This is a genomic window from Pedobacter sp. SYP-B3415 (assembly GCF_004138205.1).
GTDB lineage: Bacteria > Bacteroidota > Bacteroidia > Sphingobacteriales > Sphingobacteriaceae > Pedobacter.
The window spans coordinates 1-57,671 of the sequence record NZ_RXNQ01000022.1 but is presented as its reverse complement, the minus strand read 5'-3'; the positions used below and the strand labels follow the sequence as shown (position 1 = coordinate 57,671).

General features: G+C 45.0%; 54 protein-coding genes (1 of these 54 running past the window's edge). 42 read left to right on the top strand and 12 right to left on the bottom strand.

Translation table 11 applies throughout. The features are described 5' to 3' along the window. On the top strand, nt 1-379 hold the 3' portion of the coding sequence (locus tag EJV45_RS08975) for a bifunctional 2-polyprenyl-6-hydroxyphenol methylase/3-demethylubiquinol 3-O-methyltransferase UbiG (RefSeq protein WP_129715339.1). The gene continues 377 nt to the left of window position 1, outside the view; the window shows 379 of its 756 coding nt (coding positions 378-756); its start codon lies beyond the left edge, outside the window; its stop codon occupies nt 377-379. Continuing rightward, nucleotides 376-1,905 (top strand): rhomboid family intramembrane serine protease, encoded by a 1,530-nt coding sequence (locus EJV45_RS08970; protein WP_129715338.1) that lies wholly within the window; start codon nt 376-378, stop codon nt 1,903-1,905. Before EJV45_RS08975 ends, EJV45_RS08970 begins: the two co-directional genes overlap by 4 nt. Here EJV45_RS08970 and EJV45_RS08965 read toward each other — a convergent pair. The 11 genes from EJV45_RS08965 to EJV45_RS08915 form a co-directional block, all read right to left on the bottom strand. Beyond that, the gene (locus EJV45_RS08965) at nt 1,902-2,801 is read right to left on the bottom strand and encodes a sugar transferase (protein WP_129715337.1); all 900 of its coding nucleotides are present in this window, start codon (nt 2,799-2,801) and stop codon (nt 1,902-1,904) included. The two genes, EJV45_RS08970 and EJV45_RS08965, sit on opposite strands and share 4 nt — an antisense overlap. Before the next feature lie 54 nt (nt 2,802-2,855). Further along, entirely contained in the window at nt 2,856-3,617 is a 762-nt protein-coding gene (locus EJV45_RS08960; RefSeq protein WP_129715336.1) for a class I SAM-dependent methyltransferase, read from the bottom strand. 11 nt (nt 3,618-3,628) lie between these two features. After that, a complete protein-coding gene (locus EJV45_RS08955; protein WP_129715335.1) occupies nt 3,629-4,273 on the bottom strand; it encodes an FkbM family methyltransferase in 645 nt (214 codons plus the stop codon). Further along, nucleotides 4,270-4,908 (bottom strand): hypothetical protein, encoded by a 639-nt coding sequence (locus EJV45_RS08950; protein ID WP_240755234.1) that lies wholly within the window; start codon nt 4,906-4,908, stop codon nt 4,270-4,272. Before EJV45_RS08950 ends, EJV45_RS08955 begins: the two co-directional genes overlap by 4 nt. Nucleotides 4,909-4,939: 31 nt before the next feature. Then, nucleotides 4,940-6,292, bottom strand: a complete 1,353-nt coding sequence (locus tag EJV45_RS08945; RefSeq protein WP_129715334.1) for a flippase — start codon at nt 6,290-6,292, stop codon at nt 4,940-4,942. Between the two features lie 40 nt (nt 6,293-6,332). Beyond that, complete coding sequence (locus EJV45_RS08940) at nt 6,333-6,872, bottom strand: DinB family protein (RefSeq protein WP_129715333.1); 540 nt, start codon at nt 6,870-6,872, stop codon at nt 6,333-6,335. Next, on the bottom strand, nt 6,872-7,585 hold the full coding sequence (locus tag EJV45_RS08935; RefSeq protein WP_129715332.1) for a DUF4476 domain-containing protein: 714 nt from the start codon (nt 7,583-7,585) through the stop codon (nt 6,872-6,874). The genes EJV45_RS08940 and EJV45_RS08935 overlap by 1 nt, the downstream gene beginning before the upstream one ends. 45 nt (nt 7,586-7,630) lie before the next feature. Further along, on the bottom strand, nt 7,631-8,326 hold the full coding sequence (locus EJV45_RS08930) for a YjjG family noncanonical pyrimidine nucleotidase (protein ID WP_129715331.1): 696 nt from the start codon (nt 8,324-8,326) through the stop codon (nt 7,631-7,633). A gap of 35 nt (nt 8,327-8,361) precedes the next feature. Continuing rightward, nucleotides 8,362-9,006, bottom strand: a complete 645-nt coding sequence (gene upp, locus EJV45_RS08925) for a uracil phosphoribosyltransferase (RefSeq protein WP_129715330.1) — start codon at nt 9,004-9,006, stop codon at nt 8,362-8,364. After that, nucleotides 8,987-10,336, bottom strand: coding sequence for a polysaccharide deacetylase family protein (locus EJV45_RS08920; RefSeq protein WP_129715329.1), 1,350 nt, complete (start codon nt 10,334-10,336; stop codon nt 8,987-8,989). Before EJV45_RS08920 ends, upp begins: the two co-directional genes overlap by 20 nt. Before the next feature lie 78 nt (nt 10,337-10,414). Beyond that, nucleotides 10,415-10,900: a DUF6702 family protein gene (locus tag EJV45_RS08915; RefSeq protein WP_129715328.1), complete on the bottom strand. Its 486-nt coding sequence runs from the start codon at nt 10,898-10,900 to the stop codon at nt 10,415-10,417. Between the two features lie 133 nt (nt 10,901-11,033). Here EJV45_RS08915 and EJV45_RS08910 point away from each other — a divergent pair, with 133 nt between their 5' ends. The 37 genes from EJV45_RS08910 to rfbD all read left to right on the top strand — a co-directional run bounded on the left by EJV45_RS08910 (nt 11,034) and on the right by rfbD (nt 52,719). Beyond that, complete coding sequence (locus EJV45_RS08910) at nt 11,034-11,612, top strand: HupE/UreJ family protein (protein WP_129715327.1); 579 nt, start codon at nt 11,034-11,036, stop codon at nt 11,610-11,612. 13 nt (nt 11,613-11,625) lie between these two features. Further along, entirely contained in the window at nt 11,626-13,980 is a 2,355-nt protein-coding gene (locus EJV45_RS08905) for a M1 family metallopeptidase (RefSeq protein WP_129715326.1), read from the top strand. A 72-nt stretch (nt 13,981-14,052) separates the two neighbouring features. Next, complete coding sequence (gene uvrB / locus EJV45_RS08900; RefSeq protein WP_129715325.1) at nt 14,053-16,095, top strand: excinuclease ABC subunit UvrB; 2,043 nt, start codon at nt 14,053-14,055, stop codon at nt 16,093-16,095. Then, nucleotides 16,095-16,304: a YwbE family protein gene (locus EJV45_RS08895; RefSeq protein ID WP_129715324.1), complete on the top strand. Its 210-nt coding sequence runs from the start codon at nt 16,095-16,097 to the stop codon at nt 16,302-16,304. Before uvrB ends, EJV45_RS08895 begins: the two co-directional genes overlap by 1 nt. Nucleotides 16,305-16,430: 126 nt before the next feature. After that, the gene (locus EJV45_RS08890) at nt 16,431-16,685 is read left to right on the top strand and encodes a DUF4834 family protein (RefSeq protein ID WP_129715323.1); all 255 of its coding nucleotides are present in this window, start codon (nt 16,431-16,433) and stop codon (nt 16,683-16,685) included. 168 nt (nt 16,686-16,853) lie between these two features. Continuing rightward, nucleotides 16,854-19,355, top strand: a complete 2,502-nt coding sequence (locus EJV45_RS08885) for a hypothetical protein (protein WP_129715322.1) — start codon at nt 16,854-16,856, stop codon at nt 19,353-19,355. Nucleotides 19,356-19,572: 217 nt separating this feature from the next. Then, nucleotides 19,573-20,424, top strand: coding sequence for a UDP-2,3-diacylglucosamine diphosphatase (locus EJV45_RS08880; protein ID WP_129715321.1), 852 nt, complete (start codon nt 19,573-19,575; stop codon nt 20,422-20,424). Nucleotides 20,425-20,481: 57 nt separating this feature from the next. Beyond that, entirely contained in the window at nt 20,482-21,474 is a 993-nt protein-coding gene (locus EJV45_RS08875) for a glycosyltransferase family protein (protein ID WP_129715320.1), read from the top strand. Nucleotides 21,475-21,540: 66 nt separating this feature from the next. Next, nucleotides 21,541-22,521: a DUF6427 family protein gene (locus tag EJV45_RS08870; protein WP_129715319.1), complete on the top strand. Its 981-nt coding sequence runs from the start codon at nt 21,541-21,543 to the stop codon at nt 22,519-22,521. 129 nt (nt 22,522-22,650) lie between these two features. Further along, complete coding sequence (locus EJV45_RS08865; protein ID WP_129715318.1) at nt 22,651-23,388, top strand: type III pantothenate kinase; 738 nt, start codon at nt 22,651-22,653, stop codon at nt 23,386-23,388. Nucleotide 23,389: 1 nt separating this feature from the next. Further along, nucleotides 23,390-24,697, top strand: coding sequence for a hypothetical protein (locus tag EJV45_RS08860; RefSeq protein ID WP_129715317.1), 1,308 nt, complete (start codon nt 23,390-23,392; stop codon nt 24,695-24,697). A gap of 3 nt (nt 24,698-24,700) precedes the next feature. Beyond that, the gene (gene lptC / locus EJV45_RS08855; RefSeq protein WP_129715316.1) at nt 24,701-25,294 is read left to right on the top strand and encodes an LPS export ABC transporter periplasmic protein LptC; all 594 of its coding nucleotides are present in this window, start codon (nt 24,701-24,703) and stop codon (nt 25,292-25,294) included. A gap of 177 nt (nt 25,295-25,471) precedes the next feature. Continuing rightward, nucleotides 25,472-27,556 (top strand): peptidylprolyl isomerase, encoded by a 2,085-nt coding sequence (locus tag EJV45_RS08850; RefSeq protein WP_370291273.1) that lies wholly within the window; start codon nt 25,472-25,474, stop codon nt 27,554-27,556. 64 nt (nt 27,557-27,620) lie between these two features. Further along, entirely contained in the window at nt 27,621-28,136 is a 516-nt protein-coding gene (locus EJV45_RS08845) for a DUF2480 family protein (protein WP_129715314.1), read from the top strand. Between the two features lie 29 nt (nt 28,137-28,165). Beyond that, nucleotides 28,166-28,939 carry a DUF3108 domain-containing protein gene (locus tag EJV45_RS08840; protein ID WP_129715313.1) on the top strand — a complete coding sequence of 258 codons (774 nt, stop codon included), beginning with the start codon at nt 28,166-28,168 and terminating at the stop codon, nt 28,937-28,939. A 4-nt stretch (nt 28,940-28,943) separates the two neighbouring features. Further along, entirely contained in the window at nt 28,944-29,501 is a 558-nt protein-coding gene (locus EJV45_RS08835) for a DUF3109 family protein (protein ID WP_129715312.1), read from the top strand. A 52-nt stretch (nt 29,502-29,553) separates the two neighbouring features. Beyond that, on the top strand, nt 29,554-30,420 hold the full coding sequence (gene rfbA, locus EJV45_RS08830) for a glucose-1-phosphate thymidylyltransferase RfbA (RefSeq protein ID WP_129715311.1): 867 nt from the start codon (nt 29,554-29,556) through the stop codon (nt 30,418-30,420). A gap of 75 nt (nt 30,421-30,495) precedes the next feature. Continuing rightward, the gene (locus EJV45_RS08825) at nt 30,496-31,755 is read left to right on the top strand and encodes a nucleotide sugar dehydrogenase (RefSeq protein ID WP_129715310.1); all 1,260 of its coding nucleotides are present in this window, start codon (nt 30,496-30,498) and stop codon (nt 31,753-31,755) included. 190 nt (nt 31,756-31,945) lie between these two features. Next, on the top strand, nt 31,946-33,082 hold the full coding sequence (gene gmd / locus EJV45_RS08820; RefSeq protein WP_129715309.1) for a GDP-mannose 4,6-dehydratase: 1,137 nt from the start codon (nt 31,946-31,948) through the stop codon (nt 33,080-33,082). Nucleotides 33,083-33,146: 64 nt separating this feature from the next. Then, nucleotides 33,147-35,657, top strand: a complete 2,511-nt coding sequence (locus tag EJV45_RS08815) for an SLBB domain-containing protein (protein WP_129715308.1) — start codon at nt 33,147-33,149, stop codon at nt 35,655-35,657. A 10-nt stretch (nt 35,658-35,667) separates the two neighbouring features. Then, nucleotides 35,668-36,765: a Wzz/FepE/Etk N-terminal domain-containing protein gene (locus EJV45_RS08810; protein WP_129715307.1), complete on the top strand. Its 1,098-nt coding sequence runs from the start codon at nt 35,668-35,670 to the stop codon at nt 36,763-36,765. Further along, nucleotides 36,765-37,163, top strand: a complete 399-nt coding sequence (locus tag EJV45_RS08805) for an FdtA/QdtA family cupin domain-containing protein (protein ID WP_129715597.1) — start codon at nt 36,765-36,767, stop codon at nt 37,161-37,163. The genes EJV45_RS08810 and EJV45_RS08805 overlap by 1 nt, the downstream gene beginning before the upstream one ends. Continuing rightward, nucleotides 37,156-37,575 carry an FdtA/QdtA family cupin domain-containing protein gene (locus tag EJV45_RS08800; RefSeq protein ID WP_129715306.1) on the top strand — a complete coding sequence of 140 codons (420 nt, stop codon included), beginning with the start codon at nt 37,156-37,158 and terminating at the stop codon, nt 37,573-37,575. The genes EJV45_RS08805 and EJV45_RS08800 overlap by 8 nt, the downstream gene beginning before the upstream one ends. Beyond that, a complete protein-coding gene (locus EJV45_RS08795) occupies nt 37,562-38,116 on the top strand; it encodes an acyltransferase (protein WP_129715305.1) in 555 nt (184 codons plus the stop codon). Before EJV45_RS08800 ends, EJV45_RS08795 begins: the two co-directional genes overlap by 14 nt. After that, nucleotides 38,109-39,209 (top strand): DegT/DnrJ/EryC1/StrS aminotransferase family protein, encoded by a 1,101-nt coding sequence (locus EJV45_RS08790; protein ID WP_129715304.1) that lies wholly within the window; start codon nt 38,109-38,111, stop codon nt 39,207-39,209. Before EJV45_RS08795 ends, EJV45_RS08790 begins: the two co-directional genes overlap by 8 nt. Before the next feature lie 7 nt (nt 39,210-39,216). Further along, entirely contained in the window at nt 39,217-40,476 is a 1,260-nt protein-coding gene (locus EJV45_RS08785) for an O-antigen translocase (protein WP_165305020.1), read from the top strand. Next, the gene (locus EJV45_RS08780) at nt 40,466-41,410 is read left to right on the top strand and encodes a glycosyltransferase family 2 protein (RefSeq protein ID WP_129715302.1); all 945 of its coding nucleotides are present in this window, start codon (nt 40,466-40,468) and stop codon (nt 41,408-41,410) included. Before EJV45_RS08785 ends, EJV45_RS08780 begins: the two co-directional genes overlap by 11 nt. Continuing rightward, complete coding sequence (locus EJV45_RS08775; protein WP_129715301.1) at nt 41,400-42,632, top strand: glycosyltransferase; 1,233 nt, start codon at nt 41,400-41,402, stop codon at nt 42,630-42,632. The genes EJV45_RS08780 and EJV45_RS08775 overlap by 11 nt, the downstream gene beginning before the upstream one ends. Beyond that, nucleotides 42,625-43,359: a glycosyltransferase family 2 protein gene (locus EJV45_RS08770; RefSeq protein WP_165305019.1), complete on the top strand. Its 735-nt coding sequence runs from the start codon at nt 42,625-42,627 to the stop codon at nt 43,357-43,359. Before EJV45_RS08775 ends, EJV45_RS08770 begins: the two co-directional genes overlap by 8 nt. A 262-nt stretch (nt 43,360-43,621) precedes the next feature. After that, nucleotides 43,622-44,581 carry an oligosaccharide repeat unit polymerase gene (locus EJV45_RS08765; protein ID WP_305037029.1) on the top strand — a complete coding sequence of 320 codons (960 nt, stop codon included), beginning with the start codon at nt 43,622-43,624 and terminating at the stop codon, nt 44,579-44,581. Further along, nucleotides 44,581-45,297 (top strand): glycosyltransferase, encoded by a 717-nt coding sequence (locus EJV45_RS08760; protein ID WP_129715596.1) that lies wholly within the window; start codon nt 44,581-44,583, stop codon nt 45,295-45,297. Before EJV45_RS08765 ends, EJV45_RS08760 begins: the two co-directional genes overlap by 1 nt. Continuing rightward, nucleotides 45,294-46,127: a glycosyltransferase family 2 protein gene (locus EJV45_RS08755; RefSeq protein WP_129715298.1), complete on the top strand. Its 834-nt coding sequence runs from the start codon at nt 45,294-45,296 to the stop codon at nt 46,125-46,127. Before EJV45_RS08760 ends, EJV45_RS08755 begins: the two co-directional genes overlap by 4 nt. Next, the gene (locus tag EJV45_RS08750) at nt 46,124-47,008 is read left to right on the top strand and encodes an NAD(P)-dependent oxidoreductase (RefSeq protein WP_129715297.1); all 885 of its coding nucleotides are present in this window, start codon (nt 46,124-46,126) and stop codon (nt 47,006-47,008) included. Before EJV45_RS08755 ends, EJV45_RS08750 begins: the two co-directional genes overlap by 4 nt. 24 nt (nt 47,009-47,032) lie before the next feature. Next, nucleotides 47,033-48,004, top strand: a complete 972-nt coding sequence (locus EJV45_RS08745) for a glycosyltransferase family 4 protein (protein WP_129715296.1) — start codon at nt 47,033-47,035, stop codon at nt 48,002-48,004. A gap of 104 nt (nt 48,005-48,108) precedes the next feature. Then, the gene (locus EJV45_RS08740) at nt 48,109-50,064 is read left to right on the top strand and encodes a nucleoside-diphosphate sugar epimerase/dehydratase (protein WP_129715295.1); all 1,956 of its coding nucleotides are present in this window, start codon (nt 48,109-48,111) and stop codon (nt 50,062-50,064) included. 91 nt (nt 50,065-50,155) lie between these two features. Then, nucleotides 50,156-51,772 carry a gliding motility protein RemB gene (locus tag EJV45_RS08735; protein WP_129715294.1) on the top strand — a complete coding sequence of 539 codons (1,617 nt, stop codon included), beginning with the start codon at nt 50,156-50,158 and terminating at the stop codon, nt 51,770-51,772. A gap of 65 nt (nt 51,773-51,837) precedes the next feature. Continuing rightward, entirely contained in the window at nt 51,838-52,719 is an 882-nt protein-coding gene (gene rfbD, locus EJV45_RS08730; RefSeq protein WP_129715293.1) for a dTDP-4-dehydrorhamnose reductase, read from the top strand. Between the two features lie 38 nt (nt 52,720-52,757). On the opposite strand, the gene EJV45_RS08725 is transcribed toward rfbD, so the two are convergent. Continuing rightward, nucleotides 52,758-52,988 (bottom strand): hypothetical protein, encoded by a 231-nt coding sequence (locus tag EJV45_RS08725; RefSeq protein WP_129715292.1) that lies wholly within the window; start codon nt 52,986-52,988, stop codon nt 52,758-52,760. A 529-nt stretch (nt 52,989-53,517) separates the two neighbouring features. Between EJV45_RS08725 and EJV45_RS08720 the strand changes: the two genes are divergently transcribed. From EJV45_RS08720 to EJV45_RS08710, 3 genes are all read left to right on the top strand, one after another. Further along, a complete protein-coding gene (locus EJV45_RS08720; protein WP_129715291.1) occupies nt 53,518-54,885 on the top strand; it encodes an undecaprenyl-phosphate glucose phosphotransferase in 1,368 nt (455 codons plus the stop codon). An 84-nt stretch (nt 54,886-54,969) separates the two neighbouring features. Then, nucleotides 54,970-55,665 (top strand): hypothetical protein, encoded by a 696-nt coding sequence (locus tag EJV45_RS08715; RefSeq protein WP_129715290.1) that lies wholly within the window; start codon nt 54,970-54,972, stop codon nt 55,663-55,665. 51 nt (nt 55,666-55,716) lie between these two features. Beyond that, on the top strand, nt 55,717-57,345 hold the full coding sequence (locus EJV45_RS08710; RefSeq protein ID WP_129715289.1) for a hypothetical protein: 1,629 nt from the start codon (nt 55,717-55,719) through the stop codon (nt 57,343-57,345). Nucleotides 57,346-57,671: the final 326 nt, after the last annotated feature.

The window sequence follows — 57,671 nt, the reverse complement described above, 5'->3', positions numbered from 1 at the left end:
TGCCGATATCATAAGAAGACACATTGCGTTTCTTAAACCGGGCGGTACTTTGTTTATCACACTCCCAAATTTTCATGCCCTGAACGGCTGGTTCCAGAAGACATTCGATAAGCCGAATTTTGATAAACACAACCTCAACAGCATGGATCCTAATTTGCTGGCCAGCGTCTGTCATGAGGCCGGTCTTAAAAATGTCCAGTCGTCTTATTTTGGCAAATTCAGTATCTGGTTTGAAGGAGAGCATGAAAAACCGCTTTTTGCCAGGATGCTGAAGAAGCTTACCTGGGTATCGGGTAAAGTGCTGACAAAAATATTTCCCTTCGAATCAAAAAAGCTGTCGCCATACATTATTTTAGTGGCTCAAAAGCCATCTGAATGAACGTAAAGTGGGGGTACTCCCCAAAAACAGAGAAATATGTACCGCTCGGTGATTTTTCTCCTGAACGCTATCTCCTCGTTGCGAAAATGGCAGCGGAAAATCTTGGCTGGAAAATCAGCTATCTTTCTTCTTCAGGACTGATCGCCTATACCGGGCTGTCCTGGCAATCGTACAGCGAAGAGATATCAGTTCGCATTTATGGAAATTTTGCAGTTATAAAAAGTGAATGCATCGGGGTGCAGATGCTTTTTAACGACTACGGAAAAAATGAGGCGAACCTGCGCCGGTTTTTTGAAGATTTTGAATATGCAGAATTTCACCTTTGCGCAGATTGGGACGAACACATCAGGCAGTTCCGGGAGCATGCGTCCACACAGGATCCGGATTATTTTGAGCAGGCACCCCTTCGCGTAAAAAACAGGATTAAAAACGTGTTGCAGCTCTTTGTGCCGCAACGCGGATACGTTGTAACACCGGTTCTGATTATTCTTAATACACTTTGTTTTGGTGTCAGTTTCCTGTTGCTCCTCTACAGGCTGCAGCAGGATCCGAACATGCATTTGTTTCCTGAAAAGATCAAGTGGTTTTATCTGCAGCTCGGCGCCAACAACCGAGAGCTGGTGCTGGCCGGCCAGGTCTGGCGGCTGGTAACATACCAGTTTCTGCATGTTGGCATTTGGCATTTGTTTCTGAATATGTTCGCCCTGTCTTATACGGGGCTGATGGCTGAAAACAAAATGGGAAGCATCCGTTTCCTGATCATTTTCCTTCTTAGCGGCATTTGTGGAGGCATGGTTAGTGTGGCTGACCATGAACATATTTTCATGCTTGGTGCATCTGGTTCCATCATGGGCATGTTCGGCGCTTTCCTGGCCCTGATTCTAAACAAGGCTTTTGAAAAGCATGCAAACCAGGCGCTGCTGATCAGTACGGCGATTGTCTGTGCCTTTATGCTGTTGAACGGCCTGCGTTCGCACCAGGTGGATAATGCAGCACATTTCGGCGGGTTTATAAGCGGCTTTATTTTTTCATACCTGCTTGATGAACGCGCGCGACTTACCGGTGCCATGAAGTTAGGGCTAAGGTATACACTTGTAGCCTTCCTGGCCATTTCCTTTATTGCCCTGATGTATGTGAAGGTTCCTAAGTACGATACGGCCGAATTCAGAAAACTTTCGATTGTATTTACAGAGAACATCAGAAGCTTTAACCGGCTATACCGGCCTGCGGCAGATATGGACCGGGCCGAAAGGCTCAGGCTAATCCGGGAAAACGGTATTGAGGCCTGGCAGAAGAATACTCGTATTGTTGCTGAAATGAACCGTCTTACGCTGAACAAAACTACTGCAGTGACATGCCGTTTATTCACGGCGATTACACCGCGGGCGCTCCGTGCAAGTGAGCTGCTGTATAAGGAAGCTGCTTCAGAATCTGCTGCTTACCGGGGCGAAATCAATCGCCTGTTCCAGGAGATCAATCAGCTGCGTTACGACGCCGGTACAGAGCTTGGAAAGATTCAGGATTAAGCCGTTTTTTCTTTAATAAACCGTACCAGGCGCTGCCAAAGGTTTCCCTTACGGTGTTTCAGAAAGTGCCTGATTTGCCGGTAAGCGGCTTCATTTTCTTCGATGTTTTCCGGAAATGAGCTGATCGGTTTTGGATTGATCACCACATTATAAATGTCATTCATGCCCGAATGGATACCGGAGCCGTCGTGCCCGATGTTGTTAACCAGCGATTGCGAGGGATTCAGCGTGAGTCCGCCGCGCAAAAAGATCGAAGCATACCACCGTATTGCCCAGGAATTATTTTTTCCCCGTTTGAAGTCTTTCATCTGCTTCCAGAAATTCATGCTATGCTCGATAGAAAAAGCATTTCGTTTTGCGGCGTCAAACCGGGGAATAAGTTTGTCGATATCCGGCTCAAAATAATCCCACGCCCGCTTCCAGGTTGCCCAGCCCCAGCTGGTCGCTGCGCGGTAAAAAAAGGTTTGAGGTAAATCTCCCTGTCCGAGGGGATACATATAAGCGCCCACATGCATGACCTTATCTTCGTTCCGGTACCGGCTCAGTGCTTCATTAAAATACACTAAGGTGTGCGGCGAGCTGACCAGGTCGTCTTCAAAAACGATCACTTGTCCGTATTTCTCGCAAAGTTCGGTAACGCCCGAAATGACCGAGCGCGCAAGTCCCATATTTTCCTTACGAAGCACGACCTGTACAGACCTGAAGCCTTCTGCTGCCTTTATGATCTCACGAACTTCCGCTACTTTCTCGTTATCGGCAGGACTTTTTGGTCCATCAGAAAATATAAATAGCCGGCTCTCTTCTGCCAGCGAATTTTGCTGCAGGAATTTGAGCGTGCGTGCGGTATGCACCGGACGGTTATAAACGAAAAGTGCTATTGGGGCAGGATTTTGCATGACTGGTTGGGCGTGCTTCAAAAATCGGGCTACAAGGGCCGGAAGCGGTGTTTCTTAAAATATTTTTAGGTTTTGCGCAGATTTGGTTGTCAGAACGGTGTAGGCGTTTGCAAAGGCCTCCTGCTTTTTTCTTCCCAACAACTTGCCCGTGAGGAGCTTCAGCCGGTATTCAAGCGATATTTTTAGCCTTGACAACAGTGTATTCGGCTGCTTCAGTATTTGAAAGCGTGCAAATGAAATTATTTCAGGCGCAGCAACCGAAGTCTTGTCGGCTATAATTTCAAACCCTTCAGTTTTCAGGAGGAAGCGAAGCGAGCTGGGCGTATAAACATTAATGTGTCCATAATCCAGAAAGTGTTTCACCTTTTTATCTACATCGAACCGGTAATCTCGCGGAACTTCGATACAAAGATGTTTTGACACGCGTTTAAGTTCGCGTAAGAGCGGCCGCTCATGCTCCACATGTTCGAGTACGTGTGCCAGGATACACAGATCAAAATGGTTATCAGGGTAAGGAATTGTGTAGCCATCAAAAGCACGGGCATCTTTTAACCGGTTCAGTTTGCGGCGCAGGATCTTTTCCACACCGCTGTCGGCTATTTCCAGCGCATAAAGCTGTGGTGCAAAATTCCAGGTGTCCAGGTAATGAAGAATGCTGCCATCGCCTGCGCCCACCTCCAGTACCTTTTCAGGGCGGATACCTTTGCATACGTCTACAATATTGCCGGCCTTATGGCGTGCACCAAGCATGCGCCACGCTTCATCATTATTGCTGTAGAAGTCGTCGTATGCTTTTTTTACATCGGTGCTCAGCATGGGGGGTATTGCTAAATATTCAGGCAGTTGCTGCTTTTATAGAAGACGGTTGTACACTTTGATACAATCACACCGGGTGCCATACCGCTAAACGGAAGCTCTTTAAAACCCTGTGCCTTCAGAAATTCTATTCCGGCAGCATACTTCTCACGTTCGGAATCATCCAGAACGATTACACCGTCTTCAGTAAGCGATTGAACGGCCTGTCTGCAGCAGTTTACACGGTCGCGGCCGTCGACAATGATGAGGTTAAACCTGCGACCTGTGGTTGTTGCGGTTCTGCAATAGGCGCCGTCGTTTTCGAGCGCGCAATAGATGATCTCTGCATTTTTCAATCCGATGGCAGCAGACTTTTCAAACCAGGGTTTGTCGTGCTCTACCGCTGTTACCGAAGCCGCGTTGCGTGCGTAAAAAATGGTGGAATTTCCCGATCCGAACTCAAAAATGTGGTGTTCCGGTCGTATCCGTGTTTTAATAAAATCGATAAATGAGTAGGTAACCCAGGGAATTGCAGCTCCGTGTTCATCTATAGCTGACTTAGTTTCGTAAGCCTTAAACCAGCCTTTTTCAGCAAGATAACCCTTGAATCCGAGCGAAAGCAAAACCTTTAATTTCGTCGGACTTAACAGGCTTAAAGGTGATAGTGTATTTTTCAATTTGCTGTTTTTATACCGTCAACAATAAGCGATGAATAGGCTATAGGTTCATTGAACCGTTTGTCGAAACGTCGTGAGCGGAGTATATGGCCGTCTTCACTGTTCCAGTCTTTGTAATGAAAAACGTGATTTTCATCATAATATTCCAGCAGTGTCACCTCAAAGCCGGCTTCTTTCAGCGCACTGGTCAGTTTCGGGTAGGTATACAGAATTTTATGGTCATGCGCACCTTCGCCATAGCCGCCGGGCTTCACCATATTGATGTAATCGGGATTTGAGTGAAAGCCATCGGGTACTGCGATGCGGATCCGGCCGCCTTTTTCGAGGTAGGCATAACAGTTTTGGAGCGCTTTGACACCCTCGTCATATGTTAGGTGCTCGAAAACATGCTCGGCAAGAAAACGCCGTGCCTTTTTTCCCTGAAAAAGATGCTCAAATGAGCTTTGACTGAGCAGGTTTAACTGTTCAATATTTGTAGGCAGCCAATTTGGATAGTTAGTAGTATGCGAACCAATGATCACGTTGATCTCTCCCGTGCTGTTTCTTATTGTTCGTCTGTGCTTCTGAAGCGTCAGCAGGTTAAGTGGTTTATACAATGCCGTTCTGATTGCCGTCTTTATCGCTTTAAATGTCATTTTTGTCGCTGGATCGGGTAAAATTAAGATTTTATGGTTTAGGTTGTTTTAAAAAACCAAAAGCTTTCTGAACCAGGGTAATGAGGAACAGTGATTTCAGCATCATTATAGCCTGCTTATGCGTGGAGGGAAGAAAAATGAGAAAAAAAGTTGCTGTGAAGTAAGCGGCAAGCGTTGACATGGCTGCGCCCATCATGCCATATACAGGAATCCAGATTATATTCAGACAGACATTGACAAGCGCGCCGGCAGCGGTACGCACAATGGTGAGCCTGGTAAAGCCTTCGGCGATCAGATATTGCCCGCTGGCCACCGCAAGGAATGTAAAAACTCCCGCCCAGATATGAACCGACAGAACCGGCGCACCTGCCCAGAATTCGGGCTTGTCATGCCAGACAATGCGGTAAATGTAGGGTGATGCAAAAGTCATAAAAATGGCCAGGGCCAGGCTGATCCAAACCATGAGGTCGTACATGTTCTGCAGACGGCGCTGGTAACGCTGAGGATCGTCGCGCCGGGCGTTCATTATGGCAGGAAATACGGAGGTTACAATAGCGACGGGAATGAAATACCAGCTTTCGCTAAGCGTAACGACCGTTGAGTAAACCCCAAGCGGAGCCGGCCCCATATAGGCTTCTATCATAAGCTGGTCGATCTTCATATAAATCGATACCAGGACAGCTGAAAAAGCGAGCGGCCAGGAGTTGCTGATCAGGCGGCGAGCCAGTCTAGCATCAAACTTCCAGCTAAACAATGAACCGACCTCGCGCCTGTAAAAATAGATATACCCCGCTGCCAGCAGTACGGCGTCGAAGAGCACGGCATAAATAAACCAGCTCAGCGGCATATCATTCAGAATAAGCAGTAGCTTGACAAGGGCCGACGCGATATTGCCAAATACCTGGACCATCATGACCCATTTGCCTTGTACTTTCGACTGAAAATAACTATCAAGCACATTGAAAGCCTGGGCAAGTCCGACAAGGCCTGTTATGATAAAGTAGTCCGCAGGAGTTTCTGTGCCATACCTGTCGTTGTAAAAAGCATAAGCCAGCCAGATCAGGGGCAGAACAAGCAGTGCACCGCCGACTTTCATGAAAAATGATGTGCCGAGCAGTCGATCCCGTTCATCGGGCGTGCGAAGAAGTTCGCGTGTGATGAAGCCATCCAGACCCAGGGCGCCGATGGCAATAAAAAACGATGTAAAGGCTACCGGGAAGTTCAGCATGCCGTAATGTTTATCGCCCAGATAATTCGACAAGGCAAAACCGACAAAAATTTTAATGGCAAGGCTCCCGACCCGCGCCAGCATAAGCCAGCCTGTATTCTTAAAATACTTTGTTAGAGCCTCCTGATCAAAACCTTTTATGGCGGGTATCTTCATGCGTTGTGCCTGATCTGTCTGACGGCAAAGATGTGAATTTTTATAGGTTTTTCTTTCTGCCCGCTTCCATGGCGATACTTCTCTCAATTCTTAAGAGCTGCTTTTGGTGATGCCGGAGATGTATCCACATAAACCGAAGCCATTGCGCGGCATTAAAATAGCCAAGCCGCGGATGCTTGGTTTTGATATCGGCGGGCGCACGTTTTAGCTGCGGCAAAGCCTCATCCAAAGCTTTCAAGAATCTGTTTATCAACAACCGGGCTTCTGCAGGTGAACAGCTTCTCGAACGTTCAGCCAGCATTCCGGGCATTTTATAGCGACCGGGAGGCAAGGCCCCGAAGAATAAGATCAGTTTTGATATAAAAGGGGTTTCACGTTTCTTTCCATCACCTCTGGCGCAATCAAGCGCCGTCTGTAAAGAGAGAAGGCTGGCATCAAAAATATGCCAGAAAACTTCTGACCGGCTCCAGCCTCCGTTCAAGGGTTTACGCTCAAACGATGTGTCGGCTGTCTCATCGAGCACCTGTTGATAAACCTGCACCGATGATTTAATCTTCTGATATGTAGCTGCAACCGTCATTAGGGGCTGTTGCGTATAAAGTTCAGAAGATTTTCACGCTCTGAAGAAAAACTCAGAAACGATTCGAGTGAATGGGCGTTCTGTTTGTCTGTGAGCCTCGGATAAACTGATTTGATCAGGGCAAGACGTTGCTCGCTAAAGGAAAAGACTTTGAGTACCTGAGCCAGTTGCTCTGTGTTTAGCCAGACGTTTTTCAGGGAAGCTTCGGCAACCTGGCGTTTTTCCTTGTCAAAACCTTTTGCTTTCACGCCGCTGACCAGAATCTCCAGGTCACGCGACGACAGATGCTGGCCGCGCCCGGGCCCTTCGCCTCTCTCAGGCCGCCCCGGAACGATACCCGTGTTGTAATTCACATAGGCGTTCCAGTTATCGAGGGCATATTGGTTATTGCGGAAAATCGAAAGCTGATCCTGCGGGCGAAGTTCTCCGGAAGGAAGCAGCGTCAAAATAAGCCGCACACCGGCCGGGACGGAAACGTTTCTGCGGATGACCGGACGGTTTGCCTGACTAATGGTGAGCGCAACAGAATTGCCGACGTCAAAAAATCTAAAACGGCCTTTTGATGAACTCATACGTTCGCCATTGGCAGATATGGTTAGTTCGCCCGGGTCCTGAACCGCTATAAAAACTTCTGAATAATCGCTGCGGTACTGCGACCGGACAAAAAAAGGCAGCAGAAGCAGCACGAGTGCTGTGATAAATTTTATCTTCATGGTGTGTTGTTTGGTACCTTAGACGCGATAAAAATCATGCCGTTGCTAGAACCGTAACAAAAGTTCGCGCAGGTGATAAATCTCATCACTGACATCATCCGGTTTTTCGAGCCGGTTCGGATTAAAAAAGATGGCCTTCATGCCGAAATTCTGTGCGCCGCGAACATCGGCTTCGATGCTGTCGCCGATCATGATGCTTTCTGATTTACCGGCGCCCGCTACCTTTAGCGCATGCGCAAAGATGCCTTCATGCGGCTTGTTCACACCTACATCTTCTGATATAAAAATATTCTGAAAGTAAGGGCTGAGCGCGCAAACCTGCATCTTGGTCAATGTGGTTTCTTTAAAACCATTTGAAATAATATGCAGCTGATAGCGTTCTTTCAGATAACTTAAGACATCCAGGGCAGATTCGAACAGGTTTGTCTTTGTCGGGCTTATCCTAACGTAGTCGTGTTCGAAACTATCAGGGATGCGTTCTGGCTGCATGCCCAACTGCAAAAATGTGCTGGAAAAGCGTTCAGCGCGAAGTTGTTCCTTCGAGATCTTTCCTAAATGGTAATCTGTCCAGAGACGGTGGTTGTTTTCGGTATACAGGCGGATAAATGCATCACAATCCTTTAGGCCCAGAAGCGCCAGTTCATGTGTCTTGTACAGCTCGCGGAGTGTTTCTTCTGCGTTCCTGTCAAAGTCCCAGATGGTATGGTCGAGATCAAAAAAAATATGCCGTACTGCATTCATCCTGCAAAGGTAGTTTTTAGCGCCAAACTGTCGAATCAGATCTTGGTACCGAATGCCAGATCGCCGGCATCGCCCAAACCGGGAACGATATAGGCTTTGCTCGTCATTTCATCATCTATGGCGCCCACCCAGATCTTCGCCTTCGGCAGATGGGCCCTTACGTATGCGATGCCTTCGGTGCTTGCAATTGCCGATACCACATGCAGTTCACCGATCTTCTGACCGGCTATCAGTTCCTTACAGCATAGAACCATGCTCATGCCGGTAGCAAGCATCGGATCGGCCATAATTACCGTCCGGCTCGTCAGGTCTGGGGAGGAAATGTGCTCCAGTTTGATCACAAAACCACCGGATTTGTTATTCTTACGGTAAGCGGAAACAAATGCGGAATCAGCCCGGTCAAAGATGTTCAGCAAACCCTGGTGAAGCGGAAGGCCGGCGCGCAGAATGGTCGCCAGGACCGGCTGGGCCATAAGGCGCTGACAGGTAGCCGTTCCCAGTGGTGTCTGGACATGCGCGTCGGAAAATCCCATTTCTTTGCTGATTTCAAACGCAAAAAATTCGCCCAGCCTTTCCATATTCCGGCGAAAGCGCATGCTGTCCTGTTGAATGACGTTGTCGCGCAGTTCTGAAACAAATACGTTTGCAACAGATCTTGTTTTACTGAGATTGAAGACCATTGGCAGGTTTTTGATTAATCATATTTCCCGCGTAAGCGAGAATGGCATCGTAAACTTTTTTCCAGCCCTTCCACTTCCTGTTTTCTGAAACGCTTTCATTGTGCCACAACATACAGAATGTGCCGCCGACAGCTTTTACCCGGTCAATAAGCAGCCGGATGTGGTCAATAGCTGCGTCCGGGTCCAGCTTCAGATAATCGCGAAGGGCAAGGTCCATAACCGCGAAGGGGTGAACCTTCAGGTTTGATTCTTTTTCCAGCTGCAGGTCATACCAGAAAAAGGGCGTGCAGGTGCCAGCCCTGAAACCTGTAGCTGATGCATACCCCATGCTGTAATCGTTTCTGATACCGGCTCGGAGCAGCTTCAAATACGTTTGCGGCAGGTGGAGCCGCAGAAAATGCTGCCGCGAGTTAACCGGTTTCTCTTCAATGATCTGCTCAAGAACAGACATTTCTTCAGCTATTTTACTCTCCTTATTATTCGAGGAATAAGACGGGTGAATGCCTACGGCGGCATGTTTAGCTGTTTTTCTGATCAGCGACCGGTACGCACGGTCTTCGGGATGAATGTTTACGTCGTAGCGGTTGTTTCTTTCACGTGCCAGGAGGAAAAAGAATACGGGCTCCAGGCCATATTCCGTATGTCGGCGGTGCAGGTATTTATAGGTATCGAAGGGGTCTGCATGCCGTCCCAGGCCTGCGTTAACAAGCCCGAGGACGCGCTCTTTGTCTAATTGCAGCGCAGCATTGAGAAAACGCCGCGCATTTTTAAATAAGCCGTTTGATTTGTAATAGAAGGCACGTTCGATATCAATTGTAGGCACTATACTGAATTCGCGCTTGCCAAATTCCATCCGGCTGTCGTGTTCGAGCAGAATTTTCCTTAGCAGCAGGGCCCATTCGTCGATGACGGGTTGCTGAAGCAGGTCGAGTTCGTACTGCAGGCTGAGTTTTGCGGGAAAACGCAGGTGCTCATCGCCCTCAAATACGAGATATTCTTCATAACGTGTAATAAAATAGAACGAGGCTGCAAAAAGATCAAAGGGCAAGAGCCCGCTTCCTACCGGGAAGGGCACCTTTTGATCTCCAAACATCACTTTTTTAATGGTTACCGGGTCGGTTTTTTGAGAAAGCAGAAATGGCGAACGTTCAAAAAACGGCTCATTGCCAAAGGGTTTGTCCGCATAGCTGAGTTTCGGGCCGTCATATGTAATGAACTCGTTGGCTGTAGTGGTAAAATTCAGCTCTGTCTTCAAAATATCTTTGAAGATAAAGTTAAAGATGTACCTGATCCTCGAGGTTACAACCGGAGTATACAAAAGTATCTGCATCGGAATATAGATTGCTGCTGCGGGCATATAGCCTGCAACACTTCCTGTGTACAAACAGCGTGAGGCGGAAAATGTTGGCTAAAAAACTGTTACCAACTGTTTATCCGGGAAAAGCAGTTTGGCACTTTTTCGTGTACCACCGGCAAGCACATGAATAATGTTCAACTGATCGTCAAAAAGGTCATATAAAATGCTGTTGCGGGTTTCGAGTTTTTTCAGCGCAGTTATTCCAGGGACCTCAAAATAGGCGATCACGGCCTCATGATCGGTTTCGAAGCCAATATAGTTAAGACGCAGCGGTTTACCATCCGCCGAGAGGCGAAGGTTTTCATCAACATACCGTTTTATAAGTTCGTCCATCTGCCTGTGCATGGCGGCAGAAGAAAGATCAGTCTTTCTGCTGTATTTTCTGGCCAGGATATTTTCAAAGTCGTCTGTAAACACCCTGACAAGTATCTCGAGGCTTTTTTCCCTGGAATTGAGGCTCACTTCGGTCGTACTTACGTGCAGCGGGTGCCGCCCGGCAGGCATATTCCCGGATGGAGCCGGCAATATAAAGGCCATCAAAAATGTGTAACAAAATAACAGGGAAAATTGCATGCGTAACCCTCTTCGATCTTAAACGCTGGGTTTTACAAAAAAAAGGCTTTAATTTTAAACTTTCAAACTTATTATCCTTCATTTCCCCGCGTTTGCTATGCAAGACTTTTTATTTTATTTCAAACTTGGCTGGGAACACATTATCAGCGCCGATGCGCTTGATCATCAGTTGTTTATCCTGGCACTCGCGGCTGTCTATGTTTTCAGGGAGTGGAAGCAGGTGTTGATTCTGGTTACTGCATTTACGATCGGACATTCGCTTACGCTGGCCCTGAGTGTACTGGATGTGATCCGTTTCAGTACGGCCTGGGTCGAATTTCTCATTCCCTGTACTATCTTCATCACTGCTTTAGTCAATCTTTGGTGGAAGCCGGGAAAGAGCCGAAGCATGCGCACAAATTATTATCTTGCATTGCTGTTCGGCCTTATTCACGGAATGGGTTTTGCGAACTCAATTCGTATGATGCTGGCAAGCGACCAAAACCTGGGCTGGGGCCTCTTCGGTTTTAACGTTGGCCTGGAAGTTGGGCAGGTTGTTTGTGTAGCAATTATCTTAATTTTGACACAGTTATTCACGGGTGTTTTTAATATAAAACGACGTGATTGGATATTTTTTGTTTCTTCAGGAGTATTTGCTATCGCCTTTAAGATAGCGCTTGAGCGAATGCCCTTTTAGCCGGTTATAAAACATGATAAAAAAGTTTACACTGAGCATTTTGCTCATGGCTTCTGCCGCTGCTGTTGTGGCGCAGAATATAAAGAACAACCCTGGCAGTAATCACGGCAACAGCTTCGAACAGCTGGGTACCATTCTGCCGACACCAAATGAACAACGCACGGCCAGCGGTGCGCCGGGCGCTAAGTACTGGCAGCAGCGAGCCGACTATAACATCAAATGCACCCTGGATGAAAAGAAACTACTTTTAACGGGCTCTGAAACGGTTACGTATTTTAATAATTCTCCTGATCCGCTGGATTACATCTGGCTGCAGCTCGATGAGAATGAACATAGCAGCGTGAATAATGCAAATTACCAGTCATCTACACGCCTGCCGGCCCAGATGGAAGTGAAGGCGCTTGAGCGCGCGCTGACACCTGCCGGCGATAATGGTTACGGAATCAAAATTCTTAAACTGACCGATGTGCAGGGAAAGACCCTGTCTTATACGGTAAACAAAACCATGATGCGTATTGACCTGGCAACGGCACTTAAACCGGGGCAGCAGTTCGTTTTCAACCTGCAATGGAGTTATAAGATACCAGACCGGATGACTTTTGGCGGCCGCGGAGGATACGAGTTTTTCCCGGAAGATAAGAATTACCTGTTTACCATGGCACAATGGTTTCCGCGGTTATGTGTTTACAGTGATTTCCAGGGATGGCAGAATCATCAGTTTACCGGGCGGGGCGAGTTTGCGCTGACGTTTGGAAATTACAGGGTTCAGATGACTGTACCTGCAGATCATGTAGTGGGGGCTACCGGCGAATGTGTTAATTACAGCGGTGTTCTCACGCCCACGCAGCTGACGCGCTATAACAGGGCAAAAACAGCTAAAGCGCCCGTCGAGATCGTAACCCTTGCTGAAGCGAAGGCTGCAGAGGGTAAACGGGTTACCGGAACCAAGACCTGGGTATTTCAGGCTAACAATGTGCGCGATTTTGCCTGGACCTCGTCAAGAAAGTTTGTCTGGGATGCCATGGCGCAGCCTATTGAAGGCCGGAACGTGATGTGCATGAGTTTTTATGGCAAGGAAGCGTATAATCTGTACAGCAAGTTTTCAACCCGAGCCGTTGCGCATACCATCAAAACTTATTCTGATTTTACCATTCCTTATCCGTATCCGGTTGCACAAAGCGTCGAAGCGGCTAATGGGATGGAATACCCGATGATCTGTTTTAACTACGGGCGTACTGATAAAGATGGCACCTACAGCGAATCTACAAAAAACGGCATGCTGGGTGTGGTAATTCATGAGGTTGGCCACAACTTTTTCCCGATGATCGTAAACAGTGACGAGCGGCAGTGGACGTGGATGGATGAGGGATTGAATTCATTCGTGGAATACCTGACAGAAGAACTTTGGGACAATAAGTTCCCGAGCAAAAAAGGTCCGGCGCACACCATAGTAGATTACATGAAGCTGCCGAAAGATGATCTGGAGCCCGTAATGACGAATTCGGAAAACATCGTTAAGTTCGGTCCGAATGCCTATTCAAAACCGGCCACAGCATTAAACATTCTGCGTGAGACGATTATGGGGCGCGAGCTTTTTGATCATGCATTTAAGCAGTATGCACGCCGCTGGGCCTTCAAGCATCCTACACCTGCCGACCTGTTCCGTACCATGGAAGATGCCAGCGGTGAGGACCTGGACTGGTTCTGGCGCGGCTGGTTTTACAGTACCGATGCCGTTGATATCTCGCTGGATTCCGTAAAGTTTGCAAAAGCAGATGTCGATCCGCGGATTCCCGGTGCAAGAACCGTCATGTCTAAAATAGATAAGCCTGCTGTAAATGCGTTTGAAGATATCTCGAAGGTTCGTAACCGGGAAGACAAAAACCTCAGATTCTATACCGACCGGGATACCGCTGCGCGCGATTTTTACTGGAAATATGACCGGGGTATTATTCCATATACAGAGAAAAGCGTCAGGCAGGAAATTCCCGTGCAGGTTGAGCAGCTGACTGAAGCCGAAAAGACGCAATACAAGGATAAATACTTTTACGAATTGTCTTTTGGCAACAAAGGCGGTTTGGTGATGCCGGTTATTGTTCAGTTTACGTACAAAGACGGAACAACCGAAATTGACCGGATACCGGCGCAGATCTGGAGGCTGAACGAGAAAACAGTTTCAAAATTTTATGTAAAAGACAAAGAGGTAACGGGCATTTTGATTGACCCGATGCGTGAGACGGCCGATATCGACGAGGCGAATAACAGGTGGGGCGGTGATTCGAAAAAATCAAAGCTCCAGCTGTTCAAAGAGCGTTCGGGCGCGGTGCGCGGCCAGTCTTCAGGATTGAACCCGATGCAGGCGCTGTAAAACCTAAACCTTCGAGGTTTCACAAACCTTCGAGGTTTCACAAACCTCGAAGGTTTAGATAACATTTCCAATATGAAATTCAAAATCGTATCAGATTATAAACCAACCGGCGATCAGCCTTCAGCCATAAAGCAACTTGTTGAAGGTGTAAACCAGGGCGAGCATTACCAAACGCTGCTGGGTGTTACCGGTTCGGGAAAAACATTTACCGTTGCAAATGTGATCCAGGAAACACAAAAACCCACGCTTATCCTGAGTCACAACAAGACGCTCGCTGCGCAGCTGTACGGAGAATTCAAACAGTTTTTTCCTGAAAACTCAGTTAACTACTTCGTTTCTTACTATGATTATTATCAGCCGGAGGCTTTTATAGCCTCTTCAAACACCTATATTGAAAAGGATCTGGCTATTAATGAAGAGATTGAGAAACTGCGGCTGCGTACCACCTCGTCATTGATTTCAGGAAGACGAGACATTATCGTGGTGTCATCTATCTCCTGCATTTATGGTATGGGGAATCCTGAAGATTTTTCACGGTCTGTTTACCGCTTCGGCGTTGGCACGCGGATATCCAGAAATGCATTTCTGCACAGCCTGGTCGAAATTCTTTATGCCCGCACAACGAACGACTTTAAACGCGGTACTTTTCGTGTAAACGGCGATACAGTAGATGTATTTCCGGCTTACCTGGACACCGCATACCGCATTTCGTTTTTTGGCGACGACATTGAAGAACTGAGCGCTATTGATCCGGTAACCGGCAAAACGGTAGAAAAACTTGAGAACATAGCCATTTATCCGGCTAATCTGTTTGTAACGCCAAAAGACCGTTTTAACCAGAGCATCTGGGGCATTCAGGAAGAACTTGAAGTTCGTAAAAAACAATTGATCGATGACAAAAGGCTTCTTGAAGCCAAAAGATTGGAAGAGCGTACCAACTTCGATATTGAGATGATGAAAGAACTTGGGTATTGCTCAGGTATTGAAAATTACTCAAGATTTTTTGACGGTCGAACGCCAGGTATGCGTCCTTTCTGCCTACTGGATTATTTTCCGGACGATTACCTGATGGTTATTGATGAGAGTCACGTAACCGTACCGCAGATCAGGGCGATGTACGGCGGTGACCGTTCCCGAAAGATTTCGCTTGTCGACTATGGTTTCAGGCTGCCTGCTGCGCTCGATAACCGTCCGCTGAATTTCACAGAATTTGAATCGCTGGCCCCGCAAACCATTTATGTCAGTGCTACGCCGGCCGAATACGAATTACAGAAATCTGAAGGCGTTGTGGTCGAGCAGGTGATCCGTCCAACAGGCCTGCTGGACCCCTTAATTGAAGTACGGCCCGCAATTAATCAGGTAGATGATTTGCTTGACGAAATCGATAAGACAATCAAACAGGGCGATCGCGTACTCGTTACGACCCTGACCAAACGCATGGCTGAAGAGTTAACAAAATACCTTGACAGGCTTAATATTAAATCGCGATACATCCACTCTGAAGTGAAAACGTTGGAGCGGGTGGAGATTCTGCGTGGCCTGCGCCTCGGTGAATTTGATGTATTGGTCGGCATTAACTTGCTGCGGGAAGGGCTGGATTTACCCGAGGTTTCACTCGTGGCCATTCTTGATGCTGATAAGGAAGGTTTTCTCCGGTCCGAACGTTCGCTGATTCAGACCATCGGCCGGGCGGCCCGAAATGACCATGGCCGGGTGATCATGTATGCTGACGACATCACTGAGAGCATGGAAAAAACGATCGAAGAAACAACCCGCCGACGCGAGAAGCAGATTGCCTATAATACAGAGCATGGCATCGTGCCAAAAACTGTAGGGAAGAGCCGGGAGGCAATTCTGGAACAGACTTCGGTGCTTCAATTTTCAGGTGAGGAAAAGAAACGGGCGAAGGCCTATGTTGAGCGCGACGAAGTGAGCATCGCCGCCGACCCGGTCGTGCAATATATGGGCAAAGCCGAAATGCAGAAATCTATCGACAGTACGCGTAAAGAAATGCAGAAGGCGGCGAAAGATATGGATTTCCTGCTGGCTGCCCGTCTGCGCGATGAGATGTATGCGCTTGAAAAAGTATTTTTGGAAAAATTTGGTAAGAAATAATGAACGGACAAAACCGAAAAGACATTTATCCGGGCCTGCTGGTCGATATCATCCTTAAAAAGGACCAGCGCAGCGGAGAGCTGACCCGCGGTATTGTGAAAAACCTGCTTACCTCTGCGCCTTTCCATTCCCGGGGTATTAAGGTTCGCCTTGAAGACGGGCAAATAGGCCGAGTAGCGGCAATCCCCGATCAGGACGAAGACTTTTAATACAAGATTTTGTACCTTGCAATGCTTGCCGGCTCTGCCGGGATTTGTAAAAACAGTGCAATTATCCAGGCCTGAAGAAACATCGCGATTTTTTCACCGTCTATATTTGTAACAACCCACAGTACAATGGCCCTTATTAAATTTTTATTCATAGCAATCGTCATCCTGTATATTATTCGTCTGCTTGTGCGTTTATTATTGCCTATGTTGTTTTCCAACATGGCCTCCAAAATGCAACAGGCAGCCAGTCAGCAACAACAACAGCGCAGTAACCCAAACAAAAAGCCCGAGGGTACGATGTCTATCGATTACATCCCGCCACAGCCTCAGGGAAAGGCAGATAAGCTTGGCGATTTCGTAGATTATGAGGAGATCAAATAAACGCGGCAAAGCATGCCGGCAGTTCGGGCTAGGTTAACAAGTTGTTGAACAAGCACGCATTATTCTGAAAGCCAAGGCTTTTCGTCCTGCCTGGCCGCCCAACCTTTTTTGTTTTTTATCTGGCCTAATTTTCTATTTTTGGAGTCTTTAAAATTCAAACAAAGCTCCATGAATAACTGGCTGAAGAAAAATGGCATCCACCTGGCCATTGTTGCGTTTTTTGTAATCATCTGTTTTGTCTATTTCAGTCCTGTGCTGCAGGGCAAGGCACCCTCGCAGGGAGATGTGCTTCAGGCTAAGGCTATGGCCAAAGAAATCATGGACGTTCGTGCCAAAGATGGCGAAGGACCACTTTGGACCAATCAGATGTTTGGCGGTATGCCAGCATTTCAGATCTGGGTAAAATACCCAATGAACATTACAACGTACGGTATCGATGTAATTAAAGGTCTGTTCCCCGATCCGGTTGGCACCGTTCTGTTGTACCTTTTGGGAGCGTATTTTCTCTTTTGTGTATTGAGGGCTAATCCCTGGCTTGCTGCCGCGGGCGCTATTGCATTTGCGTTCACCTCATACAACTTTATCATTATTTCTGCCGGTCACAGCAACCAGGCACTAACCGTGGGCTTTTTTGCACCGATACTGGCCGGTATTATTCTTACCCTCCGGGGAAGATACCTGCTTGGCGCCAGTTTGACTGCATTGTTCCTGGCATTGAACATTCGTGCCAACCACGTGCAAATGACGTACTACTTTTTTATGGCGCTGCTGATCTATATTGGCATTGAGATCTACCATGCTTATAAACAGGGCCGTCTTAAAGAATTTGGCAAATCGTTCGCATACCTTGCTGCCGCCGGTGTAGTTGCGCTGCTGGTCAATGCAGGAACGCTTTGGACAACCTACGAGTACAGCAAATACACCATTCGTGGTCAGGCCAATCTCAGCCGCCAGGGTGAAGCTGCAGACCATGGTTTGACCAAAGACTATGCGTATGCATACAGCCAGGGTGTAGGCGAAAGTTTCACTGTGCTGATCCCCAACCTATACGGCGGTGCGCCAAATATTGATAAGATCGTAAAACCGGAATCAAAAACCTACAAAACGCTGCAGGGCATTACCGGTGGTGATCCAACGCAGGCTATATACCAGCTTTACCAGAACCTGGGTTTCCAGCAATACTGGGGTGACAAGCCACTTGTAACCGGTGGTCCTTACTATTTTGGAGCCATTATTTGCATGCTGTTCGTTTTCGGACTTGTTCTCGTAAAGAACCGCTTGAAATGGTGGGTACTGGGAACAACCGTCCTGTTCTTTCTCCTGTCATTTGGTGGCAACTTCCCGCTCATATCAGATATCTTCTTCGACTATGTTCCGCTGTATAACAAGTTCAGAGCGGTCGAGTCCATCCTCGCAGTTGTCGGTCTTCTTGTCCCCATCCTTGCCGTACTGGCTGTACGCGAAGCGCAGGAAGGAAAATACGATGAAAAATATTTGTTAAAGAAATTGTACATAGCCGGTGGCATTACAGGCGGGTTTACGCTGATTGTTCTGGTTCTGCCTACTTTGCTTTTCAGCTTTACCAGTGCTAACCATGAGCAGGTTATCTCGGCTTTAACACAGATGGCAGGCAATGACCGTGGCGTTGGAACCAATATCGCCAATGCGCTTGTTCAGGACCGAATTTCTATTGCCCGTGAGGATGCACTGCGCACGCTCATATTCCTGGTTATCGGCTTCGGACTGACCTGGGCGCTGATCAAACGAAAACTGAAAAGCGAAATCGCGCTCATTCTCCTTGCCGTCACGATCCTTGTAGACATGTGGCAGGTAGACCGCCGTTACCTGAACAACCAGAATTTTGTTGCAAAATCTTCTCTTCAAAATCATTATGAGCCACGGGATGTAGATAATTTTATCATGGCAGACAAGGATCCAAACTTCCGGGTAATGGACCTGTCTTTGGGCAACCCCTTTTCTAATGTTGAAGCATCTTACTTTCATAAAACTGTTGGCGGGTTCCATGCCGCGCGTTTGATGCGGTTCCAGGAACTTGTTGATCATCAGTTTTCAAAAAGCATAAACCAGGATGTGCTGGATATGCTGAACACAAAATACATCATAACCCGTAACCCTGAGAATGGGGCCTACGGCATGCGCCGGAATGAAACGGCCTGCGGTAATGCATGGTTCGTGCAGAGTGTGCAGTATGTAAAGAATGGTGATGAGGAGATGAAAGCCATCAGCAGCTTCAATCCGAAGAATGAAGCCATTGTAGATCAACGTTTCAAAAAGATGCTGGAAGAAAGAAAGGTTGGCACACCTGATGCCAATGCTTCTATCAAACTGGAAAGTTACCATCCCGACCATCTCGTTTACAAATACAGCACAAGCAGGGATATGGTGGCCGTGTTTTCAGAGATCTATTACGATAAGGGCTGGAAGATGTATGTAGACAACGTTGAAAAACCATATTTCCGGGCTGACTGGTTACTGCGTGCTGCAGTCCTGGAAGGCGGCAACCACACAGTTGAATTCAAATTTGAACCGACATCTTATTATGCCGGTGAAAAGATATCCTTGTTTGGTTCGATATTGCTGGTTGGCGGTCTTGCCTTCGCCATTTACAGCGAACAAAAAAACAGGAAACGCGGCACTGAGGTAAGATAGAAGGACATCAGGGCGGGCAGCCTGCACAATTATTTAATCAATATTTAACACCCTGTTCAACAGGGTGTTTTAGTTTAGTGTGCAGGTAATTTTTACATTATGCCCGAATTGTTGTTTTTCTGCGCCGTGCTGGTCATCGTCATTTATTTTTTCAGCCCGTTTGAAATGATCCTGGATGAGGAAGACGATTAAAGATTCAGCGAAAACAGTTAGCCCTATGGCGAAGAGAGATGTAGACCTGGTTGTGATTTCAGACGTTCACCTCGGAACTTATGGCTGCCATGCGGCCGAATTGCTCAAATACCTGAAAAGCATTCGTCCGAAAACGATCATTCTGAACGGTGATATCATCGACATTTGGCAGTTCAGCAAGAACTACTGGCCCGAAACGCACATGAAAGTGGTGCGCAAGATTATGAAATTCATCGGCGAGGGCGTGGCTGTCCATTACCTTACCGGAAATCATGACGAAATGCTGCGCAAATTCGCCGACATGAGCATGGGGACTTTCCAGCTTCAAAATAAACTGGTGTTAAATCTTGATGGTAGAAATGCCTGGTTTTTTCATGGCGATATCTTTGACGTAACCATGCAGCATTCAAAATGGCTCGCGAAGCTTGGTGCTGTAGGATATGACAGCCTGATTTTGATCAATAGTTTTGTAAACTGGCTTTTGAAACTTGCGGGGCGCGAGAAAATGAGTTTTTCTAAAAAGATCAAGGCCCGCTTTAAAGACGCCGTGAAGTTCATCAACGACTTTGAAACGACTGCCGCCGGCCTTGCAGTTGAAAGCGGATATGACTATGTGGTTTGCGGGCACATCCATCAGCCAGAGCAGCGCCTCATTAAAACCGACAAAGGTTCGGTTACTTATCTGAATAGCGGCGACTGGGTGGAAAATCTTACGGCGCTCGAATACCATGCACAGTCGTGGCGAATATTTCGTTATAACGCTGATGACTTTTCTGCCGATGAGCCGGAAGACGGCGCCTTCTCTGATGCAGAAGATCTGAAAAGCAAACTCGATGTAAATATCCTGCTGCAAAAGATGCGTTCAGAGATTGTGTAAAGGCCGGAAAATGCAGATATTCGGCAGCTGCCTTTGTGCGCGAAGAGACCAATATACATGGGGTTAAAAATACTTTATGCCATTCAGGGTACCGGAAACGGGCATGTAAGCCGTGCACGCGAAATTGTTCCGTTATTGCAGCAGCATGGCGAACTTGATATCCTGATCAGCGGTACGCAGGCTGATGTGGCGCTTAGCCAGCCGCTGGCATACAAACTGCACGGTTTCAGTTTCATTTTTGGTAAAAAAGGTGGTGTACACCATTATCAAACCTGGAAAAACATGGACCTGCTGCGCTTCAGAAGGGATATGAGAAGCCTGCCAATCGAGGAGTACAACCTGATCGTGAACGATTTTGAACCGGTTACGGCATGGGCATGTAAGGTTAAGGGCATCGAAAGTGTATCATTAAGTCACCAGGCAGCATTTAAATCTCGCAAAGTACCCCGGCCGAAGACGATAGACTGGGGGAAGAAAATCCTCAGTCATTACGCGCCAACCACTCATCACATCGGTTTTCATTTTGCACGGTATGATAGTTTTATCCATACGCCGGTCATCCGCTCAGAAATCAGGCAACTTGAAACATCAGATCTTGGGCATTATACCGTCTATCTGCCGGCGCTTGACGACCGCATTTTAGTGAATCGGCTTAAACAGGTTCCGGGCGTAAAATGGGAAGTGTTTTCTAAACATACCAAAACCAGCTACCGCGATGGCGATGTCTTTGTAAACCCGGTAAATAATGCTGCATTTAATAAGAGTCTGGCTTCCTGTACGGGGCTCTACACAGGCGGTGGGTTTGAAGGTCCGGCAGAGGCGCTGTATCTCGGGAAGAAACTGCTGGTATCGCCCATGAAGTTCCAGTATGAGCAGCAGTGCAATGCGTATGCGTTAAAGCAGTTTGATCTGCCGGTTATCTGGGCAAGTAACCGCAATCCATTGCCGGTTATCCAGAACTGGGTAGAGAATCCGCAGCAGCACAAATTTGACTTCCCCGACGAGACCGAAAAAATTGTCGCAGATATGGTAAAGCAGTACGCGCGTTAGAAGGCATCCGCCGCAGGCGTATTAGGCAGTTGGTTTAAAATTTCTTTTCTTTGCCCTGCTTAAGCCATGATCAACCAGTTCAGAACACTTCATCCGGCAAATCTTATTCTGTTGCTGCTGTATGCTTTTTTTATGCGTGCGGCCCTGTTTGTTCATATGCCGGAGCAGCTGAACTTCGCTTTCCTTGAGCCTTTTGCCAAACTTTTGATTGATATTCCGATCGGGCAGGACCTTTCTCCGGCAGGCAACATCTTTTTTGCAGCGCTTATCAGCCTGGCCCAGGCGCTTTGGTTTAACCGCGTGGTGAACAATCATAACCTGATGGGCAAGCCAAATTATCTGCCTGCCTTGCTTTATCTTACAGCCGGAAGTTTGTTCATGCCTTTTATGGTCCTGGGCCCCACAATGATCTGCAATTTCCTGCTGATTCTTATGATCGACAAGTTCCTGAAAATAGGAAAGTCTCCTCAAGCCATCATGCCGCTTTTTGATGTAGGTATGCTGGTTGCAGTCGGTACACTTATCTATTTTCCCTTTGTCTCAATGCTGCTTATGCTTTGGCTGGGCCTGCTCATGTATCGTTCATTTAACTGGCGCGAATGGGTGTCGGGCCTTTTGGGTTTTCTGACCGTGTTTTTCTTCCTGGCGGTCTTTTATTACTGGAATGATAACCTGGATCTTTTTTACAGGATCTGGCTGCCGCTTACCAATAAATTCCCGTCGGTATTTTTGATTAATTATAACGATTACATCGTCCTTGTACCGGTCATTGTGATCATTGTGCTTGGCACCCTGCAGCTGCGTGAGAATTTTTTCAGAAGTTTTATCAGTACCAGAAAAGCATTTCAATTGCTGTTTTGTATGTTCCTTGTGGCCATGGCCAGCTTTTATCTCAAGCCAGGTGTTCGGCTCTCGCATTTCCTGCTTTGTGTACCTCCCGGAGCTGTGCTTCTTGCCTATTATTTTACCAACGCCCGCAAGCGTTGGTTTTACGAATCGCTTTTCGTTTTACTGGTCCTTTCAATCCAGTATTTTCTTTTCGTTTAACCTTTTTTAACAAATTGATTCCTTGAAACTTGGCAAAGATTGATAGCTTTGTGCCGTTAAAATGCAGTGTAAAGCGCTGTCTGCCCGATTCGCTTGCTAAGTGACGCACAAACACATGAAATACCGGTTATGTTTAATCTCGTAGTAGATGCAGGGAATTCCAGGTGCAAGCTGGGTGTATTTGACGGGAGAAAGCTGGTAGATTACCGGGTCCTCGATAAAAAAGATCTGCAGGAGATTAAACAGCTAAGCAGACAATTTACGCTCCGTGCTGCGGTTGTTTCGACCGTCGACGAGACATTCGAAGAGATAGAAGCGTTACTTGGAGAAGATGTTCCCGTCACACGTTTTCATACCGGCGATACCGGCTTTTTAAAAAATCGCTATGGCACCCCGGAAACACTCGGACTGGACCGTTGGGCAGCGATGCTCGGAGCCAGTGCACAGTATCCCGGCGAGAGTTGCCTGGTGATCGATGCAGGTACAAGCATTACTTATGATCTTCTTCCGGCAAATGGTATATACACCGGCGGAAGCATCAGCCCGGGCATTATGATGCGTTTCAGGGCTCTGCATGAGTTTACAGGCCGGCTGCCCCTGCTTGAGTTTGATGCTCACGACAACACGGTGGCTGAAGGCAATAATACAGTAAACGCGATTCGGAACGGGGTGCTTCAGGGAACGCTGCACGAAGTAACCGGGTTTATTTCACAATACGACGCTCTGAACGCAGCGCTGAAAGTGATCCTGACAGGTGGTGATGCACCATTTTTGATCGCTAACATAAAAAACAGCATCTTTGCGCCTCGAATAATTCACGAGCCGTATCTGGTGTTACGAGGATTAAACGAAGTTATTGAATTATAGCATGTACAAAAATCTGAAATATATTTTACCCCTGTTTGTTTGCGTGATCGCAATGCTGCCGGCAAAATCACAGGTTACTACCGAATCTCCTTATTCAGCCTATGGACTTGGCAACCTGCGCACATCTGTGTTTCCCGGGCTGCGCGGTATGGGCGGGATTTCAACGGGTGTATTTAAACCGGATGGGTACAGCATGATCAATGTAATGAACCCGGCTACCTATAGCGGAATCAACCTGACTACGCTTGATATCGGTGTAAATGCCGGTTTCACCGGATTGCAAAGAGGAAATGAAAGCGAAAGCCGCTTCAATGCCACACTGAACCATATTGCTTTGGGTATTCCGGTAAGCCGGAAATCGGCCTTTAGTTTCGGCTTGCTGCCTTATTCAGATCTTGGCTATAATTACAGTAACCGTACCCGGATCGACACAATGAGCGTTGACCATATTTATGCAGGTGAGGGGAGTATCTCAAAAGCCTTTCTGGGTTATGGCGTACAGTTTGGTAAGTACGTCCGCATTGGTGCAAATCTCGAATACCTGTTTGGTAACCTGAGTCAGACGCGTTCTACGGTATTCCCGAACGAACTTGCTGTGCTCCCGACACGCATGCAAAACAAGACAAGCGTAGAAGGATTGAATTTTTCATACGGTATACAAACCGAGATTCCGCTTAGCGATGAATCGCGCATGACGCTTGGTTACTCAGGTTCTTATAACTCGAACATCTCAGCGAAAAAATCGTATGTCCTAACGCAATATACAATTGATCAGGATGGCGTAGAGAATTCGCCGCTTGATACCCTTCAGCTTGTAGACAATGCAAAATCAGATCTGAAACTGCCACTGGAACATAATTTCGGTCTTTCCATTCAGCGCGATAACAAATGGATGATCGGTGCTGATTTCAGAATGGGCCAGTGGTCTAAATTCTCGCTCGATAATTCAAACCAGGGTCTTCAGGATAGTTATGGTGTTTCGGTCGGCGGGCAAATTACTCCGGATATTACCGCCGTTGGCGGAAGCCTGGCGGGATACCTGAAACGGATCGACTACCGTGTAGGTGTAAGGTATGACAAAACGTACCTTAAGCTGGCCAACAATGATATCAAAGATCAGGCTGTATCAATTGGTTTCGGATTCCCACTCCCTTCGAATAACCGTTCATCATTTTATAAGATCAACTTCACTACAGAACTGGGCAGACGCGGAACAACGGCGGCAAATCTGGTTCAGGAAACTTATCTGAACATCCACCTCGGCTTTACGCTTAACGACACCTGGTTCAGAAGATTCAGATTCGACTAAATCATGCAACGTAGGTTTTTCAGGATTGGCTTTTGTCTGGCTATACCGCTGTTTCTGGCGGCATGCAATGATGATGACCTGAAAAATGTGGCAGCCATATCGAGTAAACAGGTCGTTCTAAGCAAGGACCGCACACTTGGCGCCGAACTTATTTACAGTGACTCTGCGCGAGTAAAGGCCAAAGGATACGCGCCTGTACTTGATAAGGTGACGCCAAAAACCGGGGCTAACTACATGGAAATGCCCGACGGACTCAAGATTGACTTTTTTGATCAGAAAATGAAAATTGCCAGTACCGTCACTTCTGAGTATGGTATACGGCGTGAAAACGAACGTATTACTGTTTTACGTAAAAACGTAGTCGTAAAAAATGCCGAAGGCAATACCTTTACTTCAGAAGAACTGATCTGGGACGAGAACAAAAGACTGTTTTACTCAAACCAACGCGTTAAGGTATTTAAACCAGACGGCTCGTTTCAGGCTGAAGGCAGCTACTTCGAAGCACCCCAGGATTTCAGTACCTATACCATGCGCTCGGGCGGTATCGGCCAGGGAACCATTAGCGGGGAGTTACTCGAAAAAGAGACCGGAATTTAGTAAGGACACCCCTCCGGACGCCTCTCCGGCCAATATAAATCCTCGGTTTTTTCCCAATCTATCTGCCTAAAAACTAATTACTTGTTGGATATGGTTTTGTGTTTTCTTTTTTATGTCAAATTTGTATCTTGCGCCCTCTTAAAAAAAAGTAAAAAATTAAAGTAGAATATGGGATTAATGACATTTTTGCGAAACCGTGCCGGGTTTATCCTGATAGGCGCAATTGGTTTGGCAATTGTTGCATTTTTAGTTAGTGATGCAATTAACGCTGGAAAACCATTCTGGAACGCTTCCCAGAAGGTTGTGGGAGAGATTGACGGTCACGAAGTCAGCATTGACGAGTTCGGTCCGAAAGTAGACCAGAGTTTACAACAATTCAAGCAACAATATGGTGGTAGTGCCAATTCGCAAATGACTGCTATGGCAGTTGAAAACGTTTGGAACAATGAGGTGGCTAACGTACTTCTTGGAAAAGAGTTCGAGCGTCTCGGACTAACCGTCACGTCGACAGAATTGTTCGACCTTTTACAAGGCAAAAATCCCAGTCCGCTGATTCGTCAGTATTTTGGAAATCCGCAAACCGGACAGGTAGACCGTAATGCAGTGATCAGTTCACTCAAGGCACGTTCAAAAGACGCAAACCTGAACAAACAGTGGTCTTTGCTTGAAGAAGAAGTGCGTAAACAAGCGCTTCAGCAAAAATATCAGAACCTGATCCGCAGTTCGGTGTATGTAACAAACCTCGAAGCGGCTGACGATTTCAGTAACCGTAACAAACTTGCATCATTTAAATATGTAAGCCTTGACTATGCAACCATCGCTGACAAGGATGTAAAACTTACCGATGCTGACTACAACGACTATTACAACGCAAATAAAAAAAGGTTTGAGAACCCTGCTGAAACCCGTTCTTTCCAGTATGTAAATTTCAGCTTCAAGCCTTCGAAAGAAGATACCACTGCTGCGAAAGCGCAGGTTGATAAACTGGCGGCCGACTTCAAAGCTGCAGCGAACGATTCCCTGTTCGCGGCGATCAACTCTGACGTGAAAATTCCTTTCAGTTACATCTCTAAAGGTAAACTTGATCCGGCTGTAGATTCAGCGGTATTTTCATTGCCAGCGGGTAGCTTCTACGGTCCGGTATTTTCCGGAAATTCATACAAACTGGCTAAAGTGGTAAGCACAAAACAATCGCCCGACTCAGTTAAGGCCGCTCATATCCTGATCAACCCGGCTAAAGTTGGTGGTAACGATAAGGCAGTAAAGCTTGCTGACTCACTTAAATCGCTGGTTCAGAAGGGTGCAAACTTTGGTGACCTGGCAAGACAATACAGCGAAGACGGTTCAAAAGACCAGGGCGGTGATCTAGGTACCTTTGCCCGTGGTGCTATGGTTCCCGAATTTGAGAATGCTGCATTCGACGGCAGCACCGGCGATCTGAAAGTAGTGACCTCACAGTTTGGCGTTCACCTGATCAAGATTGAGAAACAAGTAGGCTCCTCAAAGGTTGCAAAAATCGCCTATGTGGAGAAAAACCTTGCTCCAAGCGATAAAACACAGCAGGAGGCATACAAAAAAGCTTCAAATTTCCTTGCAGAAGCAAAGGGTGATAACTTCAGTACCCTGGCTCAGAAACGGGGACTAACAGTTGGCATTGCCGACAAAATTACCGGCTCGCAGGGTTTTGCTCCGGGACTTGATAACCCGCGCAAACTTATTCAGGATGCGTACGAAGCTGATCGCGGTGATGTACTTCCCGAGATCTATACCATGAGCGACGGTTATGTTGTTGCTGTGCTGACCGAAGTTCGGCCTAAAGGCACATTGGCGCTGGAAGCTGTTAAAAAAGATATCGAACCGATGGTGCGCAATGAAGTGAAAGGCAAGATGCTGATCGGGCGCTTTGAAAAAGCTGGCGCAGGTAAAGCTACACTCGAAGCTTTAGCGCAGAAACTTGGAAAGGCGGTCCAGCCGGTTCAGAACATCGTATTTTCAAATCCTGTAATTCCGGGCGTGGCTCAGGAGAACAAGGTTGTGGGTACTGTATTCGGTATGCAGCCAGGTAAGGTCTCAGGACCGATTGCAGGCGACCGCGGTGTGTATGCCGTAAGCCCGCTTACCTTCAGCAATCCTGCCCCTGGCGATCCTGCGCAGCAGAAGCAAACATTGCTTCCAGGCCTCGCTCAGCGTGCACTTAGTGGCGCCTTTATGGCACTTCAGGACAAGGCTGATATAAAAGACAATCGCGTGAAATTCTATTAATAGGAATTTACTTAATTTTGTAACCGGAAATGCATTGTGCATTTCCGGTTTTTTGTTTTTAGCCATGGATATTCAGGAAAATATTGTCAACAAGGTTGCAGCAAGCGGTCTCATCACATTTAATCTTGAAGACTATCTTGACAAAGGTGAGCGGGTGATTTATGATATTAAGGATAACCTTTTTCATGGACTGATACTCAGAGAAAAGGACTTTCGGGATTTTGTAAAGAGTCACGATTGGTCACAATACACGGGTAAAAATGTTGCAATTACCTGTTCGGCAGATGCGATCGTACCTACCTGGGCCTATATGTTACTCGCTAACCGGATCAGGCCGTTCGCCAATGAAGTTGTGTTCGGCAGCCTTGAAGTTCTCGACACCTTACTATTCCAGAAGGCACTGAGCAGGGTAGATGTAAACAGCTTTGCCGGCGAGCGTGTGGTAATTAAAGGCTGCGGCGATGAGCAGATTCCCGTATCCGCATACGTAGAGATCACCAGTTTGCTTACGCCTGTTGTAAAAAGCATCATGTACGGTGAGCCTTGTTCAACCGTTCCTATTTACAAAAGGAAAGACTAAATTGGTTTGCTTTTTGTAACGCCCTTTCCATGAGAAGATTGATCCTAATTACCCTTAGCGTATTGTTTTGTGGCCAGCTGCACGCTCAAATGCTTCCATTGAAAAAGGAAGCCGTGTTTCAGGAAGGTGAAACACTGAGTTACCGGCTGCGATACGGCTTTATAACCGCTGCAGAGGCCACGATCAAAGTACAGAACGGGGATCTTAAGTTTGAGGGACAGCCAACTTACCGGTTGGTAGTCGATGCCCAGACTTCAGGAACCTTCGATGTGTTTTATAAAATCAGAGACCATTACGATTCGTATATAGACCGCAAAAGTTTGCTTCCCTATTTTTACCAGGAGAATATCCGCGAGGCCAGTTACCGGCGCACTGACAAAGCCAGGTTTCACCAGGATGAAAAAAAAGTTGTTTCGAACAGGGGAACCATGTCGACACCGACTACGCAGACCTTCGACCTCGTTTCTGCCTATTACTTTGCCCGCAGTCTGGATATCAGCCGGATGAAAATCGGCGATACATTTAAATTGAACTATTTTCTCGGCGACGAGATATCCTCCCTGACCGTAGAATTTGTAGGCAGGGAAACCATAAAAACCAAATTGGGTAACATCCGTTGCCTTAAGTTCAGTCCGTCAATCAAACCCGGAAGGGTGTTTAAGAAAGATAGCCGGCTGTATCTTTGGGTAACCGACGATGGAAACCGCGTGCCGGTTAAAGCGCAGGTTGAGATCCTGGTCGGGTCAGTAACTATGGAGCTGAAATCGGCAAATGGCCTGAAATATCCCTTGGGCAAGGGCTAAAACTATGATTGAAGTACAAAATACGCTGGTTCATGAAGACGTGCTGAGGGAAAATTTTGTTTGTAACCTCAATAAATGCAAGGGGATTTGCTGTGTGGAAGGTGATGCCGGTGCACCGCTGGAGAATGCCGAGACCGCCATTCTTGAAGAAATCTATCCGAAAATCAAACATTTGCTTTCCGAAAAAGGCATCCGCGCCATCGAAGAACAGGGTACCCATGTTGTAGACGCAGACGGTGACCTGACAACACCGTGCGTAAACGGCCATGAGGAGTGTGCCTATGTACTGTTTGAAAATGGAATAACGAAGTGTGCCATTGAAAAAGCCTATGAGCAGGGTCTTGTCGACTGGCAAAAGCCGATTTCCTGTCACTTGTATCCGATCCGCATTACCGCTTACCCTGAGTTTGATGTATTAAACTACGATCGCTGGCATATTTGTCATGATGCCTGTACCTTCGGTCGCGAGCTGAAAGTGCCGGTCTATCAATTTTTGAAAGGCCCGCTTATCCGCAAATACGGTGAGGAGTGGTACAGCGAATTGCAAAATAGCTTAACTTAGCGGCATCCAGGCCATTAGGCTGGAATAGTGCTCAAACTAAAATTTAGACTGAATGAAAGGAATTATCCTGGCGGGCGGCAGCGGAACGCGCCTGCATCCCTTAACGCTTGCCTGCAGCAAACAGATGATGCCGGTTTACGATAAACCGATGATCTATTACCCGCTCTCTACACTGATGCTGGCGGGAATCAAAGAAATTCTAATCATTTCCACACCGCATGACCTGCCCAATTTCGAAAAACTGCTGGGCGATGGCGCAAGCCTGGGTTGTAAATTTAGCTATGCCGTGCAGCACGAACCCAATGGCCTTGCGCAGGCATTTGTAATCGGCAAGGACTTTATTGGCAAGGACAAGGTTGCCCTGGTATTAGGCGATAACATTTTCTACGGCGATGGCATGGCAAAATTGCTCCAGGCCAGTTCAGATCCGGAAGGTGGCGTTGTGTTTGCCTACCAGGTTGCTGACCCGGAACGTTACGGCGTAGTCGAATTCGACGCTGACAATAATGTACTGTCTATCGAAGAAAAGCCAACCGAGCCAAAATCTGACTTTGCTGTTCCCGGTCTTTACTTTTATGACAACGATGTCGTGGAAATTGCGGCTAATATCAAACCCTCGCCCCGTGGCGAATATGAAATTACTGATGTAAACAAAGAGTACCTCGAGCGCGGCAGGCTGAAAGTTGGCGTGTTAAGCAGGGGAACAGCCTGGCTTGATACCGGTACTTTTGCTTCGCTGATGCAGGCCGGGCAGTTTGTCCAGGTAATCGAAGAGCGTCAGGGCCTGAAGATCGGCTGTATTGAGGAAGTTGCCTACCGGATGGGCTTTATCGATGATGAGCAACTGACAAAAATAGCTACACCATTGGTAAAGAGCGGTTATGGAAGTTACCTGCTGCGTCAGATCAAAAAGAAATAATAAATAAATAAATAAACACACACCTTCTAGGTGTGCGAAACCTAGAAGGTGTGTGTTTATTTATACTCCATCAAAATGAAAGACACCCGCATCGCAGTTATCGGCTTAGGTTATGTCGGCCTGCCGCTGGCATTGGCTTTTGCAGAAAAGTATGCGGTTGTGGGTTTTGATATTGATGAAGAGCGGATAAAACAGCTGACTGCCGGCACAGACCGCACCCGCGAGGTTGATGCAGCTGCGCTCAGTGCAGGGGCAGATCTTTTATTCACCTCAGATCTCAATAAGATCAGGGATTGTAACGTCTACCTGGTAACCGTACCAACCCCTGTTGACCAGTACAAAAAGCCAGACCTTGGTCCGCTGCTGCGCGCAAGTGCCATGCTTGGACGGGTATTGCAGAAAGGCGATATTGTGGTGTACGAGTCTACAGTATATCCGGGCTGCACAGAAGAAGACTGTGTACCGGTACTGGAAGAGACTTCCGGCCTCCGGTTTAACGAAGATTTTTTCTGCGGCTACTCCCCTGAACGCATTAATCCCGGCGATAAAGTGAATACGCTTCAGAAAATCAAAAAGGTCACATCCGGTTCAAACCCGGAAATTGCCCGGCAGGTTAACGATTTATATGCATCAGTCATTACGGCGGGCACGCATCTGGCGCCGAGCATCAAGGTAGCTGAAGCATCAAAGGCGATCGAGAATGCGCAGCGCGATGTGAACATATCTTTCGTAAATGAGCTCGCGCTGATATTCGACCGAATCGGTATAGACACCAATGATGTGATTGAGGCGGCAGCAACCAAATGGAACTTTTTGAAATATAAGCCCGGGCTGGTGGGTGGACATTGTATTGGTGTCGATCCGTATTACCTCGCTCACAAGGCTGAATCATTGGGTTATCATCCGCAGGTTATTCTGTCAGGCAGGCGGGTAAATGATACCATGGGCATGTTTGTTGCAAGCAAGGTAATCAAATTGCTAATCGGCAGGGGGCATGTAGTTAAAGACCAGAGAGCGCTGATCCTTGGTATTACATTTAAGGAAAACTGTCCTGATATCCGCAATACGCGTGTTATCGATATCTATCATGAGTTAATGCAGTATGGGATGCAAACTGACATTTATGACCCATGGGCAGATGCTGCACAGGTCGAGTCAGAATACGGGATCAGGCTTCTTGATCAGTTAAACGGCGAGAATTACGCGGCAATTATCATTGCTGTATCTCATTTCGAATTTTTACAGATAGACTATGCTGCCTATCGCAATGCCGGGGCCGTAATTTACGATACGAAAGCTTTCATACCGCGCGAACTGGCCGACGGGCGCCTTTGATAATTCTTCCTGACTTTTTCTCCGCCAGGCTAGTTTAAGTTCGCGGTTTTTGCGGTTAAATTTAGATGCGGACAATTTTGAGCAACGATTGAAAGTGACGTAACATCACGCAAGATTCTTTCGTTTGCATATCGGCTTAGTGACATCCAGATTATTTTCTGTAATATTGCTGGCTAAAATTATTGATTTGATGAAAGTTGCCTTAATTACCGGCATTACAGGACAGGACGGCGCCTATTTGGCGGAATTCCTCCTGAAAAAAGGATATTTTGTTCATGGTATCAAACGCCGCTCATCCCTTTTCAACACTGATCGTATCGATCACCTGTATCAGGATCCACACGAAAAAAATCTGAAGGTTAAGTTGCACTATGGTGATCTGACAGACTCTACCAACCTCATTCGAATTATCCAGGAAGTCCAGCCTGATGAAATATACAACCTGGCTGCGATGAGCCATGTTAAGGTAAGTTTTGATACACCTGAATACACAGCCAATGCCGACGGTATCGGAACCCTGCGTATACTCGAGGCGGTGCGCCTGTTGGGGTTGACCAAAAAGACCAAAGTCTACCAGGCATCAACGTCTGAACTTTATGGGTTAGTCCAGGCTGTTCCGCAAAGCGAAACAACGCCGTTTTATCCCCGCTCACCCTATGCAGTGGCAAAAATTTACGGGTATTGGATTACCGTTAACTACCGTGAAGCCTATGGGATGTTTGCCTGCAATGGTATTTTGTTTAATCATGAAAGCCCGCTTCGGGGCGAAACTTTCGTAACCCGTAAAATTACCCGTGCAGCTTCAAAGATCGCGTTAGGATTGCAGAGTTGTCTATACCTGGGTAACCTGAGTGCGCAACGTGACTGGGGCCATGCAAAAGATTATATTGAAGCCATGTGGCTCATCTTGCAGCAGGAAAAGCCTGAAGATTATGTTATTGCTACGGGTATCACAACGACGGTTCGCGATTTCGTGAAGATGGCTTTTGCCGAAGTGGGTATCACACTCGAATTCAGTGGGAAAGATGAAGATGAAAAAGGGGTGATCATTGATATAGACCAGGAAATGGTTGCACAGCTTGGTCTTAATCTCGAAAATCTTAAATTAGGTACTGTAGTCGTACGCGTAGACCCGGCATATTTCAGACCTACAGAGGTAGACCTTTTGCTTGGTGATCCGACGAAGTCGAAGACTCAGTTGGGCTGGACGCCAAAATATGACTTGCCGGCTCTGGTGAAAGACATGATGGAGGCTGATCTTCAACTCATGAAAAAAGATGAGTATCTGAAGCAGGGCGGTTACAAAACCCTGAGTTACTTCGAGTAACAGTTTTTTTGAAAAAAGATAAAACAAAAAACAAGCAAGTCTGTTGTACGGACGTTCAAACTATATGAGGTTAAATTTAGTTCTGCTCTTTTCCTGTTTATTGCTCCTGGGGTTCGTTCCGAATTCCCTGCGGGCGCAAAACACCACGAACTATGCGAATGTGAAGGTTGATGAACTGTCTGATGCACAGGTTCGTCAGTTGATACAGCGCGCCGAATCAATTGGTTATAATGATGCACAGCTTGGACAAATGGCGCAAGCCCAGGGCATGCAGCCCGAGGAAGTTCGAAAACTACAGGCACGTGTCGAGAAGTTAAGAAGACTTGATTCAGGAGCACCAGGCTCAGCACAGGATTCACTTGTTTCCCGTCCATCAAATATCGAAGTTAGCCGCGGAAGAACTTATCAGATCGACTCTGCGGGATTAAGAAGACCTATCAATACTGAAGAGGCGTTGTTCGGCGATTTAAAATCAAAAATATTTGGCGCTGAACTTTTCAGAAACGGAAATATCACATTTGAGCCCAATCTGAGGCTGGCGACGCCGAGGAACTATGTGATTGGGCCTGACGACCAGTTGCTGATTGATCTGAGTGGCGACAATGAAGCCAGTTATAACCTAAAAGTTAGTCCGGAGGGCATAATTCGCTTGCAATACGTAGGTAATGTAACTGTTGGCGGCCTGACCATCGAACAAGCGAGTGCCAAGATTCGTTCTGCTATGGCCGGTACATACCCATCCCTAAGAAGCGGCCGCACTTCAGTAGCCATTAACCTGGGTAATATCCGGAGTATTAAGGTTGTGCTGAACGGGCAGGTTACAAAACCCGGAACATATACGCTGTCTTCCCTTTCCAGTGTCTTCAATGCCCTTTACGCCTCCGGCGGACCGAACGAAAATGGATCATTCAGAAAAATCCAGGTGATTCGCGGTGGGCGTGTGGTCGCTACTGTAGATGTTTATGACTTTTTGATCAATGGCATGCAGCGCGGCAATGTTCGCTTGCAGGACCAGGATGTGATCAATATTCCGGTCTATGATACACGGGTGGAAATTGTGGGCGAAGTGAAACGTCCGGCCATCTACGAAAGCGTGGCGGGTGAATCATTTCAGGATATCCTGAATTATGCTGGCGGATTTTCGACTGCGGCTTACAAGGCTAAGGTAAAGGTATTTCAAAATACAGATAAGGAACGGAAGATCACTGACATTCAGGCAGACGATTTCAGAACCTACCGGCCCAAGAGCGGAGACAAATACTTCGTCGAAGCCATTCTTGACCGCTTTGAGAATCGGGTGGAGATTGAAGGCGCCGTATTCAGACCCGGTTTTTACGAACTTGAGAAAGGGCTGACCCTTTCAGCGCTGATCGCGAAAGCAGAAGGTTTGAAAGAAGATGCTTTTCAGAACCGCGGCTACATTAACCGCTTAAATCCTGACAATACACCAGCGCTGATCTCATTTGATGTGGCAAAGGTGATGTCGGGCGCTGAGCAGGATATTGTCTTGCAGCGTGAAGATAAGGTAACCATTTCCTCGATCTTTGACCTGCGTGAAGAATACAGCATCCAGGTGCAGGGCGAAGTGCGGGTTCCGGGTACGTTTCAATTTGCTGAAGGCATGAAACTGGGCGATGCCATCCAGATGGCCGGCGGCTTTAAAGAGGGAGCTTCGCCAAACCGGGTGGAGATTTCAAGACGGGTAAAGAACAGCAATGCCACGGACCTCTCGGCCCGTACTGCAACTATTTTAACAGTAAATATTACACCAGATCTTAGACTGGAAGCAGATTCAGGCTTGGTATTGGAACCATTCGATATCGTATCCATTCGCAGTGCCGAAGGTTATGTGGTGCAGAAGCAGGTGAAACTGGAGGGTGAGGTGTTGTATCCTGGTATTTATACCATTCAAAGAAAAGACGAACGCATTTCTGACCTGATTAAACGCGCCGGCGGATTGACACCATTGGCTTATACGGATGGCGCATCCCTGAAACGGCCAAGCACGAAGGCGGTGAACGCAAACGATAAGAATGCAATCAATAACCAGGAAGAGGAACAGAAAAAGCTTTTAAACTTGCGAAGACTGAAAGAATCTGGAGCGCGAGACAGTTCAGATATCAGTAAAGAGCAGTTGCTAATAGAATCAGACCTGGTTGGCATCAACTTGACAAGAATCCTTGAAAAACCTGGAACCCGGCTCGACCTGCTGATGGAAGATGGCGACATTATCCGGGTACCTAAACAGTTGCAGACAGTGAAAGTTACCGGGGAGGTACTGAATCCAAATAACATCGTTTATGCCCCTGGAAAGAGTTTTAAAGGCTATGTGAACGGAGCCGGTGGTTTTGCTGCAAATGCACTTCGCAATGGTGCATATATTCGGTATGCGAATGGTAGCGTGGAGTCGGCGCGTAAGTTTTTGATTTTTAACAACTATCCGAAGGTGAAGCCGGGTGCAGAGATTTTGGTGCCTAAGCGGGCGGAACGGGAGAGATTAACAGCACAGAGCTGGATTGGAATTGGGACGGCAGTGGCTTCTTTGGGCGCTATCATAGTAAGCCTTTTAAGATAGATGAGTTGTAATGGCTAATAATATTAATCTCGAATCACAATCTATGTCGTCTGCAGATGAGGAAGTCACATTAAAAAATTTGTTTCTAAAAATAGGGTCTTCGATAAGATATCTATATACGAAACGCTGGCTGATCATACTCGTGACAGTAGTTGGTGCCTGCTCCGGTTTTTTTTACTCCAGGCTTCAAAAAAATATATACACTGCATCTACGACCTTCGTTGTGGAAGACGGCGGTGATGCTCCTGCCCTTGGTGGACTCGGCGGACTCGCATCAATGGTTGGCCTGGACCTATCAGGGGGGGGGAGTATTTTTCAAGGCGACAATCTTCTTGAATTATATAAATCAAGGTCAATGATTCAGAAAACTCTTTTAAGCAGGGTTGATTCATCTTCCAATCAACGTCTTATTGATCTCTATATAAATATCAATAAACTTAGAGAAAACTGGAGCAGCCAACCGGAACTCTTTTCTGTTAAATTTCATGAGCGATATGAAGATAATAAACGAATATCAAGGCTTCGAGACAGCCTTTTTTCCAGTGTTATTAAAGACATTAGTAAAAACTACTTATCTGTATCAAAAGTTGATAAAAAACTAAATATTTTAAAGGTCGAAGTGAAATCTAACAATGAGCAATTTGCCAAATGTTTTTCAAATCAGATTGTAAAAAATGTTAATGATTTTTATATAGAGACAAAGTCAAAAAGATCTGTTGAGAACTTACAAATTTTACAGCATAAGACAGATTCAGTTAGAAATGTGATGAATGGTGCGATCTATTCATCTATCGCAATAGCCGATCGAACTCCAAATGTTAATCCGACGAGAGAAATTTTGAAAGTAGCGCCTATTCAGAAGTCACAGTTTAGCGCAGAAACAAATAAACTGTTGTTAGCAGAGCTTGTCAAAAACTTGGAAATGTCTAAAATTGCCGTGAGTAAAGACATGCCATTAATTCAAGTCATAGACGAACCCGTCTATCCTTTGCCACTGGAGCGACTAGGTTTGATAAAAGCCATATTGCTTTTTGGAACCACTTGTTTTATACTTGTTTGTCTCTCATTGATGATAACAAAGTTCATAAGAAATACATTAACCAGCTGATGTTTGATAGTGTTCGTTTGATCCAGCTTCCGAAAAAAATTGATGAGAGGGGAAACCTATCGTTTATCGAAGAATTGGAACATATACCATTTGAGATTGCTCGGACTTATTGGATTTACGATGTTCCGGGTGGAGAGGTAAGAGGAGGTCATGCCTATCGTGAAAATGCGGAATTTATCGTAGCGCTCTCTGGGAGTTTTGATGTTGTCGTAAACGATGGTAGTCAGACAAAGGCCTTTGCGCTAAACAGATCCTACTATGGATTATATGTTCCAGCAGGCATCTGGCGACACATGGACAATTTTTCTACAAATGCACTCGCGTTAATTGCCGCCTCTACTACTTATTCAGAGAGTGATTATATTCGGGACTTTAAAATCTTCCAGCGCAATGACTAGTATCTATAACTGCAACGTAATTGAATTGCCGAAGATTCACAATAGGGCAGGAAACCTGACGCCTATCCATGGACTGATAGACATTCCCTTCAAGATTTCCAGAATTTACTATCTCTACGATGTTCCTGGCGGCGAAACGAGGGGGGGGCATGCCCACTATAAGCTTCAGCAGCTAATTATTGCTGCGAGTGGAAGCTTTGATGTTGTTTTAGACGATGGAAGAGCAAAAAAGACAGTGACATTAAATAGGCCTAATTTTGGTCTCTTGGTCACACCTGGAATTTGGCGGGACTTGGATAATTTTTCATCAGGAGCTGTACTACTTGTGTTAGCATCGGATGTTTACGATGAAGGTGATTATATAAGGGACTATCCAAGTTTTATTGATTATCGCGAAAATGGAATATTTTAAACATAGGACGGCGGAAGTCCTGTCTACCCAAATCGGGCGGGATACCAAAATCTGGCAATTTTGTGTCATATTGGGTGGGGCAAAGATTGGCGCAAATTGCAACATATGTTCACATGTGCTGATAGAGAATGACGTTACGATTGGCAATGATGTGACGATCAAATCCGGAGTTCAGGTTTGGGATGGGTTACAAGTAGGAAATAAAGTATTTATAGGGCCAAATGTGACTTTTACAAATGACTTGTTCCCAAGATCAAAAGTTTATCCAGAAAGATTTGAACGCACTATCATTGAAGATAATGCTTCAATCGGTGCGAATGCGACGATAATTGCAGGTAATTTTATAGGAAGGAATGCCTTGATTGGTGCAGGAAGTGTCGTAACAAAGAACATCCCGGCAAATACTATTTGGTTTGGAAACCCAGCAGTACATCGGGGATATATAACAGATGAAGGTATTGTCTTGAGTTTGAGCTTGATCGACGAAAAGACGGGTGACACATATATTATTAAATGCGATAAAATAGTGAAAAATGGTTAAATTTCTCGATCTACAAAAAATTAACGCCTTGTATCAACAAGATCTGAATGAGGCATTTAACCGTGTCTTAAAGTCGGGGTGGTTTATTCATGGGCAAGAGCTTCGTAATTTTGAGAAACAATTTGCCGACTATTGTGGGGTCGATCATGCAATAGGAGTCGCCAATGGGCTTGATGCTTTAAATCTAATTATAAGAGCATATAAAGAGTTAGGTTTATTCAAAGAAGGGGATGAGATTGTTGTGCCGGCTAACACTTATATTGCTAGTGTCTTGGCCATTTCAGAAAATCGCCTGGTACCGGTTTTAGTCGAACCTGATGAACTTAGTTATAATATCAATCCCGAGCTTATAAGGGATCATATCACAGGCCGTACAGTTGCAATACTGGCTGTACATCTGTACGGGCAGTTGGCCGAGATGGAAAAAATAAATGCGATAGCAGCAGAGTTTAGCCTTAAAGTTATTGAAGACTCCGCTCAAGCGCATGGAGCAATATTTGCAAACGGAATCAAAGCAGGCGCACTGGGTGACGCCTCTGGATTCAGTTTTTATCCCGGAAAAAATTTGGGGGCGCTTGGCGATGCAGGTGCAGTAACTACTAACAATAGAGAATTAGCAGAAATTATTAGAAGCTTATCAAATTATGGCTCTCAAGCGAAATATTACAACGATTTTCAGGGGATAAACAGTAGATTAGACGAACTACAGGCCGCATTTCTTTCAGTAAAACTGAAATATTTAGATCAGGATACAGATAAAAAGCGATCTGTAGTCCACCGTTATCTCAGCGAAATATCAAATGATAAGGTCCTATTGCCAACTGTGTTACATCAAAACTCGCATGTTTGGCATTTGTTTGTGATACGAGTACAAGATAGGGCTGCGTTTGTTGAACACATGAAAATGAATAATATCGAGACTGTTATACATTATCCAATCCCCGTACATAAACAAGTCGCATATAAATATTTTAACAATCTATCGCTCCCAATCACTGAAAAAATCCATAGAGAAGTTGTAAGTCTGCCACTTAGTAGTGTACTTAGTGATCATGAAGTTAGCCAGGTGATTGCCTGCGTTAACAGTTTTTAATCATAGAGTGAAATTAGTCAGGACTTCGGTACTTTCAGCAATCATAACAGCATCTCGAATAGGGGCTAGCTTTGTTGCAAGCAAAATTGTTGCAGTCTATGCTGGTCCAGCCGGCGTTGCGATGATTGGGCAATTTTATAACTTTCTAACGGTCGCCTTGAATTTCGGAAACGGTGCAATTTCTACAGGTATTGTGAAATTTACCGCAGAATTCGGTGAGCAAAGAGCAGAATTAAGATCGTTACTAAGTACCGCACTTAGGGTTACCATAATTTCGTCTGCTATAGTAAGCTTAATTTTGTGGATTTTCTCAAAGACAATTGCAAGACTACTGTTTGAAAGTGAGATTTACCATGATGTTATTAAGTTGCTCGCATCAACTATCATTTTGTATGCACTGAATACAGCAATCTTATCAATTTTGAATGGTTTGAAGCAGATAACTTTATTTGCCGTGATAAATTGTTCGGCTAGTTTCTTATCGCTGATTCTAACCTATTTGCTTGTTCATAATTACCGCATTAAAGGTGCATTGGTCGCTCTGGTACTTTCTCAAACATTATTGTTTTTTCTGTCTCTTATCTTTATTAGAAAGCAGTTTTGGTTCAGATTGAAATATTTTTCTGATGGATTAAACAGGCAATTGTTACGCAGTTTAGGGTCTTATAGCTTAATGGCTGTTGTCGCAGCAGTGGGTATGCCCGTTGCGCAAATGATTTTGAGGGGTGTCATCATAGACCATTCTGGGTTAGCTGCGGCGGGATACTGGCAGGGTATGATGCGAATATCAGATGGTTATCTCATGGTTGTTACAATATCTTTAAGCACTTACTTTATTCCTAAATTTTCATCTCTAACGACGGACACGGAAATCCGGGCCGAACTTTTTAATGGTCTAAAGTTTATTTTACCAGCTGTCCTTGTCTCCTGTGTCGTCATATTTCTATTCCGTGAACTGATTATAAAAATACTTTTTACTAAGGAATTTCTAGAAATGAAGAGGCTTTTCTTGTATCAACTGGCAGGTGATTTTTTTAAGATTATTGCCTATTTGTTAGTTACATTAATGGTGTCAAAAAAAATGACAAAAGCTTACATTGTCACTGAAATTCTCTTCAATGTGGGCTACGTTTCTATGGGGTACATATTGATCCGAATGACAGGGTTATCTGGCGTTACGATTGCATTTGCAGTAACCTATTTCATCTGTGTTATATTTTTACTGTTATTTTTCAAACGTTTGTTATTTCCGAGATATGGAACGTAAGATTAGACATTCAATACTCATAATTACTTACAATCAGCAGCATCTGATAGGAGCCTGTTTGGATTCGATCTTTGACAATGATGTACTCCCTTACGAAGTTATCGTTGGTGATGATTGTTCGACTGACGGAACGAAACAAATTGTATTGAACTATCAACAGAGATTCCCGGAAATTTTAAAATGGGCTCCATCAGAGAAAAATCTAGGGATTTTTAAGAACTGGAATCGTTTGATGAAAATGGCTACCGGTGATATGATTTCGCTCATTGCTGGTGATGACTTTTTCAAGAAAAAAATGCTGGCAACATTGAATGAAGTCATTATACGGGAAAATCTAGACCCTCAACACGAAAAATTTATTATAGTCACTAACTCCATAGAGTTAACGCCAGCCGGCAAAGAGATTTTATATGATAATTATCAGCTCCGTGATAAAGACGTTTTTAAAGCTAGAATCCGTTATGGAATCAGTTATAGGGAAGTAGGATTCAGTAGAAAGCTTTATGAGAGCCTTAAGCCAATACCAGTGGATCTTGGCTATCATGCCGATTGGATTCATATCATCGATCAGGTTGTAAGTTCTGACAAGTTTTATTTTATTAATCAGGCGTTCAGTGTTTACCGGCTTGGGGAGGGAGTTACCTCTAAAACTAAAACGAAACAGCTTCTAGAATCAAAATTGCAAATAATCGATGAGGTTGGACGTCGTTATTCAGATAGGCTGGATAGATCTGATCGCTTGTTCTTAAGCTACTGGAAGGCGCGGCATGAATTTATACTGACGCCATCATGGAGATTATATTGGAATCTTCTGCTTTATCAATTTCGGAATATTGGAAACTTTACCCCGAACAATAACTTTTTCAGAAATTTCAGATTGCTACTATCTGGGCCAATACGCATATTCAAAAGGTCGGCGCAAAATGAGGACTAAAGAATTGAAGGTTTTACATGTTTCGTACAGCCTGGATGTTGGTGGAGCATCTGTTGCGATGCTAAGAATACATGAAGCATTACTTGCTGCCAATGTTGATTCTAAGATACTTGTTTGTGTAGGAAGTAGTGATCGAAACGCCGTAATGGTGCTTAAAACCGGCTGGGCAGCTGGCATACATAAATTTATGGTTCGTTGCTTAGGGGTCCTATGGCGGTGTTTGCAGCCAACTAAACATCGAACTACGCGCTCGGTAAATTTCATTTCCTCTGGGATGGCTAAAAAAATAAACTCCCTAGAGGTGGATGTAGTCCACTTCCATTGGATTGGAAACGAAACCATTGCTATTGAAGAAATCAGTCAAATTAATAGAAATATAGTCTGGACGATGCATGATTTATGGCCCGTTCTAGGCGCTGAGCATAATAATGTTTCTGGAAGTGAGCGATTTCTTATGGAGTATTCACGTCACAGAGACACAGGCTATAGCGGGTTAGATATCGAAAAGCAGACATGGCTGCGTAAAAAAAAATATTGGCAGAAGGTGCTTATAGCCCCGGTAGCAGTTAGCAATTGGCAACAGAAGCTTGTGAGTAGGTCATACCTTTTTAAAAGAACTAAGGTAAGGACTATATCAAACCCAATTGATCAGGATAAATGGATGCCGTACAACAAAACAAGCAGTAGAATCGAACTCGGTCTGAGCAGGAATAAGCAAATTATATTATTTGGAGCATATAATTTTTTAGTGGATCCTATCAAGGGTTTTAATCATTTCAAAAATGTGATTTCCAAAATGCCAATGGATAAATATCAAGTCGTCTTGTTTGGCTCAGATGTCCCTGTCCACATCAAAGGCCTGGATATAAAAAACCTCGGAAAAATTGATAACACAGAAAAATTGCGAAAAATATATTCTGCCGCCGACGTATATGTCATGTCATCGCTACAGGAGACGTTTGGACAGGCAGCAGTTGAGTCCATCTGTTGTGAAACACCAGTAGTTGCATTTGCTGGATCTGGATTGGACGATATTATCGATCATTTAAATACAGGGTACTTAGCTATTCCCTATGATGAAAATGACTTACTAGCTGGTATCAACTCAATTCTAGACCACAGTTGGAAGAATAAGACGATTCGTGAAGGTGTCATCGCTAAATTTAATAGTCAGACAATTGCCAATAAGTATATTGATGCATACAAAGAGATCAGTGGATAAATTAGTAAGTATAATCACGGTTGTATATAATGCTGAGTCTACAATTGAACAATCAATTCTTAGCGTAATTGGTCAGAAGAGCAGGAATTATCAATACATAATAATTGATGGCAATTCTACGGACCAGACGACAAGCATCATTCACAAATACAGGGGGTCTATCGGCTTCTTCAGTTCGGAGGGTGATCGTGGCATTTATGATGCTATGAATAAAGGATTGAATGTAATAGCTGGAGAATATGTTCTTTTTTTGGGAGCTGATGACTTTCTTTATGACTCAAGTGTGATTTCCGACTTCGAAACTTTTGTCAAAAATAGACGATACGATGCTGTTTTCGGCAATGTTTGTTACACAAGTGGTACAGGGATCTTCCCTGAATTTTCAAGCAAAATACTATTGCATAACACTATTCATCACCAGGGTGCTTTCTACAACCGAGAGCTATTTGCTCACTTCCGGTACGACATTAATCTAAAACTGCTGTCGGACTATGAGTTAAATCTTGAGCTGTATTTGAACCGCCGGAGGATGAATATTGGTATTATTGATAGAATGATTTCTTTATGTACAGAAAACGGAATGAGCAGGAGAATGAATAACTTAGTTATTTCTGAAACAGCCAAGGTCCGTAGTAAGAAAATATCAGGAGTGATGGCAGTAATTTATCAGGGATTGTTCATTATAAAATTTAACGTGTGGAATGCTATTCGACATTACAAACTATAATCAGCAGGTTCTGCTTATCTCATTCATATTTTTTACAGGAAGTTTATTTTTTCTGTTTAAGAGTTATATGTCTACACTGCTCGACCCGTTGGCAATGCATATATTCTGGTTGTCGGGAAACTTATCGTTTCTAACAGCATTTATGTTGAAATATGGTATCAGTTATTTATCGATTCTATTCTCTGGCTTCTTTATAATCTATATATCGATCCTGTTAGCCTCTATGCAGCGAGCGAACAGAACGAATATTATCGAAACGGTAATGTTACGTATTGAAAGCAGACAGTTTAAAGTCAAAGCAATATTCGTTTTGATTTCGTTGACATTTTTTTTTTCTAAGCTGCCATTTTTTCAATATGCTATTGCCAATCCATCGGTAGGAACCTGGTTTTTATACAGGTTTGTAGACCTGCAAGGTCGAGATCCATTTTTTAGAATACTTTCTACGGGGGCGGAGGTTTATTTCTATCTGTTTTCGTTCATGCTTATCTTTCTCTTAAAAACATGGCGAAAAAGAGCATTAATATTAGTGATTTTGGCATTATTGATAGGTGTTATGAGCGGCGGCAGATCATCCGTTTTGGGGGGGCTTTTGTACCTAGGAACCTTCATCTTCTATTTTAACAAATATTTCAAGCGCAAATTTATACAGCGCGTCAATCATATCGGCGTCATTCTAGTCGTTGCTTCGCTCAGTCTTGCGGCAGTTATTTCATCACTCTATGAAGCGGATGCATCGGTGACTGATGGTTTTAAGATTCTGGTCAATAGGTTTATTGCAGTCGGCGACGGATTAGAATACTACATGTTATATAATGGGCCTGAGAAAATACCTTCCGGTCCGGGCCAATATTTCCTTGCCGTTTTTGGCGTCTATGTCAAGGGATTTACCAACTTAGAATATAAAAATGTCGGGACACAATTGGTAGAGCTAGTCGTTGGTGATGTAAGCTTTGCACAAGGTTCAAATTTTGTCTTTCCCCTTCAGGCAGTAGTGCTTGGCCGATATGCCTGGATATTCTATGTCCCGCTGATGGCACTAACTGTATGTTGGCTTCGACGGAGTCGTAGTCGCAGTTTTGTATTTTTGCCCTTATCATTTTTCTTCTGTTATCACTGTTTCACGATTGCAACCGACATTGAATATGGCCTACTATGCTTCATATCGGGCATGCTCGTTTACTTTATAATTATTTTTCCGGTTTTAAAACTTAAACTTTGATGGTTTCGGTCTGTATGCCAACTTATAACGGCGCACAATATTTAGAGGCTCAGGTCTCATCTATACTTATTCAATTAGATAATACAGATGAATTAATTATATCAGATGACGGATCTATCGATGATACGCTGAATGTGCTATTGGCATTTAATGACTCTAGAATAAAGCTATTTCATGCAAATACAAAATCTCCGATATACAACCTTGAAAATGCATTGAAACAGGCTGAGGGAGATATAATCATTTTATCTGACCAAGATGACGTATGGCTCAATGGTCGAGTCGAAGAAATAAAGAAGGCACTGGCTGATTCTGATATGGTCGTAACAAATGGTTATATAGTTAACCAAAAGCTTGTGCGTGACGGCGCCACAATATTCGGTAAGCTCCAAACCAATAAACGCGTCATTAATAATCTGTTGCGAAACACTATGGTTGGCTGCTGCATGGCTTTTAAAAAAGAAGTTTTGCAAGACGTCCTTCCTTTTCCAAAAAAGCTTCCTATGCATGATCAATGGATTGGAATGATTGGTCTCTTGCGATACCGTGTTAAGCTTTTGGATCGTCCATCTATATTGTATCGCCGCCACTCTTCCAATGCCTCTGCGACTGGAGCAAAAAGCAAAAATAGTTTTTCAACCAAAATACGATTTAGAATAAACATAATGATGGCGTTGCTTGCATTTGGTCTGAGTCTGAGAAAAAAAAATATATGAAACTGATATCAGCAAGTATAGTTCTTTATAAAAACAATCGAGACGTGTTGGATGCTGCTATACAAAGCTTTCTAGAGTTTTCGGGCGAGCAATCAAAATTATATTTAATAGATAACTCCCCCACGGATGCGCTTAAAACTGTCTCGACAGATCAAAGAACGGTTTATTATCACAATCCCTCAAACCCCGGTTTTGGTGCTGCTCATAATATAGCGATCAAAATGGCGATGGAAGAAGGTGCGTCATATCACCTTGTTCTTAACCCCGATGTTTATTTCGAACCGGGTACCCTTGAGAAAATTGTTATGTTCATGGATAGCAACCCGCGAATCGGAAACCTGATGCCTAATGTCGTATATCCGGATGCCAGCCAGCAATATCTGTGTAAACTGCTTCCCACGCCTTATGATTGGATAGGAAGACGTTTTAATCCTTTCAAGCAAATGGTTGAAAGAAGAAATGACAAATTCGAGCTGCGATTTACCGGCTATAACCGCATCATGGACGTACCTTATCTTTCCGGTTGTTTCATGTTCTTGCGGTTATCAGTTATTGAGAATATTGGTGGGTTTGACGAAGGAATTTTTATGTATGGTGAGGAAGCCGATCTATGCAGACGCATCATCTCGGCCGGCTATCAAACTACATTTTTTCCGGAGGCAACGATTGTACACCATTTCGAAAAAGGCTCACATAAGTCCAAGAGATTACTTTGGATCGGCATTAAATCCGCTGTTTATTATTTCAATAAATGGGGATGGCTCTTTGATAAGGAGCGGAAGGAAATCAACAGAAAAACACTCAAAGATTTAGGTTATCGAAACGCATGAAGATCTTATTAACCGGAGCATCAGGATTTCTAGGTTCGCACATACGCAGGCAGCATTTAAACGATCAGGTAATTACGCTTGGCAGGCGCTCAAGCGATGTATTGATTGACTTATCGAGACCATTTGCTTCCGCGCTTCCGTCAGTAGAACTTGTGTTACATTGCGCTGGGAAGGCGCATTCCGTACCTAAGACGCAGGAAGAAAAGCAAGCCTTTTTTAATGTGAATACCTTTGGAACTGCCAACCTGCTTGCTGGGCTGAGCCAAAATTTGCCAAAGGCATTTGTATTTATCAGCACCGTGGCCGTTTACGGAGTAGATAAGGGATTATCGATTAAAGAATCGGCTGAATTGGCCGCCTCAGATCCGTATGGACTAAGTAAGATCGAGGCGGAAAAATTAGTTCGGCAGTGGTGTGCGGAAAAAAATGTAACCTGTACCATTCTCAGACTGCCGTTGCTGGCCGGTTCCAATCCGCCCGGTAATCTGGGTGCTATGATCAAAGGCATCAGGACCGGGTACTATTTTGATATTGCGGGAGGAACTGCACGTAAAAGCATTGTACTTGCGTCAGATGTGGCCAAAATCATCCCTGAGGCTGCGAAAGCCGGCGGTGTATTCAACCTAACAGATGGGTGCCATCCTTCTTTCGCCGAGCTTTCCGCTTATCTTGCGCTGAAATTAGGGCGCCGCAAGCCAATGAACATGCCAGGCTGGTTTGCCAAAGGCCTGGGAAAGATCGGCGATGTAATTCCGAAATTTCCCCTAAACAGTCGTAAGCTATTCAAAATTACAAAGGATCTTACTTTCGACGACAGTAAGGCAATGAGGGAACTTGGGTGGAACCCTACGCCCGTATTAAAAGGATTTGAGCCGCTATAGATAGTTTCTATATTTGCCGTCAATATGACTTGGACAACATCAATTATATTTTTAGTCATCTTTTTTATTGTAGAGCTTCTCTACTTCCGACTTGCCGACCGTTTTAACATCATCGATAAGCCCAATCATAGAAGTTCGCATACGGCTGTGACCATCCGCGGTGGTGGAATCATCTTTGTTATCGCTGCCTTAACCTGGTGCGTATGGCAAGAAACCACCTATCTGTACTTTGCTACGGGGCTGTTCCTGATCTCGTTGATTAGCTTTCTTGATGATATTCTTACCCTCAACAACAAGATTAGGTTGACCGTCCATCTGCTCTCAGTTGCTTTGCTGTTTTTCGAATGGCAACTCTTCGACTTGCCCTGGTACTTTCTTTTGATAGGATTGATCTTCGTAATAGGCACCATCAATGCCTATAACTTCATGGACGGCATCAACGGCATTACCGGTGGCTATAGTGCTATTGTGTTATTGAGTCTTTGGTACATCAACGAACAAATTGTCAGATTCGGATCGTCACCTTTTATTATAACTATTTTGCTCTCCCTGCTTGTATTTAATTTCTTCAACTTCAGGCAAAAAGCCAAGTGTTTCGCCGGTGACGTAGGAAGCGTGTCAATTGCATTCATTATTGTGTTCCTTTTAGGGCAGGTCATTTTAAAGACTGAAAACCTTTCTTATATCCTTCTTCTCACAGTCTACGGCCTAGATGCCGTTACTACAATCGTTTTCAGATTGATCAGGAAAGAGAACATCTTTGAAGCCCACCGAAGCCATTTCTATCAATACCTCGCTAACAAGAGAAAATGGCCCCATCTTGCTGTTGCTGGCTTATACTCCTTGTTGCAATTGCTCATAAGTTGGTTGGTTATTAGCAACGTCAACTCTTTAACATACAGCCTGACCATGTTTTTTAGTACACTTTTCGGTTTTGTCTTGTTGCGTTTCCTTACCGAGGGACGTTCACAATTGTTAAACAATAAAATGAATTAGGCGTTAATAGGCTTGATTAGCTCTTTAGCATTCCGGACAAGGAATTATCCGAATTCTGGTATCATTTTTATACTTACCTTTGCTTAAATTACAACTGAAGAAAATTGTTTCAAAAAATAAACATAGTTCCCCGCTGGATCATCTTCCTGTTAGACCTGATCATCTGTACGTTCTCCCTCGTCTTTGCTTATGGCCTGCGTCATAACCTTGATCTGACTTCCGTTGAGATGCCGGAATTAGCCCGGAACCTTTTGATCATGGGTGTAATTACATCTGCAGTATTTATTAATATTAAGACGTATTCAGGAATTATCAGATATACGAGTGCTCAGGACTCGTTCCGGATTTTGTTTTCTGTGATCATATCCAACGGCACTTTTTTTGTTATTAATCTATTCTTTATTTCCCTTACGAACCGTTCTTTCATTCCGAATACAATTCTGATTACCAACGGTCTTACAAGTTTTCTTTTTCTTATCACCTACCGGGTTTTGATCAAGTACTTTTTTATGTACATCAAAAACCTGAATCTTGACAAAAAACGGGTAATTATTTACGGCGCAGGTGAAGGTGGTGTCGCTACCAAACGTACTTTTGATCATGATAATTCGGTAAATAAGGAAATCATTGCCTTCGTTGATGACGATGACCGTAAAGTAGGGAAAACCATAGACAGCATTAAAATTCTGCATGCTAAACGGCTGGCTGAATTAATTGAACATCATGAGGTTGATGAAGTGATCTTTGCATCATACACCATTCCGCTTGAACGAAAAAACGAGATCGTAGACATCTGCCTGGCTAACGATGTGAAGGTTTTGAATATTCCGCCGCCGGATGTCTGGACAAATGGCAAGCTGCAGGTTAATCAGATCCAAAATATCAATATCGAAGACCTCCTCAACCGAAAGTCGATCAATATCGATATTGAAGGCATTGGTAAAATGCTGAATAACAAACGGATTCTAATTACCGGCGCAGCCGGCTCCATAGGTAGCGAGATTGTACGTCAGCTTATGAAGTTCGAGGTTGGCCTGATCATCCTGTGCGACCAAAGTGAGACAGCGCTTCATGATCTGTATCTCGAGCTTGAAGAGACCAAGACAAACCAAAGTTTTCATGCCTTTATCGGCGATGTGCGTAACGAAAAACGCATGGAGCACCTTTTCAGCACCTATAAGCCACATTATGTTTATCACGCGGCAGCGTACAAACATGTGCCGCTGATGGAAGACAATCCGGCTGAAGCGATCCGGACAAATGTCATGGGAACAAAGATCATTGCAGACATGGCCGTTAAACACGGCGTGCAGAAATTCGTTATGATCTCTACCGATAAGGCAGTCAATCCTACCAATGTGATGGGTGCGTCTAAACGGATCGCCGAGATCTATGTTCAATCGCTGAATAATTCGCTGAGCATCCCGGATGTGATCTTCAGCAACGGACTGAGTTACATCAATGAGCTCGATGTGAAGCCAATCACTAAATTTATCACAACACGCTTTGGCAACGTTTTAGGCTCGAACGGGTCCGTTATCCCAAGATTTAAGCAGCAAATTGAAAAAGGCGGGCCTATCACGGTAACCCACCCAGAGATCACACGTTATTTTATGACCATCCCTGAAGCCTGCAGGCTGGTGCTTGAGGCAGGATGCATGGGCAAAGGCGGCGAGATCTTTATCTTTGATATGGGTAAATCGGTGAAGATCGTGGAACTGGCCCGCAAAATGATCCGCCTGGCCGGCATGATTCCTAACCAGGATATTCAGATCACCTATTCCGGACTACGACCTGGCGAGAAGCTGTACGAGGAATTGCTGAACGACAACGAAAATACGTTACCCACCCATCATGAAAAGATCATGATCGGCAAGGTAAGGGAATACATGTTCGCCGAAGTTGCAAAACAGATCTCCAGCCTGCTCGATTCTGCAAATAAAAATGACGACCGTCAGGTTGTGATGAAGATGAAAGCCCTGGTGAAAGAATACAAGAGCAACAATTCTGTTTTTGAAGAACTAGACGAATTGGTCGGCAATGACGCCAAAATAAACTAATTCGACCTATATCGATGGGGCGCTGGGAACTACCAGAGCGGAGCAAATCTTCTGCCTTCTTGTACTTCCGAATTATACCTAATAACCTGGAATGAAAAAATACCTCATTGCTGTTCTTACAGCTGTCGCATTTGGGGCCTCCGCACAGACCCCAAACGTCCAAATTCCCTATTCGCACGATTTTTATCAAAAGTTTAACAAAAAGGTTTACAATGTAAACAGCCGCATGCACAGTTCGATTCGTGCTTATTTTGTAGATGATTCACTGCTGCGGCCAACCTATGATTCGCTGATGCGGTATGGTACAGATACGTTAAACCGGCGGTCGTGGGTAAGACGAAAGCTAACCGAGGAGCACCTGGTTAACGCAAAGGGCGAGGATTATACTTTTTTTGCCGACTTTCTTCCTGATTTTCAGATTGGCTATGACCTGAGCCAGAAAAGCAGCACCTGGCTAAACACCCGCGGTTTTCAGCTTGGCGGTACCGTAGGAGAAAAATTTTCATTCTACACCAGTGGCTTCGAAAATCAGGGTCGCTTTGCAAACTACTACAGCCGGTTTGTTGAGGAAAACCAGGTGGTGCCGGGACAAAACGGTGGAAGCATAGGCAAACTGGACGGCGCCACAAAAGACTGGTCGTATGTATCGGCTCTGGTTTCCTATACGCCCAACAAACACCTGAACCTGGCGCTCGGCTATGATAAAAATTTTATCGGCGATGGTTACCGGTCCATGCTCCTTTCTGATGTCTCTTCAAATTATAGCTTCCTGCGCCTCAGGGCCAGTCTGGGCAATGTGCAGTATCAGACCATTTTTGCCTATATGCTTGATCCCATGGCTCCAAAGCTGACAGAAGACCGGCGCCTGGGCGACCGTGCCAAATGGATGGCTGCGCACTATGTTGACTGGAATGCCACTGATCGTTTTTCTATCGGCTTTTTTCAGGCCGTAACCTGGGCTGATGCAGAGCCGGAAGGGAAGCGGGGCTTCGATTTCAACTACGTCCACCCGTTTATTTTTCTCCGGCCGATTGAAAGTGCCAACAGAAATTCGCCTGATAAAATGCGTATAGGCTTCAACGCCAAATATGAGATCCTCGACAAGACCACCGTATATGGCCAGTTTATGTTTGATGAATTTGTGGTAAAAGAATTGTTTGCAGGCAATGGTTTTTGGGCAAATAAGTTTGCTACTCAAATCGGCTTTCGTGGTTCTGATCTTTTTAAGGTGCAGGGACTTAATTATCTGGCTGAGTTCAATACTGCCCGGCCATACACGTATGCACACTTTAACCGCCTGTCCAATTATTCGAATTATAATCAGCCTCTTGCACATCCTTTTGGTGCGAATTTCCGCGAAATACTGGGCATTCTGAACTACAGCTACAAACGTTTTGATTTCAGCGGCCACGGGATGTATGCACGTTATGGCCTTGATGCTGAGGGGACAAACTTTGGCAAGGATATCTTTAAGAACTATGAAACCCGGTCTGTGGAGTATGGCAGCCATATTGGCCAGGGATTAAAAACAAACCTTTATTACGCGCAGGCAAAAGTTGCCTACCTCATCAATCCGAAATATAACCTTCGGTTCGAGCTCAGTGGAATCTATCGTAGGGAAAGTACCGACCAGATTGGTACGAACAACAACATGATCATTACTTTTGGCTTGCGCAGTACGTTCAGGCAGTTGTATAGTGATTTTTAAATCGAAATTTTTCTCGCAAGCTGTCTGATTTTTTGCATTTTTGAACCAAATCTTCAACATTTCTTATGAATAATCCACTGATATACGTTTTTGGCGGTACAGGCCAGTTAGGACAATGCCTGCAATTGGTTATGCCCGGATACGAGCTTACAAATGTCAGATTTCTTGATGAAGTTGAAGGAAACATCCTTGACCACGACTGTCTGCAAAAGTTATTCGCTGCTGAAAAACCGGCATATGTGATCAACTGCGCAGCTTATACGGCGGTTGACCAGGCTGAAGAGACACAGGATCTGTGTGACAGGGTGAACAGGGTGGGGGCAGCTAATCTTGCCCGGTACAGTCAGGAAGCCGGAGCCATATTTATGCATATCTCTACAGATTTCGTGTTTGGTGGTAATGTTCCTAAGCTTTTAACTGAAGAGGATGCAGCTTTACCGGTGAATGTTTATGGCCTTACAAAACTAAGGGGGGAAGAGGAGATCGCGGCATTGACAGAACGTTATTACATTCTTCGTACCAGCTGGCTGTACTCGGAGTTCGCAAACAATTTCACCAAAACGATGCTGAAGCTTGGCGCCGATCAGGAGGTCTTAAATGTTATTGCAGACCAGGTAGGAACCCCTACCTATGCGGTTGACCTTGCCGATGTGATTTGCAGGCTTATAACAAATGAAAAACAACAGTTTGGTCTTTATCACTACAGTAATGAAGGTGTTGCGTCATGGTATGACTTTGCTGTTGCAATCTTCGAACTGGGCGGGTTAAGTACAAAGGTAAATCCGATCCCCGGAACGGCCTACCCCACTAAGGCAACAAGGCCGGCATTCTCAGTGATGGATAAAACCAAAATCAAAAATACCTTTGCGCTGGAAATTCCACATTGGCGCCACAGCCTGAGCCGGTGCATTACTGCGCTGCACCGCAACCAGGTGAGCGTTGGCTAAACGGAATTTACCGACGAAGAGCAGAGACGCTGTCAAAATCAGGTCTCTTGCTGTTGCCCCAGACGGGTAGCCACGACAGGGACTGACATGAATACGATTGAGCAGGCCAGCAACCTGATAAAGATTGTCGGATACACAACAATACCGCCCAGAAAACCAAGGCTAATCAGCATAATAGCCGACAACAGGGCAATGTTTACTGCGGAAACCTTTCTTGTTTCCTGAATTTTCAATTGGGATGCGACGTTGAGTTTCCGCGATAGAGGCATGTTTCAAATGGTTGTGTAGATTCAATATAAGAAAAATTTTCATTTACAAGCGTTTTTTATTTTTTCTCTGTTATTTTTTTCGCCCTAACTCCGTCGTAAAATACCCAATTCAGGGTATTCAAAGCCGCTTGCTTTGTCCGTACATTTGCAGCGCCGAAAGTGGACGCTGCGTGTTTAGACTGTTGTAGAATACCTCAGACGCAACTTCCTTAACAAGTGAAGTATAGAGATGCATTGCTTCAATATGTATAACCAGCTGTTACCTAAATACCCATATGTGGGTATTGTAAGGTGAAGCGAGTGGTGGTAAATTTGGATGTATTGAGAAATGAAGCGTTTTTTTTGCTTTTTCCCGGAAAAATCCGGATTGAACGTTGAGTTTGAGCCTAGAAATTCTTTGTTAGTTTATTAAAATGCAACCATCATCTCTACAAAATATAATAAATAACAATACGAGCATATTGGAAATAGTAAGAGTCGTTAGTAAGAACACTAAATTATTGATATTATGCTGATAACGCCCGCTCTCATGCAAACAAGGAACATCTTTTTGTTAAGGATGGTACTCAGTATTTCAGACGTCATCTTGCTGAATATTGTTTTTGCTTTCTCTTTTTACTTCTTCGGATTTAAACAAGGAATGGATTTGGTAGTGCTCAGGCATTATCTGGTTGTATTCAATTTGTTATGGTTGTTAAGCTCCGTGATTTTACGGATGTACAGCAACGAACAATTACAGACGCCGGAAAATGTTTACAGGAATACCTGGCGCGCCGTTGCTATCCACCTGGTGATGTTGCTGGTATACATCGGCGTATCATCTGAACGGGAAATTTCATGGAAATTGTTTCTTGTTAATTATGGCCTGCTCAGTGCCGGCTTTGTCTTTAGCAGACTACTCGGAACGGTTTTGATGATGCGCTTTACCAAAAAAGAAGGCCGCAGAAAACAGGTTGCAGTGCTGGGCAGAAACAAAACCGGGATGCGCCTGGCTGCTTATTTCAAAAAATACAACCGGAATTACGCATTTGAAGGGTTCCTTGATGAAAAATCGGGGCTATACATAAACGAACAAGGCGAGATTTTCCGTGAGGCTTCAGAACGTGGCATCAACGAAGTCTATGTTTCGCTTTCGCCGCAGGAAATGGCCTCAGCCGGAAGTCTGGTTAAAGAAGCTGAAAAACAATGTTTGCGCCTGAAGTTTGTACCGGATATTACAGGCTCGATCAACGAACCGTTCGACATTAGTTATATGGATGGTTTTCCGGTAATCAGTTTGCGCAGTGAGCCGCTCGAAGAAATGGAAAGCCGCTTCAAAAAGCGTTTGTTTGATATGTTCTTCAGTACCCTCGTGATTGTTTTTGTGTTGAGCTGGTTGTATCCGCTCATCGCGCTTGCCATCAAACTGCAAAGCCGCGGTCCGGTACTTTTCAAACAATTGCGCAGCGGTCGCGACAACAGACCTTTCTGGTGCTTCAAATTCAGAAGCATGTACGTGAACAAGGACAGCGACAGCAAGCAGGCACGGAAAGGCGATGCACGCATCACGCCAATCGGTCGCTTTCTTCGTAAGACGAGCCTTGACGAACTTCCTCAGTTTTTCAACGTACTTATGGGCGAAATGAGTGTCGTTGGTCCGAGACCACACATGCTCAAGCATACAGAAGAATACAGCAAACTGATAAATGGTTATATGGCCCGTCAGTTTTTGAAGCCCGGCATAACGGGTTGGGCACAGGTCAACGGTTTCAGAGGAGAAACCACAGACCCCTCGCTCATGGAAAGAAGGGTTGAGCATGACCTTTGGTACATGGAAAAGTGGACCGCCATGCTCGATGTTAAAATCGTGTTTATGACGATCATTAATATAATAAAAGGAGAAGAAGCCGCCGGTTAACGCCCGGTGGATTTTTCCGGTTAAGCAGCACCTAAAACAGAGACAAGAAAATAATAATTATCCATCTAATTTTGACCATCAGAAATGAAGAGACATTTTACCTCCCTGGTACTTGGTTTTATATTGGCGGCAGTAACCGGGGCGAGTGCGCAGACCTCAGTTGACAGCACCCGCACACGTGCTTATTTAGCAGCACACGTAGGTACATCGGGCGCCGGCTTAGATTTCAAAGTAGCCGTGAAACCATCATTCACCATTCGTGCAGGAGCGAGCATCCTCCCGTTTGATTACAACACATTGATGACCGTACGGGCACAGCCTGCCAAAATTGACATCCAGGCCGATTTCAACAATGCGCACCTTATTTTTGACTGGCATCCTTTCCTGAAAGAAAAAGGCCTGTCTAAAAAAGCTTTTGTAAGCGTTGGAGCCGGCTATTTCTGGAAGGCAGAAGGCAGCGGTACAGCATCATACGACGGGACATACCAGTATGGTGATATTTCTATTCCAAGTTCTGAACTGGGCGAACTGACCGGTCGTGTTGAGTGGAACAAAGTAGCGCCTTATGCAGGTATCGGTTTCCAAAACCCATTCCCTATGAGAAAAGTGAACGTTAGCTTTTCAGTAGGTGCTTTCTATATGGGTAAAGCAGACGCTACACTTACAGGAACCAAGCTGCTGGTTAACAACCAGGCCAATCAAAGACAGTTTGAAGAAAATATGTCTTTCTACAGGATTCTGCCGGTAGCACAGGTTAGCCTTAATTTCAACCTATTTTAAGCAAATTCACCACAGCCCCCGGCTGTTTAACCCGGGACAATTTTTACAGATATGAAAAAGATCTTTACGCTTTTAAGTTTGAGTTTCCTGATGGGCATTCTGAATTACGGCTGTCGTAATCCTGCTTATCAGTTGAATGTGTTGTTCGATGGCGATGTAATCAAATACAAAACCACGATCATGTTGGTTGAGGCCGATGGCGCTGCACTACCAAACAACATGAAAATTGCCGTAACAGGGCAGGATGCTGCAAATGTTTATGACTTTGCAGGTCTGAAAGCGATCACTGCTCCAAATGGCGTGATCACGCTGGGGATTGATCCTAAGGTAGAACCTACTACTACCCGTCCGTTGCAGTTTAATGTTCAGGTTACTGCAGATAACTACGAACCAAGAAATATTCCGGTTACGATTTTACCAAACCAGTTCAGCCAGATTTTACGGGCTGCCCTGTTGAAAGTAATCAGCAATACACCTGCGTCTGCAGTGAAAACAATTGAGGCTCCTCTGGGTGCTGGCGGTGCAACTACAGCTCCGGTAAGCCTTGTAACGCCTGCTACTGCTACAGTTACTGAAGTTACATCGATCACGATTCCTGCAGGAACTACTTTCCGCAATGCTGCCGGTGAATTACTGGTTGGCGGTTCCCTTACTGCACGTGCAATCAATTTCGACGCAGGCAATCCTGCTGCATTGGAAATGTTCCCTGGTGCTGACCTCAGCTCACCAAACGTAAAAGGTCCTGACGGACAAACCGGTTCAGCTTTCTTCCTGCCAGCTGGTTTTACCGACATCGATATGTTTGTTGCGGGTCAGGAAGTAAAGAACTTCTCCCAGCCAATTAACGTTGGTGTGCAGATCAATCCCGACTTTCAACCTGTAGGAAGCAATCAGGATGTTAAAGTGGGCGACCAGCTTGCTGTTTACAGTTACCAGAACAGTACAGGCCAATGGCAGTTCGAGAAAAATGCTAACGTTATTCGTGACGCATCAAATAAACTTGCTGTTAACTTTACGACAGATCACCTTACCGTTTTCTTTGTAGGAAACGTAGTATCTACCAGAACCTGTGCGCCGCAAAGCCTGAGGTTCACCGCCCCATGGTTAGGATCGGCAACGATTACTACACTTGTACAGATCTTCCGTACAGATGGTGAGACATTGATCGATGAAGAAATTGTTATAGCAAGCGACGGTCGCGTAGTTCCGATTACAGGTCTGCCGCCTTTCGCAGTGAAATACAAAATTCTGAATGCATCAACAGGTCTTTTGCTTGCATCTGGCGATATCGATAATGCTTGTTCAAACGGAAATATTGCCATCACGCTTGGCCAGCCAGGCCAGCCTGTACAACAGGTTACCTTAACGCTAATGGTTAAGTGTAATGGTAACTTCATTATTCCACCTAACTTTGACCTGTTCTACAAACCTGCAGGGGCTGCTGCATCGCAATATAAATATCTCGGAGAGGTGTCGCGTGGTCAGCTTAAAACTGTTATGTTGGCGGTTGGATCAAGCTATGACTTCCGTGCAAACTGGGGTAACCAGACAAAAACAGTCAATAACAAAACTATCACCAACCTGGATATGAGTACAACAGTTGGTGAATACGACTTCCTCGGCGATAAAAGCCCAGAGTACAATAAAGCTTTGCTGCTTGAAGCTTGCAAAGGCAGGTAAGCAAATTATATACTTAACAAAAAAGCAGCTCCTAAAGGGCTGCTTTTTTGTTGAATGAACTTTTGATCTCTGTTCATGTAAACAGTTATTAAACAGGGTGGGATTGAGGTAAATGAAAAAAAATAAGACCCTATCGAGTTAAAAGTTAAAAGTAAAAAGTTTAAAGTCAGGGCTGTCTTGTCCTGATATAAGTTGACATATTAATCAACTTAAAACAAGGATTATCATGACAAAAAGTAATCGTAAAGTGATTCGGTACAGTATTAGCTTCAAGCAGAAAGTAGTAAAAGAGATCGAGCAAGAGGGTTTAAGCATTTCAGCAGTAA

Bases quoted from the DNA above. Each gene is read 5' to 3' on its own strand.
- EJV45_RS08835 (WP_129715312.1), top strand. From the start codon at position 28,944: ATGATTGAAGTACAAAATACGCTGGTTCATGAAGACGTGCTGAGGGAA.
- EJV45_RS08940 (WP_129715333.1), bottom strand. From the start codon at position 6,872: ATGACGGTTGCAGCTACATATCAGAAGATTAAATCATCGGTGCAGGTT.
- EJV45_RS08780 (WP_129715302.1), top strand. From the start codon at position 40,466: ATGGAACGTAAGATTAGACATTCAATACTCATAATTACTTACAATCAG.
- EJV45_RS08795 (WP_129715305.1), top strand. From the start codon at position 37,562: ATGGAATATTTTAAACATAGGACGGCGGAAGTCCTGTCTACCCAAATC.
- EJV45_RS08800 (WP_129715306.1), top strand. From the start codon at position 37,156: ATGACTAGTATCTATAACTGCAACGTAATTGAATTGCCGAAGATTCAC.
- EJV45_RS08970 (WP_129715338.1), top strand. From the start codon at position 376: ATGAACGTAAAGTGGGGGTACTCCCCAAAAACAGAGAAATATGTACCG.
- EJV45_RS08725 (WP_129715292.1), bottom strand. From the start codon at position 52,988: ATGCCTCTATCGCGGAAACTCAACGTCGCATCCCAATTGAAAATTCAG.
- EJV45_RS08920 (WP_129715329.1), bottom strand. From the start codon at position 10,336: ATGCAGATACTTTTGTATACTCCGGTTGTAACCTCGAGGATCAGGTAC.
- EJV45_RS08810 (WP_129715307.1), top strand. From the start codon at position 35,668: ATGGCTAATAATATTAATCTCGAATCACAATCTATGTCGTCTGCAGAT.
- EJV45_RS08790 (WP_129715304.1), top strand. From the start codon at position 38,109: ATGGTTAAATTTCTCGATCTACAAAAAATTAACGCCTTGTATCAACAA.
- EJV45_RS08840 (WP_129715313.1), top strand. From the start codon at position 28,166: ATGAGAAGATTGATCCTAATTACCCTTAGCGTATTGTTTTGTGGCCAG.
- EJV45_RS08895 (WP_129715324.1), top strand. From the start codon at position 16,095: ATGAACGGACAAAACCGAAAAGACATTTATCCGGGCCTGCTGGTCGAT.
- EJV45_RS08815 (WP_129715308.1), top strand. From the start codon at position 33,147: ATGAGGTTAAATTTAGTTCTGCTCTTTTCCTGTTTATTGCTCCTGGGG.
- EJV45_RS08905 (WP_129715326.1), top strand. From the start codon at position 11,626: ATGATAAAAAAGTTTACACTGAGCATTTTGCTCATGGCTTCTGCCGCT.
- rfbA (WP_129715311.1), top strand. From the start codon at position 29,554: ATGAAAGGAATTATCCTGGCGGGCGGCAGCGGAACGCGCCTGCATCCC.
- EJV45_RS08775 (WP_129715301.1), top strand. From the start codon at position 41,400: ATGAGGACTAAAGAATTGAAGGTTTTACATGTTTCGTACAGCCTGGAT.
- EJV45_RS08885 (WP_129715322.1), top strand. From the start codon at position 16,854: ATGAATAACTGGCTGAAGAAAAATGGCATCCACCTGGCCATTGTTGCG.
- EJV45_RS08880 (WP_129715321.1), top strand. From the start codon at position 19,573: ATGGCGAAGAGAGATGTAGACCTGGTTGTGATTTCAGACGTTCACCTC.
- EJV45_RS08805 (WP_129715597.1), top strand. From the start codon at position 36,765: ATGTTTGATAGTGTTCGTTTGATCCAGCTTCCGAAAAAAATTGATGAG.
- EJV45_RS08745 (WP_129715296.1), top strand. From the start codon at position 47,033: ATGACTTGGACAACATCAATTATATTTTTAGTCATCTTTTTTATTGTA.
- EJV45_RS08915 (WP_129715328.1), bottom strand. From the start codon at position 10,900: ATGGCCTTTATATTGCCGGCTCCATCCGGGAATATGCCTGCCGGGCGG.
- EJV45_RS08755 (WP_129715298.1), top strand. From the start codon at position 45,294: ATGAAACTGATATCAGCAAGTATAGTTCTTTATAAAAACAATCGAGAC.
- EJV45_RS08875 (WP_129715320.1), top strand. From the start codon at position 20,482: ATGGGGTTAAAAATACTTTATGCCATTCAGGGTACCGGAAACGGGCAT.
- EJV45_RS08930 (WP_129715331.1), bottom strand. From the start codon at position 8,326: ATGAATGCAGTACGGCATATTTTTTTTGATCTCGACCATACCATCTGG.
- EJV45_RS08765 (WP_305037029.1), top strand. From the start codon at position 43,622: ATGTTACGTATTGAAAGCAGACAGTTTAAAGTCAAAGCAATATTCGTT.
- rfbD (WP_129715293.1), top strand. From the start codon at position 51,838: ATGAATAATCCACTGATATACGTTTTTGGCGGTACAGGCCAGTTAGGA.
- EJV45_RS08960 (WP_129715336.1), bottom strand. From the start codon at position 3,617: ATGCTGAGCACCGATGTAAAAAAAGCATACGACGACTTCTACAGCAAT.
- EJV45_RS08720 (WP_129715291.1), top strand. From the start codon at position 53,518: ATGCAAACAAGGAACATCTTTTTGTTAAGGATGGTACTCAGTATTTCA.
- EJV45_RS08735 (WP_129715294.1), top strand. From the start codon at position 50,156: ATGAAAAAATACCTCATTGCTGTTCTTACAGCTGTCGCATTTGGGGCC.
- EJV45_RS08760 (WP_129715596.1), top strand. From the start codon at position 44,581: ATGGTTTCGGTCTGTATGCCAACTTATAACGGCGCACAATATTTAGAG.
- EJV45_RS08845 (WP_129715314.1), top strand. From the start codon at position 27,621: ATGGATATTCAGGAAAATATTGTCAACAAGGTTGCAGCAAGCGGTCTC.
- lptC (WP_129715316.1), top strand. From the start codon at position 24,701: ATGCAACGTAGGTTTTTCAGGATTGGCTTTTGTCTGGCTATACCGCTG.
- EJV45_RS08710 (WP_129715289.1), top strand. From the start codon at position 55,717: ATGAAAAAGATCTTTACGCTTTTAAGTTTGAGTTTCCTGATGGGCATT.
- EJV45_RS08715 (WP_129715290.1), top strand. From the start codon at position 54,970: ATGAAGAGACATTTTACCTCCCTGGTACTTGGTTTTATATTGGCGGCA.
- EJV45_RS08865 (WP_129715318.1), top strand. From the start codon at position 22,651: ATGTTTAATCTCGTAGTAGATGCAGGGAATTCCAGGTGCAAGCTGGGT.
- EJV45_RS08850 (WP_370291273.1), top strand. From the start codon at position 25,472: ATGACATTTTTGCGAAACCGTGCCGGGTTTATCCTGATAGGCGCAATT.
- uvrB (WP_129715325.1), top strand. From the start codon at position 14,053: ATGAAATTCAAAATCGTATCAGATTATAAACCAACCGGCGATCAGCCT.
- EJV45_RS08860 (WP_129715317.1), top strand. From the start codon at position 23,390: ATGTACAAAAATCTGAAATATATTTTACCCCTGTTTGTTTGCGTGATC.
- gmd (WP_129715309.1), top strand. From the start codon at position 31,946: ATGAAAGTTGCCTTAATTACCGGCATTACAGGACAGGACGGCGCCTAT.
- EJV45_RS08870 (WP_129715319.1), top strand. From the start codon at position 21,541: ATGATCAACCAGTTCAGAACACTTCATCCGGCAAATCTTATTCTGTTG.
- EJV45_RS08935 (WP_129715332.1), bottom strand. From the start codon at position 7,585: ATGAAGATAAAATTTATCACAGCACTCGTGCTGCTTCTGCTGCCTTTT.
- EJV45_RS08910 (WP_129715327.1), top strand. From the start codon at position 11,034: ATGCAAGACTTTTTATTTTATTTCAAACTTGGCTGGGAACACATTATC.
- upp (WP_129715330.1), bottom strand. From the start codon at position 9,006: ATGGTCTTCAATCTCAGTAAAACAAGATCTGTTGCAAACGTATTTGTT.
- EJV45_RS08825 (WP_129715310.1), top strand. From the start codon at position 30,496: ATGAAAGACACCCGCATCGCAGTTATCGGCTTAGGTTATGTCGGCCTG.
- EJV45_RS08950 (WP_240755234.1), bottom strand. From the start codon at position 4,908: ATGACATTTAAAGCGATAAAGACGGCAATCAGAACGGCATTGTATAAA.
- EJV45_RS08750 (WP_129715297.1), top strand. From the start codon at position 46,124: ATGAAGATCTTATTAACCGGAGCATCAGGATTTCTAGGTTCGCACATA.
- EJV45_RS08945 (WP_129715334.1), bottom strand. From the start codon at position 6,292: ATGAAGATACCCGCCATAAAAGGTTTTGATCAGGAGGCTCTAACAAAG.
- EJV45_RS08965 (WP_129715337.1), bottom strand. From the start codon at position 2,801: ATGCAAAATCCTGCCCCAATAGCACTTTTCGTTTATAACCGTCCGGTG.
- EJV45_RS08890 (WP_129715323.1), top strand. From the start codon at position 16,431: ATGGCCCTTATTAAATTTTTATTCATAGCAATCGTCATCCTGTATATT.